Origin of the sequence: Kitasatospora sp. NPDC058218 (assembly GCF_042882445.1) — a bacterium.
GTDB lineage: Bacteria > Actinomycetota > Actinomycetes > Streptomycetales > Streptomycetaceae > Kitasatospora.
In genome coordinates, this window is record NZ_JBHVWC010000052.1 from 1 (window position 1) to 56133 (window position 56133).

The following is a 56133-nucleotide window of genomic DNA, read 5'->3' on the forward strand; positions in this document are numbered from 1 at the left end:
GCGATAGCCGGGCCATCGTCCTGCCCACCACCAGCCCCACAAGCCGAAACGGCCCGCCGGATGAACCGACGGACCGTCACGAAAGATCGAGGCTAGACAAGTCCAATCGTTGCAGGTCAGCAGCACTCTCCGCTTATTTGATCAAGACCCGGACCAGCCCCGCTCGCCAGGGCGCGAGGTTAGCCGTTTTCCCGGCCCGGCAGGGGCGCACCCTCCAGGAAGGCGTGATAGGTCTCGACGGCTTCCGGCTCGATTTCAGGGTTGGAGGGGCCGTAGCGGGTGTCGGTGCGGTCCCGCTTCGGCCCGGAGACCCAGAACTCCTCGCCGGTCTGCACGTCGTAGAAGTTCGCATCGAACATCGCCCCTGCCCGGCGCAGTGTCCTCCCGTGAAAGTACGCAGTGCTCCAGGTCTTCGAGAAGTCCAGCCACCCGATCCACGAGGGTCCGCGGTCGGTGGCGTAACCAGTCTTCAACTGCACGAACATGAGACGTCGAGGCATACGCTCAGGGTCCTACACAGACCGCGCCAGTGACCAGCTATTTTGCGAGCGCCTACGAGACCCCGCGCCACCGCCGACAAGGGCTCGGACAGGTGGGTACAGCAATACGGCCCCATGCGCTCGTTCACCTGGAGAGTGCTCTTTCCTTATAGCGGACAAGACCCCTGATAAGTCCCATCGTTGCAGGTCAAAAGCGCTTTCTGCCTATTTGATCAAGACCCGGACAAACCCGCTCGTGAAAGCCCGAGGCTAAGGCGGGGGGCGCGGCGGGGGATGAAGCCCGGAGGGCGGTGTCAGGGGCGCCGATGATGTTCTCCCACTACCCGTCAGTACGTTGCCCGCGCGTCATGCAAGATGATCTACCGGACCAGGCTCCCCTCCAAGGGCGAATTCCGCAGATTGATCACAACTCAATACGCGCCCCAGTGTTCTGCCCCACGCCCGCGCACCGACCGCATCCGGCGGCTTGGCCGACGCCGCTCCCGCTGGTCGGGCCGCAATGCCGTGCGGGGCCCCTCGCGCTCGTCGACGTGAGGGGCCCCGGCAATCAGCGTACGGCGGCGCGGCGGGTGGGCTCGTGTCCTGTTCGACTCCTGTCGTTCCCAGGTGCCGCCCGTCCGCGTGTCCCCGCTGGCGCGGGGCCCCGGCGGCCCCGTGGCGGTCAGTCCAGGGCGAGGGCGTCCAGGTAGACCCAGGCGCCCTCGTGGCGGACGAACCGGCTGTGCTCGGTGAGGATCCCCTGGTCGCGGCCCTCGGTGTAGTGGGCGCGGAAGGCGACGGTGCCCTCGGCGTGGAAGCGGCCGCCGTCGGTGGTGGAGAGCACCTCCAGCCGGGTCCAGCGCAGCGCGGGGTCGAAGTCGACCGAGTCCGGCCGGGTGTCGGGGTGCCAGGAGCGGAGCAGGTACGCCTCGTCGTGGGCGGCGAAGGCGCTGAAGCGCGAGCGCATCAGGGCCTCCGCGGTCGGCGCCGCGGTCAGGCCCCGGTGGTAGCGGCCGCAGCAGTCGCCGTAGGCGGCGGGCAGGCCGCAGGGGCAGGGCGAGGAGGGCAGCAGGCGGGGCGCGGGGGCGGCGGCGCGGGGCGCGGGGCGGCGTCGGGACATGGCGTCCATTCTCACCCCTCGCGGGGGTGTCGCCGCCCCGGCCCGTCGCCCTGGCGCTCCGCCGGGCGCCGGGTGCCCGGATCCTCCGGGAATCCTCCGGTACCGGCGTCGGGGCGGGATGCCCGCGCGGTCCGGGGACCGGCCTGAGATGTGTGCAATCCGTGAGGACGGGACCCTGCCGTGAAGGAGTCGGCGACCGGGGGGCCGAGCGGGCGAACGGGTCGCGTGCGGCGGTCGCCGGCGGTGTCGCTGCCCGGGCAAATGACAAGGTCAGGTCAATATGAGAAGCATCGAAGCTCCTTTGCCCGCCTCGGAGCTGATGTCCCGTCGGTCGCTGTGAAGACCGTATCGGCAGCGCGCGCCCATGTCACGGGTCTCGACAATCCGTAGGAAATCGTCGACGAACCGTCACGCTGCGTACCGCTAGGGGGTGATCGGCAGGTGATCTTTCCGGCATATCGAACAAGTGACGGAGATGTGCTGGTCATCCGGAGACCTTTACCCCACCATCTCCGAGGGCACACCGCCCATTTCCAGCCGACCACAAGTCGGCGCAGGGCCATCCCTCAGGAGAGTTGATGAGTTCGACGGGACTTCCTCCACTGGATCCGACGGCATCGCTGGCCGATCTGGTCGACGCACAGGCCGACCGGACACCCGGGGCCACGGCCGTGATCGACGGCGACCGCCGTCTGACCTACCGTGAACTTTCCACCGCCGTCGACGCGGTGGCCGGCCGACTGGCCGCCGCCGGCGTGCGCGCCGAAACCCTGGTGGCGGTCTGCCTCCCGCGGACGGCGGACCTCGTGATCGCGCTGCTGGCGGTACTGCGCGCGGGCGGCGCGTACGTGCCGCTCGACCCGGCCTACCCGCAGGACCGGCTGGAGCTGGTGATCGGCGACGCGCAGGCGCCCGTCGTCCTCACCGACCGCGCACACGAGCACCTGCTGGCCGGCTCGGGCGCGACCCTGCTGTACACCGACGCCGAGAGCCCCCGCGCGCCGCTCGCCCCGGGCGGCGGTGCCGACGCCCTCGCCTACGTCCTCTACACCTCCGGCTCCACCGGCCGGCCCAAGGGCGTCGCGGTCACCCAGCGCGGCGTCAACGCGATGCTCCGCTGGGCCGCGCGGACCTACGGCCCGGCCGACGTCGCCGGCGTGCTGTTCGGTACCTCGGTCTGCTTCGACATCTCGGTCTACGAGCTGTTCTTCCCGCTCGCCGTCGGCGGCACGGTCGTGGTCGCCGAGAACGTCCTCGCGCTGCCCGAGCTGCCCGCCCGCGACGAGGTGACCCTGGTCAACACCGTGCCGAGCGCCATGGCGGCTCTGCTGCGCGGGGACGGTCCCCCCGGCGGCAGGGGCCTGCCGGGCGGCGTCCGCGTGGTCAATCTGGCGGGCGAGGCGCTGCCGCGCCGGCTGGCCGACCAGGTCTACGGGGAGCCGCAGGTCGAGCGGCTGTACAACCTCTACGGGCCGACCGAGGACACCGTCTACTCCACCTGGTCGCTGGTCGGCCGGGGAGGGAGCGGCGAGCCCCTGATCGGCCGCCCGCTGCCCGGCACCACCGGCCACGTGCTCGACGAGCGGCGGACCGCCGTGCCGGACGGCGGCATCGGTGAGCTGTACCTCTCCGGCGAGGGCCTCGCCCGCGGCTACCACGGCCGCCCGGACCTCACCGAGGAGCGGTTCGTCACCGTGGGCGGCGAGCGCTGCTACCGCACCGGCGACCTGGTGCGCCGCCTGCCGGGCGGAGAGCTGGAGTACCACGGCCGCGCCGACCACCAGGTGAAGGTGCGCGGCTTCCGGGTCGAACTGGGCGAGATCGAGGCGGTGCTCGCCACCCACCCGGCCGTCGAGGCCGCCGCCGCCGTCGTCCAGCACGACGAGGCCGGCGCCTACCTGGCCGCCTTCGTCCAGCCCGGGCCCGGCGTCGCCGAGCCGAGCGCGGCCGACCTGCGCGCCCACTGCGCCGCCGCGTTGCCGGGCTACATGGTGCCGCTGGCCGTCGGCGTGCTCGACCGCCTACCGCTGACGCCCAACGGCAAGACCGACCGCAGGGCGCTGCCGCCCGTCGCCCGGAGCCGGGGCGGCCAGGAGCTGTTCGTCGCGCCCCGCACCCCGGTCGAGACCGGGATCGCCGAGCTCTGGCAGCAGCTGCTCGGAGTCCCGCAGGTCGGCGTGCACGACGTCTTCCTCGACCTCGGCGGGCACTCGCTGCTCGCCGCCGGACTGCTCGCCCGGATCGAGCGCGCGTACGGCACCCGCGTCCCGCTGGCCGAGTTCTTCGCCGCGCCGACCGTCGCCGCGCTCGCCGTCCGGGTCGCCAACGGCGGCGGCGGCCGCCCCTCCGTGGCCCCGCCCGTGCGGGAGGCCGCGCTGCCCGCCCGCCCCACCGGCTTCCAGCGCGAACTCTGGCTGCACGAGACCATGCACCCCGGCAGCCCGCTCTACAACGTGCCGATGCGGATCCGCGCCGTCGGCGCGCTGGACCGCGCCGCGCTCGGCCGGGCGCTGAGCGAGGTGGTCAGCCGGCACGAGGTGCTGCGCACCGCGCTCGCCGGCCAGGACGGCGCGGTGACCGCCGAGATCCGCCCGCCGTACCCCGTCGACGTCCCGCTGCTCGACCTCACCGGCGCCGGCGAGGAGGCCCTTGACGCCGCGCTGCGCGACCAGGCCGCCCGGCCGCTGGACCTCGCCGAGGGCCGGCTGCTGCGCGCCGTCGCCGTGCGCACCGGGGACGACCGGCACGAGCTGCTGATCACCGTCCACCACGCGGCGATGGACGGCTGGGCCGCCGGGCTGCTGCTGGCCGAGCTCGGCCGCGCCTACCAGGACGGCGAACTCGCCGAGCCGGACCTGCAGTTCTCCGACATCGCCCGGTGGGAGGAGCGCGCCGACGCGGCCGCCCGGGACGGCGCGATGCGCTGGGGCGAGGGGCTGCTCGGGCTCGACGCCGACCAGCACCTGCCCGGCGACCGCCCGCACCCCAACCCGCACGACATCGCCGGCCGGCGGATCGCCCGCCGGCTCGACGCCGAGCTGGTCGGCTCCGCCGAACGTTGGGCCGCCCAGGAGGGCGCAAGCCTCTACATGGCGGTGCTGGCCGCGCTCGGCGGCGTCCTGCACCGCTACACCGGCCGGACCGACCTCGCGGTCCTCAGCCCGTTCTCGGTCCGTCCGGTGCCCGAGCTGGAGGAGGTGCTCGGCTCCTTGATCAACACCGTCGCGCTCCGCTTCGACGTGGCCGGCACCGACACCTTCCGTGAGCTGGTCGCCCGCGTGCGCCCGGTGGTGCTGGAAGCCGCCGAGCACAGCGGCTACCCGTTCCTGGAGCACACCCGCCGGGTCGGCGGCTCCGGCGGCCTGACCGCCTCGCCGATCGCCCAGGTGCTGCTCGCGGTCCAGAACCACCCGGTGGCCGGGATCGAACTCCCCGGCCTCAGCCTGCAGTTCGTCGCCGAGGTGTGCAACAGCACGGCGAAGACCGACCTCTCGCTGTTCCTGGAGTTCCCGGCCGAGGGCCCGCTGCTCTCCGCGGAGTACCGCACCTCGCGTTACGACGAGCGGTCCGTCCGGGCCGCGCTCGACCATCTGGTGGCGCTGCTCGCCACCGCGGTCGCCGAACCGGACCGCCCGCTGGGCGAGTTGGCGATGCTCTCGGCCGCCGACCCGGCGACTCGGGAGCCCGCCCAGGGCGTCGGGGCACCGCTGCCCGACCTCCGACTGCACGAGCTGGTCGCCGCCCAGGCCGCCCGCACCCCGGACGCGGTGGCCGTCTCCGCCGCCGACGGCGTCCTCGACTACGCCGGACTCGACGCCACCGCCGGCCGGTTGGCACACCTGCTGGCCGAGCACGGCGCCGGCCCCGGCACGCTGGTGGCGGTCGCCGTCCGGCGCGGTCGGCTGCTGCCCGCCGCCCTGCTCGGCGTACTGCGCAGCGGCGCCGCCTACCTGCCGCTCGACGTCGACCAGCCGCTCGCCCGCAACCGGGCGGTGCTCGACGACGCCGGCGTCACCCTGCTGGTCGCCGAGCGGGCCACCGCCGGGGACGACCTGCTCGACGGGCGGACCACCGTCCTGGTCGACGGCCCGCAGGCGGCAGCGGCTCCGCAGGCGCCGGCCGTCGCGGTCGGCCCGGAGGACCGCGCCTACCTGCTGTACACCTCCGGCTCCACCGGTACGCCCAAGGGCGTCGCCGTCCCGCACCGCGCGATCGTCAACTTCCTCACCTCGATGGGCCGCGAACCCGGCCTCACCGTGCACGACGTGATGGCCGCCGTCACCACCGTCACCTTCGACATCGCCGGCCTGGAACTCTGGCTGCCGCTGGTCACCGGCGCCCGGGTGGAGATCGCCGACCGCGCCACCGCCACCGACGGCCACGCGCTGGCCGACTGGCTGGAGCGGCGCGCGGTCACCCACTTCCAGGCCACCCCCGCCACCTGGCGGATGCTGCTGGAGGCCGACTGGCCCGGTAGACCCGGCCTGACCGCGCTCTGCGGCGGTGAGGCGCTCACCGCCGACCTCGCCGAGGCCCTGCTCAAGCGCACCGACACGCTCTGGAACCTCTACGGCCCCACCGAGACCACCGTCTGGTCCACGATCCAGCGGGTCACCCCCGAACTCGCCGCCCACAGCGGCGTGGTGGCGCTCGGTGCACCCATCGCCAACACCCGGCTGCACCTGCTCGACACCGGCGGCCGGCCTGTCCCGGTCAACGGCATCGGCGAGCTCTGCATCGCCGGTGACGGCGTCGCGCTCGGCTACCACGGTCGCCCCGACCTCACCGCGGAGCGCTTCGTCCCCGAGCCCGGCGGCCCGGAGGGCGCGCTGATGTACCGCACCGGGGACCTCGCCTGCCGCCGCGCGGACGGCCGGCTGGAGTACCACGGCCGGACCGACGCCCAGGTCAAGCTGCGCGGCTTCCGGATCGAACTCGGCGAGATCGAGGCCGCGCTGACCGCCGTCCCCGGCGTCACCGCCGGCGCCGCCCGACTGTCCGACGGCCCGGCCGGCCCCGTCCTCGCGGGGTACGCCGTCACCGACGGCACCGTCGGGGAGGACGCGCTGCGCACGGCCCTCGCCGAGCGGCTGCCCGACTACATGGTGCCCGCCGCGCTCGTCCTGCTCGACCGGCTGCCGCTGACCCCCGGCGGCAAGGTCGACCGGGCCGCGCTGCCCGTTCCCCGGTCGGGCGGCGCCGGAGCCCCGCCCGAGGGCGACTGCGAGGAGCTGCTGGCCGACCTCTGGCAGGAGGTGCTCGGTCTGGAGCAGGTCTCCCGGCACGACGACTTCTTCTTGCTCGGCGGCCACTCGCTGCTCGCCACCCGGCTGGCCGCCCAGGTCCGCGACACCTTCGAGATCGACCTGCCGCTGCGCACCGTCTTCGAGGCCCGCACCCTGGCCGCGATGGCACGCCGAATAGAGGAGCGACTGCTCGCCGACATCGACGAGATCGAGGACAGCGAAGACATCGCCGACATCGACGAGACGGCCGGGACGGCCGGCATCGACGGCACCGAGGACGCACCGGGCGGCAAGGACGCCACCGGCGCACTGACGGGGGAGACGGCATGACCGACCAGCACACCAGCGACGACCGGCCGGACCAGGAAGCCAGACATCAGGAGGCCAGACGCCAGGAGCTGCTCCGCCGCCGGCTCGCCAAGGCCAAGGCCGCGAAGGCCGCCAAGGACGCCGGCGCCGCCGAGCCGCCCCGACAGGGCATCGCGCCCCGCCCCGAGGGCGCCCCGGCGCCGCTCTCCTCGGCCCAGCGCCGGATGTGGTTCCTCGCCCAGTACGAGCCCGACAGCGCGGCCTACCACATCCCGCTCGCCCTCCACCTCGTCGGCGACCCCGACGCGGACGCCCTCGGCGCCGCGCTCACCGACGTCATCGACCGGCACGAGGTGCTGCGCACCGTCTACCCCACCGTCGACGGGGACGTCCGGCCCGAGCTGCTGGAAGCCGCGCGGTTCAGCCTCGCCACCGTCGACGCCACCGCCGACCCCGACGCCGAGAGCACCGCCGGCGCCACCGCCACCGACCGCTTGGAGGCCCGGCTGGAGGAGGACGCCCGCCGTCCGTTCGACCTCGCCACCGAGCTGCCGGTCCGCGCCACCCTGCTGCGCACCGCCGAGGGCGCCGTACTGAGCCTGGTGCTGCACCACATCGCCGCCGACGGCTGGTCGATCGGCGTGCTCTTCACCGACCTCGCCACCGCCTACGCGGCCCGCCGGCAGGGCCGCGCACCGGCCTTCGAGCCGCTGCCCCTCCAGTACGCCGACGTGGCGCACTGGCAGCAGACCGAGCTGGCCGAGGAGCTGGCCCGCCAGCAGGCCTGGTGGCAGGAGCGCCTGCGCGGTGCCACCGCCACCGTCACCGTGCCCACCGACCGGGCTCGGCCGGCCGTGGCGGGCACCCGGGGCGAGCGGCTCACCGCCGGCTTCGGTGCCGAGCGCACCCGCCGGATCCGGGCACTCGCGGAGCAGACCGGCACCACCGTCTACATGGTCCTGCTCGCCGCCCTGCAGACCGTGCTGTCCCGCTACACCGGCGCGGAGGACGTCGTCGTCGGCACACCCGTCGCCGGACGCACCCGCAGCGAGACGGAGCCCCTGGTCGGCTGCTTCGTCAACACCCTGGCGATGCGCACCGACCTCTCCGGCGACCCGAGCGTGCGGCAACTGCTGGAGCGGGTCCGGGAGGGCACGCTCGGTGCCTTCGGCCACCAGGACCTGCCGTTCGAGCGGCTGATCGACGCCCTCGGTCTGGAGCGCGAACTCGCGCACACCCCGCTCTTCCAGGTCATGCTCAACGTCCACAACCAGGCCGAGGCCACCCTCGACCTGCCCGGGCTGCGGGTCGACTGGCGGCCGGTCGGCACCGACACCGCCAAGTTCGACCTCTCCGTCGCCGTCGTCGACCAGGGCCGCGAACTCAGCGCCGACCTGGTCTGGCGCACCGAGCTGTACGACGAGCCGACCGTCCGGCGGCTCTTCGGCCACCTCACCACCGTGCTCGACGCGATGGCGCAGGCCCCCGACCGCCCGCTCGCCGAGCTGCCGCTGCTCACCCCCTCCGAGCAGCGCCGGCTCGCCGACTGGGACGCCACCCAGCGCGACTGGGACCTCGGTGCCACCCTGCACGAACTGGTCGAGGAGCAGGCCCGGCGCACCCCCGACGCGCCGGCCGTCCGCGGCGCCGACGGCGTCCTCGACTACGCCGAACTCGACAACCGCGCCAATGCGTTGGCCCACCGCCTGCGTGCGCTCGGAGTCGGCCCGGACCGCCCGGTCGGGCTGCTGGTCGAGCGCTCGGCCGCTCTGGTCGTCGGCATGCTCGGCATCCTCAAGGCCGGCGGCGCCTACCTGCCGCTCGACCCGGTCTACCCGGACGAGCGGATCCGTGCGCTGCTGGCGGCCGCCGGGGCCGCCGCCGTGGTCACCACCGAGGACCTGGCCGGCCGGGTAGACGGGGCCCCGGTCGTCGTCCCGGAGCCGCTCACCACCCCGGTGGCGCCGTGCCCGGCCCCCGAGGTCGAGGTCGGCCCGGGCAACCTCTGCTACCTCGTCTTCACCTCCGGCTCCACCGGAGCGCCCAAGGGCGTCGCCGTGGAGCACCGCAACTTCCGCAACTACCTGCACGGGCTGCGCGAGCGGATCGGCGGCGACCAGCAGGGCTGGAACTGGGCGCTGGTCTCGACCTTCGCCGCCGACCTCGGCACCACCAACGTGTTCGGCGCGCTCACCGGCGGCGGCTGCCTGCACCTGCTCACCCGTGACCAGGCCACCGACCCGGACGCCTTCGCCGACTACGCGGCCGCGCACCGGATCGACGCGATGAAGCTCGTCCCCAGCCACCTGGAGGGTCTCGCGGCCCACGGCGCCGGGCTCGGCGGGATCCTCCCCGGCCGGCTGCTGATCTGTGCCGGCGAGGCCCTGCGGCCCGACCTGGTGGCCCGGATCCGCGCCGCCCGCCCCGACCTGCTGCTGCACAACCACTACGGTCCGACCGAGACCACGGTGTCGATGCTCGGCGCCCCCGTCCCGGCCGACCTCGGGGACGCCGCCACCGCGCCGCTCGGCCTGCCCTTCGGCAACGTCGGCGCCCACGTCCTCGACGCCCGGCAACGCCCGGTACCGGTCGGTGTCCCCGGTGAGCTGTACGTCTCCGGCGCCGGCGTGGCCCGCGGCTACCTCGGCCGGGACGACCTCACCGAGGAGCGGTTCGTCCAGGTGAACGGCCGCCGCAGCTACCGCACCGGCGACCTCGTCCGGCGCCGGGAGGACGGCGCCGTCGAGTTCCTCGGCCGGATCGACCACCAGGTCAAGATCCGCGGCTTCCGGGTCGAGATCGGCGAGGTGGAGGCCGAACTCACCAGCCGTCCGCAGGTCCGTGAGGCCGTCGTGGTGGCCCGGGGCGAGGGCGCCGCCCGCACCCTGGTCGGGTACCTGGTGCCCGCCGACCCGGCGGCCGCCCCCGACCCGGCCGAGCTGCGGGCCGCGCTGCGCACCCGGCTGCCCGACTACATGGTGCCCGCCGCCCTGGTCGTGCTCGACGCCCTGCCGCTGAACGCCAACGGCAAGGTCGACCGGGCCGCGCTGCCCGAGCCGGTAGCCGTCCAACCGGCCTCGGGCGGCGGTGAGTTGTCCTCCGAGAGCGAGCACGAGGTGGCCGCCGCCTACCGGGCGGTGCTGGTCGTCGACGACATCGGCGCGGCGGACGACTTCTTCGCGCTCGGCGGTGACTCCTTCTCCGCCGTGCACGCCGCCCGGCTGATCGGCCGCGGCCTCTCGGTGATCGACCTGTTCCAGCACCCCACCGTCCGCGAACTCGCCGCACTGCTCGACGCCAGGGCCGCCGGCACCGGGGACACCGGGCCGCGCACCCTGCTGCACAAGCTCACCCGCGGCAGCGCGCCCGCCGAGGTGAGCGTGGTCTGCGTCCCGTACGGCGGCGGCAGCCCGATCACCTTCCAGCCGCTCGCCGACGCGCTGCCGGCCGGCCACCGCCTGTACGCCGTCGAGCTGCCCGGGCACGATCCGAGCCGGCCCGACGACGACCTCGTCGAACTCGACACCCTGGCCGACCGGTTGACCGAGCAGATCACCGAGCGGATCGAGGGCCCGGTGGTGCTCTACGGCCACTGCCTCGGCGGTGCGCTCGCCACCGCGCTCGGCTCCCGGCTGGAGGCGGCCGGCGTCGACCTGCGCGGCGTCGCCCTCGGCGGGACGTTCCCGGCTGCCCGGCTGCCCGGCCGGTTCGCCGAGTGGATGGCCAAGCGGCTGCCCGGCGACCGGATGCTCTCCAACCGCTCCTACCTCGACTACCTGCGCGCCATGGGCGGCTTCACCGACGTCTACGACCAGGACGAACAGGACTTCCTGGTACGGGCGTTGCGCCACGACGTCCGACAGGCCGAGGAGTTCTACACCGGCGCGTACGGGGACGCCCGCCCGGCGCGGATCGCCGCACCGATCCTCTGCGTGGTCGGCGAGAAGGACCGCGCCACCCTGCTGTACGAGGAGCGGTACGCCGAGTGGGAGCACTTCGGTGACGCCGTCGACCTGGCCGTGATCCCGCGCGCCGGGCACTACTTCCTCAAGCATCAGGCCGACGAACTCGCCCGGGTGATCGCCGAGTTCACCGCGACCGGCGCGGTGGCCGAGCAGGTCGCGGCCAAGCGGCCGGCGGCCCGGGCCGAGTTGGGCACCTTCGCCAAGGTGGCGATCGGCCAGTTCGTCTCGATGATCGGCACCAGCCTCTCCACCTTCGCCCTCGGGGTCTGGGTCTACCAGCAGACCGGCTCGGCCTTCGACTTCGCGATGATCTCGGTGGTCGCGGTGCTGCCCGCCGTCCTGCTGCTGCCGATCGCGGGTGCGCTCGCGGACCGGATCGACCGCCGCAAGATCATGATCGTCACGGACACGGTGGCCGCGGCCGCCATGCTCTCGCTCGGCGGCCTGCTCTGGGCCGACCTCCTGGAGGTCTGGCACATCTACCTGGTGGCCAGCATCGGGTCGGTCTGCTCGGCCTTCCAACGCCCCGCCTACCTGGCCGCGATCACCCAGCTGGTGCCCAAGCGCTACCTCGGGCAGGCCAACGGCCTCGCCCAACTCGGCACCGGTGCGGGCGACATGATGGCCGTGCTGGCCGGCGGTGTGCTGGTCTCGCTGATCGGCCTGCACGGTGTGGTGCTCTTCGACATGGCGACCTTCCTGACCGGGGTCACCTGCCTGCTGCTGGTGCGCTTCCCGGACGCGATGTTCGACAAGCAGGAGGAGCCGCTGCTGCGCGAGGTGGTCACCGGCTGGCGCTACATCGTGCGGCGGCACAGCCTGGTCGCGATGGTGGTCTTCTTCGTGGTCTTCAACTACCTGTTCGCCGTCGCGACGGTGCTGGTCACCCCGATGGTGCTGGCCGGCGGGTCGGCCGTACAGCTCGGTGTGATCACCGCCGTCGGCGGCGTCGGCGCGATGACCGGCGCGCTGGTGATGGCCCTGTGGGGCGGCACCCGGCGGCGCGCGGTCGGCATGATCGGCTTCACCTCGGTGGTCGGTGTCGCCGCGATCGTGACCGGCTGCCGCCCGCAGGCCGCGCTCACCGCCTGCGGTCTCTTCGGCCTCTGGGCGGCGCTGATGATCCTCAACTCGCACTGGATGGCGCTGATCCAGACCAAGGTCGGGATGGAGCTGCAGGGCCGGGTGCTGGCCACCAACCAGATGCTCGCGATGTCGATGATGCCGCTCGGCTTCCTCACCGCCGGACCGCTCTCCGACCAGGTCTTCGAGCCGCTGATGCGACCGGGCGGTGCGCTCGCCGACTCCGTCGGCCTGGTGCTCGGCACCGGCCCGGGCCGCGGCGCGGGCCTGCTGCTCGTCCTGGTCGGCATCGTCCTGGCGGTCTGGGGGCTGCTCGGCCTCGCCTACCGGCCGCTGCGCCTGATCGAGGACCTGCTGCCGGACGCCCTGCCGGACGCCGAGATCGGTGACAAGGACGCCATCCAGGCCGAGGCGGACCGCCTGCTGGCGCTGACCGAGGCAGCCAGGGCGGCCGGTGCGGCCGGTTCGGGCGGGCTTGCAGCGGCGGCGCGGGTGCCCCGGCCGGTCCGGGGCACCCCGGAGCCGGTCGAGGACGAGCCCGAGAAGCGCGTCCCCGCCGGAGCCGGCCCCGGCTCCCGGTAGCGCCCCGCGGTACCGCGCTGCCCCGCCCCTCCGGCGATCGGAGGGGCGGGGCAGCGCCGTCAGCGGTACCCGGCTACTCGGCGCGCTTGAAGGAGTAGTTGAACTCGGTCGTGCCGAAGGCGCCCATCAGCCGGAGCCAGAGCGGCATCATCATCTCCATCGCACGGGCGCCCGCGATGTCCCCGAGGTCGATGACGGATTCCGCCGGCCAGCCGAACTCGCCCAGCAGCGCGACCGTTTCGGCCTTCGCGCCCGCGTCGTTCCCGGCGATGAAGAGGTTGTGCCCACCCGGCAGCCGACCCGGGTCCACCATCAGCGGCGCGGTCAGCGTGTTGAGCGCCTTCACCACCCGGGCGTCCGGGAACTCCCGCTGGATCCGCTCGCCCACGCTGTCGGTGTTCACCGGGTCCAGGGTCACCTCGCCCTCGGGGGAGAAGACCAGCGGGTTGGAGACGTCCACCAGCAGCTTCCCGGCCAGCCGCTCGGCGCCCGCCGCCCGCAGCGCCTCCAGCGCGACCGTCCCGCCGGTGGCGTTCAGCACCACCTGCCCGAACTCGGCCGCGTCGGCGAACGTCCCCTGGTACCCGTTCGGGCCCGCCTGCCGCGCCCAGGCGACGGCCTTCTCGTTGTCCTTGCTCCGCGAACCCAGCGTCACCTCGTGGCCGAGCGCCACCAGCTTGTCCGCGAGGGTCTGTCCGACCTGACCCGTGCCGATGATTCCGAACCGCACCCGCGCCTCACCCTCTGCCGTCGCGCGCCCCGTGGCGCGTGCCGCGTCGACGATAGATCAACACGCCCCGGCCGTCCGGCGAATTACCCCGGACCTCGGCCCGTCGGCGGGTGCCGCGTCCGCCGACTGGACCACGCCCGCTGGTGGCCGCGCGGTCACCCCCGAAGCATGGGCGCCATGAACCGAACCGCCAGACCGTACGCCCGGGCGGCGGCGCTGCTCGCCGGAATCGCCCTGATCGCCCCGGCCGCAGTCGCCCGGGCGGACGTCACGACCGTCTCCGTCACCACCGAGCGCACCGCCTGGGACCAGGACGAACCGGGGCTCGCCCCCGAGGAGGTCGGCAAGTCCGACTTCGGCATCCGCTTCGCCACCCAACTCGACGGCCAGGTGTTCGCCCAGCCGCTGGTCATCGGCCCGACCGTGGTCGTCGCCACCGAGACCAACCACGTCTACGGTGTCGACGCCGCCACCGGGAAGATCACCTGGCATCGCGCGATGGGCCCGGCCTGGGCCTCCGCCGCGATCGGCTGCTCGGACCCTGGCCCCAACGTCGGCACCACCTCCACGCCCGTGTACGACCCGGCCACCGGCACCGTCTACCTCACCAGCAAGGTCGACGACGGCCCGGACGACAAGCACCCCCACTACTACGTGCACGCCGTCGACGCGCAGACCGGCGCCGAGCGCAGCGGCTGGCCGGTGACGGTGCAGGGCGACCCGGTGAACGCCCCCGGCAAGCCGTTCAACGCCTACCGCTCGCTCCAACGGCCCGGGCTGCTGCTGCTCGACGGGCACGTCTACTTCGGCTTCGGCTCGCTCTGCGGCATCGGCGACTACATCGGCACCCTGGCCGGCCTCGACACCCGTACCCGCAAGCTCACCCTCTGGTCGACGGTCGCCGGCTCCGACACCCAGCGGGCCTCCATCTGGATGGCCGGCAGCGGGCTGGTCTCGGACGGCCCCGGCCGGATCATCCTCACCACCGCCAACGGCCAGGGCGCCGGCGCCTCACCCGCCCAGGGGCCCGGCTCCAGGCCGCCCGGGGGCCTGGGCGAATCGGTGATCCGCTTCGCCGTCGACGGCGACGGCGGCTTCACCCCGAAGGACTTCTTCAGCCCCGCCAACAACGCGACCCTCGACAAGCGGGACACCGACCTCGGCTCCGGCGGCCCGGTCGCCCTCCCCGCCGACCGCTTCGGCACCCCCGCCCACCCCCGCCTGCTGGTCCAGGTCGGCAAGGACGGCCGGATCTTCCTGCTCGACCGCGACGACCTCGGCGGCATGGGCCAGGGGCCCGGCGGCACCGACAAGGCCGTCGGCATCAGCGGCCCGTACGGCGGCGTCTGGGGCCACCCGGCGGTCTGGGGCGGCGACGGCGGCTACGTCTACACCGTCGAGAACTACGGCAGGCTGCGCGCCCTCAAGTACTCCGTCACCTCCGCCGGGACCCCGCAGCTGACCAGCGCCGGCACCAGTGCCGAGGACTTCCTCAAGATGTCCGGCTCACCCGTCGTCACCTCCGACGGCGCCCGTTCCGGCTCCGCCCTGGTCTGGGTGATCTGGTCCGGCACCGGCCAGTACGGCGAGGGCGGCGAGCTGCGCGCCTACGACCCCGTACCGGTCGGCGGCACGCTGAAGCTGCGCCGTTCCTTCCCGCTCGGCACGGTCAGCAAGTTCTCGGTGCCGGCCACCGACAAGGGCCGGATCTACGTCGGGACGAAGGACCACCGCCTGGTCGCCCTCGGCCGGCCGTCGGCCTTCGCCTGACGGTCAGGTCCCCGGGTTGATGCTGAAGATCACGGCCACCACGGACAGCAGCGCCGCCATCGGTGCCAGCGCCGCCCAGACCCGGGCCGGCCGCAGCAGGTACGCCACCGGCCACTGCAGCACGATCAGCGCCACCGTGGTGAGCAACAGGTGGTCGGAGAGCGCCAGCTGAGCCTCGGTGGCCGGGCAGGAGCCGGGCCCGGAGCACGGATCGGTGGCCATCTCCGCCAGCCCCCGCAACGGGAGGACGAACAGCAGGCAGAACCCCGTCACCAGGGTGGAGGCCAGCGGAGCGCGACGCCAGTTCGCGCGGGGCCCGGAGGCGGTCTCGGTCATGGTCCGATCCTGGCCGCCCGGGCCCGCCCCGGACAGCGGACGGGTACTCAGTTCGGGGTGCGCGAAGTACTCAGCCGGGCCGACCGGAGGGGCCCCGGCCGGGCCGCTCAGAGCCGGACCGTCACCGTTTTGGGGCGCTGGTACTCCTGGAGGGCGAGGACGGAGAGGTCGGTGCCGTGGCCGGAGGCGCCGCGGCCGCTGTGGGGGAGCTCGGCACTCTGGACCAGGTGGCAGTTGAGCCAGGTCTCACCGGCGTGCAGGCGGGCGGTGAGGTCGAGGGCGGCCGTGAGGTCGGCGGTCCAGACGCTGGCGGCGAGGGCCTGCGGGACGCCGTTGGCGAGGGCGAGCGCGTCCTCGGCGGTGGCGGCGCGCTGGACGGTCAGCAACGGGCCGAAGGCCTCCTCCAGCACGGCGGGATCGTCGTCCGGCAGGTCGGCGAGCAGGGTCGCCGGCCGCCACAGGCCGTCGGTGCGGCCGGGGGCGGTGATCGAGCGCTCGGCGGCCGAGGCGCCGAGGACGCGGTCGTAGCGGGCGGCCTGGTCGGGGTTGTTGAGCGGGCCGAAGTCCCGCCCGGCCCGGCGCTCGGCCAGGGCGGCGGCGAGGGCGGTGACGACCTGCTCGTGGTTCTCCTCCAGGGTGATCACCCGGGCGGGCGCGGCACAGCTCTGGCCCGCGTTGTAGGTGCAGGCCTCGGCGAGGGCGGCCCAGGTGTGGGCCGGTGCGTCGGGCAGCACGAGGACGGGGCTGTTGCCGCCGAGCTCCAGGCTGACCCGGCGGTGGCCGGCCCGGGCGGCGATGTCGGCGCCGGCCGCCGCGCTGCCGGTGAAGGCGATCATGTCGACGCCGCTGGCGACCAGCAGCCGCCCGGTCTCCCGGTCGCCGGGCAGGGCGGTGAGCACGCCGTCGCCGAGCACCTGCGCGGCGTGCTCGGCGAGCAGCGCGACCGAGTCGGGCGTGGTCTCGGCGGGCTTGACGACCACGGTGTTGCCGGCGGCCAGCGCCGGGGCGCACCGCCAGGCGGCCATCAGCAGCGGGTAGTTCCACGGGACGACCGCCCCGACCACGCCGATCGGCTCCCAGCGCACCCAGCTCTCGTGGCCGGGCAGGTAGCGGCCAGCGGCGGGCGCCGTCCCGGTGCGGGCGGCGCCGGCGTAGAACCGGAACAGGTCGGCGACGTTGCGCAGTTCGCCGGTCACCTCGTCCGCGGGCTTGCCGGTGCCGGCCTGCTCCAGCGCGGTGTACTCGGCGAGGTGCCGCTCGACGAGGTCCGCGAGGGCGTCCAGCCGGCGCTCGCGCTCGCGCGGGGTGAGCGCGCGCCAGGGCTCGGTGGCGAGCCGGGCGGCGGCGACGGCCTCGGCGACGCGCTCGGCGCGGGCCGGCTCCAGGGCGCCGCGGACGGCGCCGGTGCGGGGGTCGATCAGGTCCATGTGCGGGGGCCTTTCGGGGAACGGGTTCAGAGGTCGTAGGCGCGCAGCCAGAGTTCGAGGGTGAGGACGAGCCAGAGCTTGCCGCCCTGGCGCGGCAGCAGGGTCCCCTCGCGGCGCATCCAGGTGCGGACGGTCTCGGGCCGGAGGAGGCCGCGCTCGCGGGCGGTGCGGCCGAGCAGCAGCTCGCCGGAGAGGTCGCGCAGCGGGCCGCGCAGCCACTGCTGGACGGGGACGCGCATCCCGCTCTTCGGGCGGTCGGTGACCGTCGCCGGCAGGACGTCCCGGACGGCCTCCTTGAGCACCCACTTCTCCACCGTGCCGTTGAGCTTGAGCGTCGGCGGGGTGGCGAAGGCGTGGTCGATCACGTGCCGGTCGAAGAGCGGGGAGCGGCCCTGGACGCCCTGTGAGGCGGTGAGCCGTTCGACCTTGGTGAGGATGTGGTGGGCGCCCTTGGTCCGCAGGTTGCAGTGGAGCAGCTGGTTGAGCAGCGAGTGCATCGGGCCGGGCCGCAGGTACGGGGCGACGAACCGGCGGGGCGGTGGTTCGGTCTCCAGGGCCCGCAGCGCGGCGGGCGTGAGTAGCCGGGGCAGGTCCTCGTAGCACTTGCGGTAGGACCGCAGGTACGCCTCCGCCCGCACCTCGGGCGCCGGGTCGTCGCGGTGCATCTCGTGGACGAGCATCGGCAGGTTCTTCGGGCCGCCGAAGACCGGGTCGCCGCCCTCGCCGTTGAGCGAGACGCTGAGGCCGTCGCCCGCGACGGCCTCGGCGAGCATCAGGTTGGGGACGGTCAGCGGGTCGCCGACCGGGCTGTCCAGCAGGGCGACGGTGTCGGCCAGCCGGGCGGCGACCTCGGCGCCGGAGACGGTGAGCACGCGGTGGCGGGTGCCGCAGTGCCCGGCGACCAGGCCGGAGTAGCCGAGCTCGTTGGGGAGCTCGTCGCCGAAGCTGATCGAGTAGGTGTGCACCGGGTGGTCGTGCAGCCGGGCGGCCAGTGCGGTGACGAGTGAGCTGTCGACGCCGCCGGAGAGCAGGACCGCGACGGCCTCGCCGGCCGGCAGCCGCCGGGTGGTGGCCTGTTCCAGGAGGAGGCGCAGCTGCCGGGCGTACTCCGCGGGCGGTGGGGTGTCGGCCTCGGCGGGGAGCAGCTCGGCCGGCTCCCAGTACTGCTCCTGGTGCACCGCGCCGTCCGCCGACAGGCGCAGGATCCGGCCGGGCAGCGCCTCGTGGACGCCGCGCAGCAGGGTCTCCTCGCCGGGCAGGTAGGCGAAGGTGAGGAAGGAGCGGACGGCCGCCAGGTTGACGCCGGTGCCGAGCGCCGGCCAGTGCCGCAGCGCGCGCAGCGAGGTGGAGGCGGCCCAGCAGCCGTCGGCGCGGGCGTAGAAGACGGTGCGGGCGCCGGCGTGGTCGCGGATCAGGACGAGGTCGGTGCCGTCCACCACGACCAGGACGAACAGGCCGTCGGCGAGCCGGACGCCGTCCGCGCCGAGGCGGCGCCAGAGCCTGAGCAGCAGTTCGCCGTCGGGGAGGTCGTCGGGCGCCGGGGTGCCGGCGGCGGCGAGGGCGGCGAGCAGTTCGGTGCGGTTGTGCAGGGTCACCTCGCCGACGGCGGTGACGCCGTCGACGGTGAACGGGCCGGTGGCGAAGCCGGGCTCACCGCTGATCAGGGCGGCCCGGGCAGGCGCGGGGGCGCCGCCGGTCAGGGCGGCGAGGTGGGTGCGGGCCCGATCGGGGTCGGATCCGGCGCAGGCGCAGCAGCGAGCCATGCGGGAGGGGTGCCTTTCGGTGGGTGGTGCCGTGGTCCGTTTCGCGGGCACGGGCGCACGGGGACGTGCGGCCGTGCGGGGCTCAGCCGAAGTCGTCGCCGTCCCAGCCGTCGTCGGCGGAGGCGTCCCAGTCGCCGCCGTAGTCGGCGTCGATGTCGCCGCCGTCCGGGTCGTCGCCCCCGCCGTCGCCGCCGGAGGAGCCGTCGCCGGACGACCCACCCCCGCCGTCGCCGCCGGAGGAGGAGCCGGCGGCCTGGGCGCGGGCCTGTTCGCGCAGCTGCTCCTCCTCGGCCTCGCTCAGCTCCAGCGGGGGGAACTGGGAGACCGCGACGGCGGCGGCCCCGGCCACCCCGAGCGCGCCGAGCACCACGCCGAGCCGGCCGCTGAAGGCGGTGCGGTTGACGGTGACCAGCTCGCCGCGGGCCCAGACGGTCCGGCCGTAGCCGACGTCACGGCCGTAGCGGACGGTGCCGTCGGTGTGGCGGCGCTTGACCAGGTCCTTGCCGAGGGGTTCGTCGGTGCCGGCCAGGCCGTCGCTGTCGTGCCAGTGCACGAGGCGGTCGGCGCCGCGCCGGCGCCACTCGCTGCGGCCGTCCTCGTAGCGCCGGTGCACGGTGCCGTCCGCCAGCAGTTCGTCGCTGTAGCCGAGGTGGCGTGGCTGCGTCATGGTCGGGAGTCCTCAAGGTGTCCGGGGGCCCTCCTGGGGAGGGTCAGGCGGAGGGTCAGGCGGTGGGCCAGGTCAGGAAGCCGGCGGAGCGCGCGCTGCGGACCCGGTGGTGGACCGGGGCCCGCCGGGGGCCGGCGGCGCCGCCCCGGACCTGGCGGATCACGGTGTGCAGCAGCCGGGCGGGGCCGACGGCGGCCAGTTCGATGGTCCGGCCGCTGCCGAGCCAGGCGCGCTCCTCGGGCCGAAGCCCCGCGGGCAGCGGGCCCCGGTACGGCTGCGGGCCGCGTCCGGCGGTCAGGTGCAGGGTGGCGGCGTGCCGGGGGACCAGTCCCATCGACCGGACCCGTACGGCGCGGCCCGGCCCGCCCGCACCGCGCAGCTCGTCGCGGACCCGCTCGAAGCAGGCGAGCCCGGCCGGGCTGGCGTCGTGCAGCACGTGCACCACCGCGCCCCCGGCCCGCTCCAGGGTGGCGACCAGCCGCGGGTCGAGCGGCAGGTCGGCGGCGGCGACGATCGGACAGGCGGCCTCCAGGTGCAGATCGTTGGCGATCAGCATCCCGGTGATCTCCCGGCTCTGGCAGACCAGCAGCCGGGGCAGCCCGTAGTCGTACAGGTCGCTCTCGGCGCCGGCCCGCGGCCGGCGCGCCACCTCCCGCAGCGGCTCCGGGGGCGGCAGCAGGCCCGGCAGTTCGGCGCGGCGAACCGCCAGCACCTCGGCGAACCGGGCGTACCGCACCGGCGGCGCCAGCGTGTACGGGATCCGGCGCGGGCCGGAGTGCAGCGGCTGGAGGACGCGGCACAGCTCGTAGTACAGCTGGCGCTCGGTGTACCGCAGGTCGCCGGGTGCCCCGGCCCGGTCGGCGGCGACGGTCAGTGCGCCGTCCAGCAGCAGGCGCAGCGGCCGGCGGCGCGGGGGCCGGGGCGGCGACGGGAGGGTCATGGGGTGCCCTTTCGGTGCTGCCCGGCGTTCGGGCCGGGGTTCGGCCCGGGGTTCGGCCCGGCGTTCGGCTCGGGCCAGGTCAGGAAGCCGACGGCGAGTGCCCGGCGGCGGGTCTCGGCGGGCTCCTCCGGTCGCGCCGCCGCCATCGGCGCGACCCGCGCCACCGGGGACTTCTGCAACGGGATGCGCGCGGGCTGCTCCAGGACGCGCTCGGCGGCCCGGACGGCGATCGCCATCAGCCGCTTGGGCGCCACCGCGGCCACCGGGCTCCACCAGCCCTCGGCGTACCACGCCAGCTCGGAGGAGTTCAGCCAGCCGGCGTCCCGTTCCAGCCGGATCTGCAACTCGGGGGCGCGGAACGGGTCGCGCAGCACGACGGACCTGTCCTCGGCGGCCAGCACGGCGCGGGCCGGCAGCCCGGCGTCCAGCACCCGGCGGCCGGGCTGCGCGGCCCGGGCGTCGGCGACCAGCAGGCAGCCCTGCGGCGAGGCGTCGTGCAGGACGACGACGGGCAGGCCGCGGGGGGCGGCGCGCAGGTCGGCGACGAGCAGCGCGCGGTGACGCTGCGGGTAGTGGTTGGCGTGCAGGAAGGCCGTGACGGTCCGGTCCGGGCAGAGCAGGACGAACGCCGGGTCGGCCACCGGCGGGTCGGAGCGGACCAGGGCGTCCTCGACCAGTCCGGCGGGCAGGGCGGAGTAGACCTTCTTCCACCGCGGCACCACGGTGTCGTGGAAGGTGCCGGCGGTCCAGCGGGTGGTGTGCTCACGGGGCGGCGCCGGCTCGTCGGCGAGCACCACCTGGCGTACGGCGAACCCCAGCAGCGCGGCCCCGACGAGCGCGAGCAGCGCGATCGGGGTGCCCTTCAGGGCCATGGCGCCGATCAGCGCGCCGACCCCGAGCACGCCCAGGCAGCCCGCGCTGCCCCTGCTCCCCCGGAAGGCCTGGGCGGGCCGCCCACGGCGTTCGGCCGCGTAGCGCAACTGGTCGACCGTGCAGACCAGTTCGCCCGCACCGGTGAGCTTGCCGACGAGCCGGCGGATCCGGACGTCGTGCAGCCCGGCCCCCTCCACCTTCGGGTCCAGGGCGAAGTGCTTGCCGCAGTATCCGCACTTGTGCCCGGAGCGGCTTCGCTGCAGCAGGTTCTTGGCGCAGTGCGGGCAGATCATCGCGGGGTCTCCAGCGTTGCGGCGAAACGGCGCAGCCGGGCGGCCAGCCGCTCTCTGGTGCTGACCGTACCCGCGCGCTGGTTCCGCTCCACCTCCCGGAGCGCGGCGGCCAGTTGGTCGTCCTCGCGGCGCTCGGCCTCGGCCGCGGTGATCGCGTAGTCCTCGTGGTCGATGCCGAACCCGGTGTTGGCGGCGAGGATGTTGAGCGGTCCGGATCCCCGGTTGGCGAAGGAGTGCGGCATCAGCTCGGGGATGCGGATCAGCAGCCCGGGCGTCAGCGGGACGTCCACCACCCGGCGGCGCTCGGCGTCGTAGAGCCCGCAGGCGGCGTGGCCCAGGCTCAGCACCAGGTGTTCGCCGCCGTGGGCGTGCGGGGTGAACGCGCTGTGCGGGGCGACGATGCCGAGCTTGTAGGTGGCGTTGGACGGCCGCTCGGGCGAGGTCTTGGCGTCACCGACCAGGTAGTGGGCGAACTGCCCCTCGTCGATGAAGCGCAGCAGTTCCTCGCCGGCCGCCCCGTGCGCGCGGTCCGGGCCCAACTCCCGGGCGCCGTCGCGGTCGGCGATCAGGACACGGCCGTCCGGCCGCAGCTGGTACAGGTCCACGCCGGCCGGCAGTGACCGGGCGAGCCGCTCCAGTCCGAGCAGCCCGGATCGTACGGACATCCGCCACCCCACCCCCACGTCGGCGCCGCCCGAGCGCGGCGTCATCCCCGGTGACGCCGATCACCGCGCGGCCGGTTCCCCGAGCGGGGGCCGGCGTCGTGGATCCTACGGAGGCGAAGTGAACGGCGGGGCAACGGGCGTGGCCGCGGCGGGGCCGGGCGGCCGGTCAGCGCCCGCGGGCCACCACGAAGTCGGGCAGGGCCAGCAGGAACTCCCGCGCCTCGGCGGCCTCCTCGGACGGCTCGACGGGATCCGGGGCCGCCGCCAGGACCTCCGTGATCTCCCGCTCGGCGGCGGCCACCAGCCCGGCCGCCGCCTGCTGCGCGCTCTCCACGCAGTCGTACGCCGCCATCCGGTCCAGCAGCCAGCGCACGTCCTCCGCCGCACCGGGCCCGCGCTGCGCCCGGGTGCGGCTCAGGTACCGCACGACGCGGGCGCGTTCGGCCGGGGTGCAGCGCTCCAACAGGTGGATCAGCAGCAGGGTGCGCTTGCCCTCCCAGAGGTCCCCGGCGATCTCCTTGCCGTAGTCCGCCTCGGTGCCGATCAGGTTGAGCACGTCGTCCTGGATCTGGAAGGCCGCCCCCAGGTACCAGCCGAACCGGTCGAGCCGGGCGGCGTCGGTGTTCGCGCCCTCGGCCACCAGGAGGCCACTGCGGCACGGGTAGAGGAAGGTGTACCAGGACGTCTTCTTGAGGCACATCCGGTAGTAGTCGGCGGGCACGAGGTCGCAGGCGTTGTCGCGGATCCAGGCGATCTCAAGGGCCTGCCCCTCCAGCGACTGGCGGCACATCAGCTCGGTCTCCTCGAACAACCGCCAGGCCAGTTCGCCGCCCAGCTCGTGCCGGTTGGCCATCAGCCGCCGCAGGCCGAGCAGATTGGTCGCGTTCCCCACGTTCAGCGCGACCTCGACGCCGTGCTCGGCGGAGAGCGTCGGCGCGCCCCGGCGCAGCTCGCTGCCGTCCTGGATGTCGTCATGGATCAGGAAGCCGTTGTGGAAGAGCTCGACCGTGACGGCGGGGTTCAGCGCCCGCCCGGAGTCGCCGCCGAACGCGGCGCAGGTGGCGAGGCAGAGCGCGGACCGCAGCCCCTTGCAGGGCCGGGCCGGATAGTCGGCCGCCAGCTCGTACAGGTACGGCGGGCTCTGCTCGGGGATGTGGCGCAGCAGCTCCGTCACCGTGCGCTCGCGGTGCCGGGCCAGCACGCGCTCGACCAGTGTGGCGGCCTCGGCGAGCGGCCGGGCGGCGGCGGTCACCCCTGCTGGCCTTCGGCCCCGTCGGGGCGCTCGGCGGGGCTCTGCCGGGGCCCGAAGGTGCTGTCCATCGACCGGTTGGCGAACGCCGGCGCCAGCGAGCTGAGGTTGAGCAGCAGGTCGATGACGTCGTGCGCGTTGGTGGCGAGCCGCTGGGTCTGCTCGGCCGCGTCGCCGCTGGTGTTGCCGAGCAGCCGGGAGCTGACGGCGTCGATCAGCTGGTGGGTGTTCTCCGACACCCGGCGCACCAGCTGGTCGAACTCCTCCTGGTCGACGCGGTGCTCGCCGGTCAGCCGGTCGCCGGCCGTCCTGGCCTCCGCCAGTCCGGCGGACAGTTCGCGCTCCAGTACGGCGGCCGCCTCCATGACCGCCTGCGAGCCCTGCTCGCCCAACTCGCTGAAACGACCGGCATCGGGCATGGCTGACCTCCTGGTTCGCACCCCGGGCGGGCCGGGGCAGGCCGGGCCGGCGGCCGGGCAGAGCGCCGCCGTGATCGCTGATGGTACACGCTCATGTGCGGAGCGTGTCCACTGTCCTCGGGGTGTGCGCGGCCGCGTTCGGGCCCGTGCGGACCTCTCGGCGGGGGCGCCGCGGCGATCGGCCCGGCGCGGGCGGCCGGCCGGGCGCCCCGCCGTCCGGTCGGGACCGGCGAGTCGTCCCGCGGGCCGTAGTCGGTCACTGATAGTAGTTGCGTGGTTGCGGTGCGATCGACCGCCGGGTGTTGTCGCCGGCGGCGCGTTTCGGCCGGCCGAATCGACAGGTGCGCGCCGCTGCCGCAGTGCTGCTCGCCGCGGTGCCCGGGTGCAGGACAAGGAGCGGTCATGGGTGGCAGACAGCGCCCGCCGAGGGCGCGGAGCGCTCGGCCGGGCAAGGGCGCCGGGCCGGCGCGGCCCCGGGTGGACGCGCGGGTGGAGATCGCCCGGCTGGAGGGCTACCTGGCCTGGGAGGCCGAGGTGGCGGCGGCCGAGCGGGACGCGCAGGCGTTCGCGGGCCGGTTCCCCTGGTTGTCGCCCGGCGAGCGGGAGGACCTCGAACGCGCCTATGCGGCCGACCGGTTGCGCTACGCCGAGGACGTCGTGGACCGGGCGGTGGAGCGGTGCCGCCAGCTGGCCGCCCGCTACCGCAGCGAGTGCCGGCGGATCTGCGCGCGCTGGGCGGCGCTGTGCCTCTCGGTGGCGCTCGCCGCGGCCCTGCTCGCGGCGGTCCCGGCCGCGCTCCGGGCCTGACCGGGGCGGCCGCGCCGCGGAGCCGGCCGGGGTGAGTGCACGGGACGGGCCCGCCACGCGCTGGACGGTGTGGCGGGCCCGGTCGTACGGCGTGCCGGAGGTCAGTGGTGGCCGTGGCCGCTGGTGATCTCCTCGTGCTCCTCGGCGGTCGGCTTGGGGATCTGGCTGCCCTGTCCGAAGAAGCCGCGCGAGAACTTCGCCCGGGTGCGGGCGAGCAGGCCGGCCCGGCGGGCCACCCCGTTCTCGTCCACCTCGGCGGGCAGTTCCATCGGCTGCGGCTGCTCGTGCGAGGTGAGCGTGTACAGCCGGCCCTGCGGGAGCGGGGCGTGCACCTCGACGAACTCGCCGTGCTGAAGCCGCTTGATGACGCCGGTCTCCCGGCCGTGCAGCACCTTCTCCTTGTCGCGCCGCTGGAGGCCCAGGCACCACCGCTTGGCGATCACGAAGACCACCACCGGGACGACGAAGAAGCCGATCCGCACCGCGTTGGTGATGGCGTTGATCGACAGGTGGAGGTGGGTGGCGATCAGGTCGTTGCCGCCACCGATCAGCAGGATCACGTAGATGCTGATCCAGGCGGCGCCGAAGCCCGTCCGCACGGGCGCGTTGCGCGGGCGGTCCGCGATGTGGTGCTCGCGCCGGTCGCCGGTGACCCAGGCCTCCAGGAACGGGTAGGCCCAGATGGCGACCAGGACCAGCGGGAAGACCATCAGCGGCACGAAGACGCCCAGGTTGAGGGTGTGGCCCCAGAGTCCGATCTCCCAGCCGGGCATGATCCGGATCAGGCCCTCGGAGAAGCCCATGTACCAGTCGGGCTGGGCGTCCGTGGAGACCTGGTCCGGCCGGTACGGGCCGTAGGCCCAGATCGGGTTGACGGTGGCGATCGCCGCCATCGCGCTGACGATGCCGAACACCAGGAAGAAGAAGCCGCCCGCCTTGGCCATGTAGACCGGCATCAGCGGCATGCCGACGACGTTCTCCTCCTTCCGGCCGGGCCCGGCGAACTGGGTGTGCTTGTGGTAGAAGACCAGGATCAGGTGGGCCACCAGCAGGCCCAGCATGATCCCGGGGATCAGCAGGATGTGCACGGTGAACAGCCGGGGCACGATCACGAAGCCCGGGAACTGGCCGCCGAAGATGAAGAACTGCAGGTAGGTGCCGACGATGGGGACGGCAAGCACCGCGCCCTCCATGAACCGGATGCCGGTGCCGGAGAGCAGGTCGTCGGGCAGCGAGTAGCCCATGAAGCCGTCGAACATGCCGAGGAACAGCAGCAGCGCGCCGAAGATCCAGTTGATCTCGCGCGGCTTGCGGAACGCGCCGGTGAAGAAGACGCGCATCATGTGCACCAGCATCGCGGCGACGAACACGATCGCCGCCCAGTGGTGGATCTGCCGGATCAGCAGCCCGCCGCGGATGTCGAAGCTGATGTCGACCGTCGACGCGTACGCCTCGGACATCAGGATGCCCCGGAGCGGGATGTACGAGCCCTCGTACGTCACCTCGGCCATCGACGGCTGGAAGAAGAAGGTCAGCCAGACGCCGGTGATGATGATGATGACGAAGGTGTACAGGCAGATCTCGCCCAGCATGAAGGACCAGTGGTCCGGGAAGATCTTGCGCAGATTGGACCTGGACAGGGCGTAGATGCCCAGTCGGCCGTCGGCCCAGTCGGCGAGGGCCTCGGCCTTGTTCGCGGGCGCCGAGCGCGTGCTGGTGACCGGTCCCGGACGCGACTGCTGGTCGGCTTTCACGACGGGCTCCCCGGCGTCCGCTGCGTACCGACCGGGGAGCCCGCCTGCGGAGCTGCCGGCCGGCGGAGTGATGTGATCATGGGACCTCTCGATACGGGGCCGCCGGGGTCGCCGGCGCGCGGATCCGCCGACCCGCTGGCCCCGTTGCTCAAAGTGATGGAGCGCTTACTCTGTCATGCTGTCGGCAGGGGGCCGACTGTGCACGTCCATCGGCCCGGACGGCCGCTCGTGTCGGCCCGTCCGGGGGCGGGCGGCCCGTTGACCGGCCGCCCGCGGGCCGGGAATGGTGCGCTCGGGTGCGTTGTCGGGGCGGTGAACCGTTTCGGCGCGCGCCGTACGTGGGGAGGGCGCGCTCCCCGGCCTACGCTGCGCCAATGGTGGATCACCGGGAACTCTTCGAGGACGTGACAGCGGCCCTGGCCCGTGCCGGGTTCGACACCGAGCGGGGCCCCTCGGGCCTGCGGATCGGCCACCGGCCCCAGGGCGTGGTGGTCGGCTGGTCGCCGGGCGCGGACCAGGACGGCGACCAGGACGCGGACGAGGGGCGGGAGGGCGAGGACGCTTCGCCGCCGGCCGAGGGCATCCGTACCGCGATGACCGGAGCGGTCGCCGTGGTGCTCCGGGAGTCCGGCTACCGGGTGGCCGAGGCCGGGCCGGGCGAGCTGCTGGTGACGGCCGGCCCCGGGGCGCCGGCGGACGCGGCGCGGCCGGACGGCCGGCAGGAGGCGGCCGCCGTTCCGGAGCAGTGGTGGGGCTGAGGGGGCGCGGCCGCGGGTGAGCCGCCGGCCTCCTCGGCCCCGCTCCGGTGCGTCGTCGCCCTACGGCGGGCCGTCGGCGCACCCGTCGGTGTCGGCCGCCACGGCGCGCAGCCGCTCCAGGAACGCGGCGGCGGCCGGCGGGACGCAGTGGCCCCGGCGGGTCGCGGTCTGCACCAGGCGGACGGGGGTGTCCGCCGGGTGCAGCGCGACCAGGGCGACGTCGGACCGGGCGGCGCGGGCCGCCAGGGCGGGGATCAGGGTCGGCCCGAGCCCGGCGGCGACCAGGCCGAGCTTGGCCGTCCAGCCCGCGACGGCGTACTCGACCCGGGGGCGCAGGCCGGTGCGCAGGCAGGCGGCGAGCAGGGTGTCCTCGGCCCGCCGGCTGCCGGCGATCCAGTTCTCCTCGGCCAGGTCGGCCAGACGCAGGCGGCTGCGGCCGGCCAGCGGGTGGTCCCGGGGCAGGGCCACCAGGACGGGGTCCTCGGTCAGCGGTCGGAGGTCGAACAGCTCGGTGTCGTAGGAGTGCCCGGGGTAGCCGGCGACCACGGCCAGGTCGATCCCGCCGTCCTGGAGCCGGCCGAGCAGGGCGGTGGAGAGTCCTTCGGTGAGCGAGATCGAGACCTGTGGGTGGGCCGCCCGGAAGGCCGCCAGCGCGCCGGGCACCAGGGCCGCGTTGGCGCTGTCGAACGCGCCGACCCGCAGCCGCCCGACGCTCAGTTCGGTCAGGGCGGTCAGCTCGCGGCGGGTGCCCTCCAGCCGGTCGAGCAGCGCCTCGGCGTGCGGCAGCAGCGTCCGACCGTGCTCGGTGAGCCGTACGCCGCGCGCCAGGCGGTCGAACAGTGGTGCGCCGAACTCGGCCTCCAGGGTGGAGATCTGACGGGAGATCGCGGACTGGGTGAACCCCAGCCGCTCACCGGCCGCGGTGAACGATCCCACGTGGGCCGCGGTGCGGAAGACTTCGAGCCATGCCATGTCCATCCCGCATGGCTACCATGCGAGACATTCGCTTGTCGCCTGTCTCCGCGCTCCCTAGCGTGGAGGCCATGGAAAAGATCGCATTCCTCGGACTCGGCCGGATGGGTCTGCCGATGGCCCGTCGACTCGCCGCCGCCGGACACCCGTTGACGGTGTGGAACCGCACGCCCGCCAAGGACGGAGGCCTCGACTCGGCGGCCACCCCGGCGGAGGCGGTGCGGGGCGCGGGCGTCGTGGTCACGATGCTCGCCGACCCGGCCGCGGTGGAGTCGGTGGCCGGACGCTTCGCGGCGGAGCTGGCGCCGGGCACGCTCTGGATCGACATGTCATCTGTCGGACCGGCCGCCACGGCGTCACTGCGCGCGCAACTGCCCTCCGGCGCCGTCCTGGTGGACGCTCCGGTGCTGGGCAGCGTGGGCCCGGCCGCCGCCGGCACGCTGACCGTGCTGGCGGGCGGCCGGCCGGAGGACCTCGACCGGGCGCAGCCCCTGCTGGAGACCTTCGGCACGGTGGTCCGCTGTGGCGGCCCCGGCTCGGGCGCCGCGCTCAAGGTCGTCGTGATCAGCGCGATGGTCGGGGGAGTCGCGCTGATCGGCGAGGTGCTCGCGCTGGCCGACTCGCTCGGCCTGCCGGAGGGCCTCGCCCTCGGCGCCCTGGCCGACGGGCCGCTCGCCGGGGCGGTGGCCCGCGCCCGCAGCACGGACGCGGACTTCCCCGTCCGGCTGGCCGCCAAGGACCTCGGGCTGGCGGCCGGCGGCCCGGTGCTGACCGCCGTCCGCGACCTGCTGCTCGCCCACCCGGAGCTGGCCGAGGAGGACCTCGCCCGGGTGGTGGACGCCCTGCGCCGATAGGCGTCCCTCGTGGGGGCGGGTCTCGTGGGGGCTTCGGCCCGTCGGCCGCCAGGCCGTTCGTCGGCCGTCAGGAGGCCCAGCGGGCGACGGCGAACCCCGAACCGGCACGCCGCACCTCGACGGCCCCCGGGCCGCCGAAGTGTGCCGGAATGACCAACTCACGCTCCTGTGCGGCCTGTTCGAGTATGCGCAGGCGGCTGGCGGCGGCCTGCGCAGGGTCCTCGCAGAAACAGCTGTTGCAGGTGGGGTGGAGGAGCTGTACCGGGCTGTGCAGCAGGTCGCCGACGAAAACGGCCCGTTCGCCGTGCGAGGTGAGCCGCAGGACGGAGGAGCCGGGGGTGTGGCCGGGCGCCGCCTCCAGGGTGAGCCCGTCGTCGATCCGGTGACCGCCCTCCCAGAGCACGACCTGCCCGGCGCGCCGGACGGGGGCGATGCTGTCGGCGAACATCAACTGATCGTCCTCGCGCCGGCCCCGCTCGGCCTCGCTCCGCGGCGCCGTGCGTGCGTGCGTGCTGTTCGGGTCGAGGGCCGCGTAATCGGCGGCCGGCATGAGGTAGACGGCATTGGGGAAGGCCGGTACCCACGCGCCGTCGCGCTCGACGGTGTTCCAGCCGACGTGGTCGGCGTGCAGATGGGTGTTGACCACCACGTCGACCTCCTCCGGCCGGATGCCGGCCGCGGCGAGGCGCTCCGGGAAGTCGCCCTGCCGCTGGTCGAAGTGCGGGGCGTTCGGTCGCCGCCGTCCGTTGCCCACCCCCGTGTCCACCACGACGGTGCGGCCCCGGTGGCGTACCACCCAGGTCTGGAGCGCGGCGACGTAGCTGTCGCTGGACGCTTCCCAGTGGTCAGGGGCCAGCCACTGCTCGTTCTCCCGCCAGGTGGCGGCCGCGACCTCGGGCACGATCGCCCGAGCCGGTGCGAACGGCCCCTGCCACTCCACAACCCTGATGATCTCGGCGTCGCCGAGCACGATCCGCTCCATGGTGTCCTCCGGTGAGGTCGTGCGGTTGCTCTCCCGCTCCCGCTGGTACCGAGCCTAGGAAAACCGGATGAGTGGCTCAATGCTCATCCCGCTCGTCCGAATACGACAGCGGCTCATGGCTGAAGCGACAGGCCTATGCTGAGCGGATGGATGTCGTCAGCGACGCGATCGCGGCCGTGCGGATCGGGCAGCCCTCCTCCGTCCGCCTGCGGGTGGCGGGCCGGTGGTCCGCCCGGATTCCCGCCTACGACGGGGCGGGGTTCCACATCGTGCTGGAGGGCGGCTGCTGGCTGCTGCCCGACGGCGGTGCTCCGGTGGGACTGGGGGCGGGCGACGCCGTCCTGCTGCCGCACGGGACGGGTCATGTGATCGCGAGCGAGCCGCTGGAGCGGGCCGAGGCGGCGCGGGCGGTGCCCGTCGACCGGTTGCTCGGACCGGGTCGGCCGGCCGTGCCGTCGGCGCCGGCGGTGTCGTCAGTGCCGGCGGTGTCGGCAGTGCTCGGTTCGTCCGGTGAGGACCCGTCGGCGGCAGCCGCAGAGCTGCTCTGCGGGAAGTACCGGCTGGACCACAGCCGCACCCACCCGTTGATGCTGGAGCTGCCGGACGTCGTCCACCTGCCGAACCGGGTCGGCAGCCACCCGCAACTGCGCGCGGCCGTCGAGCTGCTGGGCGGCGAGCTGGTCGCCGACCGGCCGGGCGCCGCCCTGGCGGTGCCCAGCCTGATCGACCTGCTGCTGGTCTACATGGTGCGTGCCTGGCTGACCAGGGAGCCCGGCGCCGATCCGGCCGCCGAGCCGGGTGGGCGCTGGCCGGCCGCCCTCCGCGACCCGGTGGTGGCCGCGGCCCTGCGCGCCGTGCACGAGGATCCGGCCCGGGCCTGGAGCACCGAGGGCCTCGCCGCCCGGGCCGGTGTCTCCCGCGCCACCCTCACCCGGCGCTTCAGCGCACTGGTCGGCCGGGCGCCGATGGGCTACCTCACCTGGTGGCGGCTGACCCGTGCGGCGACGCTGCTCCAGGAGACCGACGACCCGCTGGACGTGATCGCCCGACGGGTCGGCTACAGCACCCCGTACGCGCTCTCGCACGCGTTCAGCCGCCTCTTCGGTACCACGCCCGGGCGCTACCGGGCCCGCGTGGCGCTCCCGGCCACTGCCGACTGAGCGTCAGATCCGCAGGCTTCCCTTCCTGTTGATCTAACTCTTGAACGCACAGGGCACTTTGCTCTGTTCTTGTCAAGAGTGCAGGCGACTAGAGGATGGACGCGCGACCCTTCGGGTTCTCCGGTTCGTTCTTAGGTTCATACCAGGTGGCAGCCGCCGGACCGTGACTATTTGTCCGTTCTGTCATGTCCTGCCAGAGTTGGTACTCGGAGGTTCCTCCAAGTTTCAAGGGTGCGTGGGCGTTCACGAAGATAACGAAAAGATCTGATTCGTGAGGGCTTGGATTTACTTATTGACGTCATATGCCGAAGCCGGATTAACTCCTCCCACCCCGCCGCAGCGCTGCGGCACCGTCACGGAGGCACTCCCCACATGAACGCAACGATGCGTCGCGTCGTCATTGGCACCGCAGCGGTCTCGATGGCCCTTTCCATGGCCGCCTGCGGCAAGGCCGGCAGTGACAAGAAGGACAGCGCGAGCTCCGGGGACAGCAAGTCGATCGGCCTGCTGCTCCCGGAGAACGCCTCCTCCACCCGTTACGAGTCCTTCGACCGGCCGTTCATCCAGGCGAAGGTCACCGCGCTCTGCCCGGACTGCAAGGTGCAGTACAGCAACGCCGAGGGCAGCGCCGCCAAGCAGAAGCAGCAGTTCGACACCCTGATCGCCCAGGGCGTGAAGGTGATCATCCTGGACGCCTTCGACGCCAAGTCCACCCAGTCCTGGGTGAAGGAGGCCGCGGGCAAGGGCGTCAAGGTCATCGCCTACGACCGGCTCGCCACCGGCCCGGTCTCGGCCTACGTCTCCTTCGACAACGAGAAGGTCGGCGAGCTCCAGGGCCAGGCGCTGGTCGACGCGCTCGGTGCCAAGGCCGCCGACGCCAACATCGTCATGATCAACGGCGACGAGGCCGACCCCAACGCGGCCCAGTTCAAGTCCGGCGCCCACAAGGTGCTCGACGGCAAGATCAAGAAGGTGGTCTACGAGCAGTCCGGCGAGTGGAAGCCCACCGTCGCCGGCCAGAAGACCGGTGCCGCCATCACCCAGCTGGGCAAGGACGGCTTCCAGGCGGTCTACTCCGCCAACGACGGCATGGCGGGCGCCATCATCACCCAGCTGAAGGCCGCGGGCGTCAGCGTGCCGGTCGGCGGTCAGGACGCCGGCCTCGACGCCGTCCAGCGGATCGTCGCCGGCGACCAGGCCTACACCATCTACAAGGCCTACAAGCCGCTCGCCGACAGCGCCGCCGAGCTCGCCGTGAACCTCCTGCAGGGCAAGGACCTCAAGGCCGCGGCCCCGTCCACCGTGGACAGCGACACCGACAAGGGCATCCCGGCCAAGCTGCTGGAGCCCAAGGTCGTCACCAAGGCCAACATCAACGACACCGTCATCGCGGACGGCCTCTACAAGGCCGCGGACATCTGCACCGCGGACTTCGCCGCCGCCTGCACCACCGCCGGCGTCAAGTAGCGCGACCGCCGGGCCCGACGGCCACGGCGCCCCCCGTCCCGTTCGGGGGGCGCCGGCCCTCCACCCCGCGCAGGAACCCCACCCCACCCCACGCACTACCCCGCAGGAGATGGTTCACGTGACAGGCGCACCCGTACTGGCGCTGCGCGCGGTCTCCAAGCGCTTCGGCGCTGTCCAGGCACTGACCGACGTCGACCTCGACGTCCATGCCGGTGAAGTCGTCGCGCTGGTCGGCGACAACGGCGCCGGCAAGTCCACCCTGGTGAAGACGATCGCAGGAGTTCACCCGATCGACGAGGGTGAAATCACCTGGGAGGGGCGCGCGGTGCGTGTCACCCGCCCCCAGGACGCCCAGGCACTCGGCATCGCCACCGTCTACCAGGACCTCGCGCTCTGCGACAACCTCGACGTCGTCGCCAACCTCTTCCTGGGCCGCGAACTGCGCCGCTTCGGCACGCTGGACGAGGTCGCCATGGAACGGCGCGCCAAGGAGCTGCTGGACACCCTCTCGATCCGCATCCCCAGCGTGCGGATCCCGATCGCCGCGCTCTCCGGCGGTCAGCGCCAGGTCGTCGCGATCGCCCGGGCCCTGGTCGGCGACCCGAGGATCGTCATCCTCGACGAGCCGACCGCGGCCCTCGGCGTCGAGCAGACCGCCCAGGTCCTCGACCTGGTCGAGCGGCTGCGCCAGCGCGGCCTCGGCGTGATTCTGATCAGCCACAACATGGCGGACGTCCGGGCGGTCGCCGACACCGTCGCCGTCCTGCGCCTGGGCCGCAACAACGGGACCTTCCCGGTTGCCGGCACCTCGTCGGAGGAGATCATCTCCGCCATCACCGGCGCCACCGACAACGCCGTGACCCGGCGCCAGGCACGCATTGCGGAGGACGCGAAGTGAGCACCAGCCAGACCACCCCCACCAACGCCCCGGCACCGGCGGCCGACCCGCGCCTGCTGGTCCGCCAGGGCGGCGTCGCCGGCTACCTGGAGGAGTTCCGCCGCAAGATCAAGAGCGGCGACCTCGGCTCGCTGCCCGTCGTCATCGGCCTGGTCCTGATCGCCGTCATCTTCCAGAGCGTCACCGGCCACTTCCTCCAGGCCGACAACCTGACCAACATCACCAAGTGGATCGCCGGTCCCGGCCTGATCGCGGTCGGCGTCGTCTTCGTCCTGCTGCTCGGGGAGATCGACCTCTCGCTGGGTTCCATAGCGGGCGTCTGCTCGGCCATCACCTCCGTCCTCGCGGTGCGCCAGGGGCTCAACGAGGGCCTGGCGATCCTGCTCGCCCTCGCCGCCGCGGTCGCCATGGGCGCCCTGCACGGCTTCTTCTTCGCCAGGATCGGCGTACCCGCCTTCGTCGTCACCCTGGCCGGCATGCTCGCCTGGAGCGGCCTGCAGGACTACGTCCTCGGCAAGCTCGGCACCGTCAACAACATCAACGACGGGGTCGTCGCCAACCTGGACACCTACTTCCTGGGCGACGGCGACATCGCCTTCGCCTGGCTGGCCGCCGTCCTCGCGATCGGCCTGTTCCTCGGCGGCCAGCTCCTGGACGCCCGCCGCCGCACCGCCGCCGGCCTGCCCGCCCGCACCACCGGCGAGATCGCGCTGCGCACCGGCGCCCTCGCGGTGATCGCCCTGGCCGGCGCCTACACCCTCAACCAGGACAGCGGCCTGCCGCTGCCGCTGGTCATCCTGCTGGGCGTCGTCGTGCTGACCGACTTCGTGCTGCGCCGCACCTCCTACGGCCGGCAGATCTTCGCGGTCGGCGGCGGCATCGAGGCCGCCCGCCGCGCGGGCATCAACGTCGCCTGGGTCCGGATCTCGGTCTTCATGATCTCGGCGGGCCTGGCCGGCCTCGGCGGCCTGTTCATCGCCTCCCAGCAGGGCTCGGCGGACAAGACGCTGGGCGGCGGCAACGTCCTGATGAGCGCCATCGCGGCCGCCGTCATCGGCGGTACCAGCCTCTTCGGCGGACGCGGCAAGACCTGGTCGGCCCTGCTCGGCATCCTGGTCATCCAGTCCATCACCACGGGTCTGGACATGGTGCACGCCGCCCAGGCGATCCAGTACATGATCACCGGCGCCGTGCTGCTGGCCGCCGTCGTCCTGGACTCGGTCTCCCGCCGCACCCAGAAGTCCTCGGGCCGCGGCTGACCACCACCCCTCGAACGGCCCGGTACCCACCCCCACGGGTACCGGGCCTCCGCACGTCCGGGGCTGGTGCGCGGGACGTTCGTCCCTCCCGTCCGGGGCGGGCCGCTGCGCACCCTGGAGGAGAAGCGCCGGCCCGCGGAGGCCGGCGTCACGCATCGAGAGAGGGAAACGCGGCTTCCATGTCCGACGAGCTGATCGTGCACCGGATGGTGGACGCCTTCTTCACCCACTGCCACCGCTGCGACGAGCCGCGCGACCCGAACTGCCACCCCCGCGCGCACTGGCGGCTCTACCTCGACCTCGACCCGGAGACCGTCCGGCGGATCCGGCACTGGGCGCTGGACCCGGCGAACCCCGCCGGCACCGACACCGAACGCACCGTCCTGTTGCACTGGCTCGACGCCCAGGAGGCGTGAGCCGCCCGGCGGGGCCGGAGCCCGGCAGCGGGTCCTCTTGCGTCGGGCGATCGTCCGGTGGAACCCTTTCGTCCCGGCGGCCGCGGTGTTCGCGGCGGTCGCGCGAGAAGCCGTGCGAGCAGTCGTGCGCAGCGGGGTACCGGGACGAGGAGTCGCATGACGGTCCATGAATCGGTGGTCGACGCGATCGGCGGGACACCGCTGTTCCGGCTGGCCCGGCTCGGTGCCGGCCTCGCCGCCCCCGTGTACGCCAAGGCGGAGTTCCTCAGCATCGGCGGATCCGTGAAGGACCGCGCCGCGCTGTCGATGGTGCTGGCGGCCGAACGGGACGGCCTGCTGCGGCCCGGCGGGACGATCATCGAGGCGACCTCCGGCAACACCGGGATCGGTCTCACCATCGTCGGCCGACAGCGTGGCTACCGGGTGATCGCCGCGGTGGCCGACCGGTCCGCCGTCGAGAAGTCGGACATCCTGCGGGCCTACGGTGCGGAGGTGGTGCTCGCCCCGACCACGGTGCCCGCCGAGCACCCGGACCACCTGTTCAACGTGGTGCGCCGGCTCGCCGAGGAGATTCCCGGCGCCTGGCTGGCCAACCAGTACGACAATCCCGCCAACCCCGACGCGCACGTGCAGACCACCGGCCCGGAGGTCTGGGAGCAGACCGCGGGCCGGGTCACCCACTTCGTGGCGGGGGTCGGCACCGGCGGCACGATCAGCGGCACCGGCGCCTTCCTCAAGAAGGTCTCCGGCGGCAGCGTCACGGTGGTCGGCGCGGACCCGGAATCCTCCCGCTACGGCGGTGGCGACGGCAGCCCCTACTTCGTCGACAGCATCGGCCACTTCCTCCACCCCGGATCGGCCGAGGACCGCTGGCCGGACTCCTACCACCGCGAGGTCGTCGACGGCTTCGAACGGATCCCCGACCGTGAGTCGCTGCTGACCGCCCGGCGGCTGGCCCGCGAGGAGGGACTGCTGGCCGGTCCCTCCTCGGGCACGGCGGTGGCGGCCGCGCTCCGGGTGGCGCGCCGGCTCGGACCGGACGACCTCGTCGTGGTGCTGCTGCCGGACTCCGGGCGGTCCTACCTCTCCAAGCTGTACAGCGACGACTGGCTGCGCCGCTGGGGATTCCTGGAGGAGCGGCGCACCGCCGACGACACCGAGCCGACCGTCCGGGCCGTGCTGGACGCCGCCTCCGGGCGGTCCGCCGGGCTCGGCGGACCGGTCACGGTCGCCTCGGACGCCTCGCTCGCCGAGGCCCTGGCCGTGCTGCGCGCGGTGCCCGGCGGCGTCGCCCCCGTGGTGCTGGCCCGTCCGGAGCGCCCGTACGGGGTCAGCGCGACGGAGGTGCTCGGCTCGCTCTCCTCGGCCGCCGTCGAGCGCGCGGTCACCGGGGGCCGGGCGGCGCCGGACAGCCCGGTCACCGGCCTGCTGGGCCCCGCCCTGCCGACGGTCGGCGTCGGCCAGCCGCTCTCCGAGGCCAGGGCGGCGCTGGGACCGGGGCAGGACGTCGCACTCGTCCTGGTCGACGGCCGGGCCGTGGCCCTGGTGCACCGGAGCGAACTCGGGGCCTGAGCGGGGGGAGGGCGGCGCGGGAGCGCTCGAACAGCGGGGTTGAGCGGCCCGCCTCGCCCACCGCCACAGGTCAGGGCGCGGAATCGCCGTCGCGCCGTCGCGGTGTCGGGTGCTGGGCCCATGCCGGCGTCCAGGTCCCGTGGCCCGCCCGTGCGGAGCCGAGGTGGGCGCGGAGCGCGGCGAGCGCCGGGTGCGGGTTGTCGCCGCGCCAGATCAGCGAGTGCGGATAGACCGGTGTCGGCCGGTGCACGGTGATGCGCCGCAGATCGAAGTGGGCGGGCCAGACGAGCCGGTCGTCCGTTCCGACGAAGGTCGCCAGCGTCGGGGTGCCGGCGATCACTTCGAGGAGGGCGTCGGAGCCGAAGTTGGGACCGATGGTGTCGATGGTGAGCCCGAACTCGGCGGCGAGGTCGGCGTAGTAGGCGGCCCACTCGGTGCCGGGGACGATGCCGGGAATCCAGATCCTGTGCCCGGCGAGGTCGGCGAGCGTGACCGCGGGGGCGGTGGCGAGCTCGTGGTCCGGGCCGGTGAGGAGTTGGAGGGGGTCGTCGAGGACGCGGACGGTCTCGATGCCGTCGGGGAGTTGCTGGGCGGGGAGGGTGACGGCGCGGAAGGACGCGTCGATCGCGCCGGAGCCGACGGCGGCGATCGCGGCGTCGGCGTCGAGGAGCCGGGTGACGACGTCGAGTTCGACCTCGGGATGCGCGCGGTGGAAGTCGCGCAGCAGATGTGCGGGTGCGATCCGGGCGCTGATCACGTCGACGCGCAGGGCGCGGCGGCCGGGTCGCACCGAGTCGGCCGCCCGCTCCGCCGCGTCGAGGAGGGCACGGGCGTGCGGCAGGAACGCCTGCCCGTCGATGGTGAGCCGGGCGCCGCGGGTGGTCCGGGTGAACAGCCGGACGCCGAGATCCTCCTCCAGCGCGGCGATGCGCTTGGAGACGGCCTGCTGGGTGATCGACAGGTCGGCGGCGGCGTCCTGGAACCGGCCGGCGTCCGCTGCGGCGACGAAGGTGCGTACGGCATCGAGGTTCATGTCCGCCCACCCTAGCTCGGCGGACAACAGGCCGTTGTGGCCGGTGGTCAACGGGTTGTTTGACCTGCGGATGTTCCGTTCGCTTTGATCTCGACGGTCAACGTTCGGTTGTCCGAGGGCGAGAGTGGGCGGTGTACTGAGCATGATGGCGAAGCGGTCGCTGGGGCGGCAGTTCGGGTGGCTCTGGGCGGCGTACGCGGCCAGTGCGTTCGGCACGAGGCTCGCGTTCGACGCGTTCCCCTTGATCGCGATCCTCGTGCTGCATGCCGGGACGACCGAGGTGTCGCTGCTGGCGGCCGCGGGGACGGTGGTCGGCGCGGTGGTGGCGGTGCCGCTCGGCCCGTGGGTGGAGTTCCGCCGCAAGCGGCCGGTGATGATCGCGATGGATCTGATCCGGTTCGCGGCACTGCTGAGCGTTCCCGCCGCGTTCGCGTTCGGCCGGCTGGGTTTCGCCCAGCTCCTGGTCGTGTCCGTGGTGGTCGGCGCCGCCGACATCGCCTTCACGGCGGCCGGCGGCGCAGCACTGAAGGCGCTCGTGCGGCCGGACGACCTGGTCGTCGCGAACGGGCGTTTCGAGTCCACGAATTGGATCGCCACGGTGCTCGGACCACCGCTCGGCGGGGCCGTGACGGGGTTGTTCGGTCCGGTGATGACGGTGCTGGCCGATGCGGTCAGCTACCTGTTCTCGGCCGTGGGCATCCGGGCGATCGGCGGCGGGGAGCCCGGCCCCGCGCGAACCGGGGCACCACGGCGGCCGAGGGTCGGCGACCTGGTCGAGGGGTGGCGGTACATCGTGGCGGACCCGGCCCTGCGCCCGCTGTTCTTCAACACCGTCCTGGTCAACGGCCTGATCATGGCGAGCGCCCCGCTGCTGGCCGTCCTCATGCTCGGCCGCCTCGGGTTCGCACCGTGGCAGTACGGCCTCGCCTTCGCGGTGCCCTGCCTCGGCGGCTTGATCGGCTCGCGGCTGGCCCACCCGCTCGTCACGCGGTACGGGCAGCAGAAGGTCATCCGGACGGCCGGGGCGCTGCGCGCGTGCTGGCCGCTCGGGCTGGCCTTCATCGGCCCCGGTGTCGCCGGGCTGGTGCTCGTCATGGCGGTCGAGTTCGGGCTGATCGCCTGTATGGGCGTGTTCACCCCGGTGTTCGCCGCGTACCGCCTCGAACGGACGGGGGCGGACCGAACCGCCCGCACGCTGTCCGCATGGTCGATCACCAGCAAGGTCACCATCGCCGTGCTGACCGCCCTGTGGGGGCTGCTGGCCGGCCTCACCAGCGCCCGCACCGCGATCGCGGTCGCCGGACTGCTGATCCTGGCGACCCCGCTGCTGCTCCCTCGACCCGCGCGGCCTGTCACCGCACCGGCCGAGTTCTGCTCCGGAGTGCAGCGCGACGCGACCGGGGCATGACCGGGCGCGACCGGGGTGCGAGCGGGCACACCTCACCCTCCTTGTTCCCCGAGCCCCGAGGTGGCGGCGCGGACCGCCGCCACCTGCGGATCGGTGCGCCGGTCGTAGCGCCAGAGGGCGGGCAGGGCGGCGGCGAGGACGCCGGTGGAGGCGACGCAGGCCAGGCCGCCCGAGCGGAGCGCGGCGCGGATCCCGTAGCGGGCGGCGAGGCCGCCGGCGCGGATGTCCCCGAGGGCGGGCCCGGCGGAGCCGATCAGCAGCTCCAGGCCCGCCGCCCGACCGCGCAGCCGGTCGGGGATGGACTCGTTCCAGATCGCGCCGCGGAAGGTGTCGCCCAGCCAGTGGGCGGCCCCCGCGGCCGCCAGACAGAGCAGCAGCGCCCAGATGTTCGAGCAGAGGGCGGCCGCGACCATCACGACCCCGACCAGTGCGGCGGAGAACAGGACGGGCCGCCCGTGCCGGTGGACGCGCTCGGTCCACCCGCTGAAGGCCGCCGCGAGCAGGCTGCCCGCGGCCGAGGCCGAGTAGAGCAGCCCCAGTGCCCACAGCGCGTCCGACTCCACGGCCAGGAAGGGGAACAGCGCGGTGGGCAGGGCGAACACCGTGGCGGCGAGGTCGACCAGATAGGTGCCCACCAGTTCGGGCCGCCGCGCGGCGTACCGCGCGCCCTCGATGAGATCGTGCAGCGGCGGCGCCTCGGCGTCGCGTTCCGACGGGACGCGGCGGACCCGGGCGAGCAGGCCGATCGAGACCAGGAAGGTGGCGACGTCGAGCAGGTAGGCGGGCGCCGTACCGGCCGTGGCGATGACCACGCCGGCGATGCCCGGGGCGGCCAGCCCGACCACGCTCCAGCGCAGCGAGAGCAGCACACCGGCCGCGACCAGCTGATCGTGTGGCACCAGGCGCGGGACCATCGCCTCCAGTGAGGGTTGTTGGAGCCCCTGGAGCGCGGCCGCGCACCCGGCCGCGACGTAGAGCGGCCAGAGCAGCGGCGCGCCGAGCAGCGCGTTGACCAGCAGGAGTGCGCTCAGTGCGGCCAGGGCGATCTCGGTGACCAGGGCGACCGTCCGCCGGTCGGCGCGGTCGGCCAGTACCCCGCCGTACAGGCCCAGCAGGACGGTCGGGACCAGTTCGACCGCGCCGACGGCTCCCACCGCCAGGGGTGAGCCGGTGGCGTCCGCGATCTGCAGCGGGATCGCCGTGAGGGTGAAGATCGAGCCGAGCATGGTGACGGCGCCCGACGCCCAGACCAGTCGGAAGTCGCGGGAGGACCGCCAGGGCGCGGTGTTCGGCAGCAGCCGGGACCGGATCCGGTCCGTTCCGGTGCTCATTGCGGCATCGAATCCCTTCGGGTGGCGGGGTGGCGGGGTGGCGGGGTGGTGGAGTGGCGGGGCGGCGGAGTGGCGGGGTGGTGGAGTGGCGAGGCGGCGGGGTGGTGGTCGCAGCCCCCGGGGGCACCCGTCCTTATCAGTGATAAATTCCGAGCATGGAACTTAGCAGCGATAAGGTGGGGAGCCAAGCGAGTTTCGGTCGGGACCGACGGGAGGCCGGGGCGACATGGCGCTGCAACGTGACGAGGTGGTCCGCACCGCCCTGCGGCTGCTGAACGAGGTGGGCATCGACGGCCTCACCACGCGTCGCCTCGCGCGCGAACTCGGCGTGCAGTCCCCGGCGCTCTACTGGCACTTCAAGAACAAGCGGGAGCTGCTGGACCTCATGGCGGAGGCCATGACGGCCGAGGCCCTGCCGCCGGCCCGCGAGCCGGTCCCGGAGGAGTGGCCGCAGTGGCTCGCCGAGGACGCCCGGGCCAAGCGCCGCGCCCTGCTGGCCTATCGCGACGGCGCCCGGGTGCATGCGGGTACCTTGCCCACGGCCGGCGAACTGCCCGCGGTGGAAGCGCAGTTGAGTGCCCTCTGTCGGGCCGGTCTGCGCCCGCGGACCGCCCTTCGGCTGCTGCTCACGATCGACCGCTACCTCATGGGTTGGGTCACCGAGGAACAGGCCTGGAGCCAGGACGCCGCTGAGCGCGCCCAACCGGCCTTCCCGGACGAGGCGTTGCGCGACCTTCCACTGCTGCGCGAGGCCGCCGACACCCTGCGGATGACCGACCACGACGCCGACTTCGAGTACGGGCTCCAGGTGCTGATCGAGGGGTTCCGGAGCGCGATCGCCCGGGAGAAGGCATCCGGCCCCGGTGATCCGCTAGCGTGATCCGCCATGCGAACCCTTGACTCCGGCCGGACCGCGCTCGTCCTGGTCGACCTGATGGGCCGGATCGTCGCCCTGCCGCTGGCCCCGCGACCGGGTACCGACGTCCTCGCGGTGTCGCTGGACCTCGCGGCGGCCTTCCAGGCCGCCGGTGCCCCTGTCGTCGCCCTGCGCGTCGAGCGCCCGAACGTCGCCGAGCAGCCGCCCGGCAGTGCGCTGGTCGCGGAGGTGGCGGCACTGGCCGATGCCGTCCTGGTCAAGCGCACCATCGGGGGGTTCCACGGCACCGGGCTGCACGAGCTGCTTCAGGCGCGCGGTGTGGACACGCTCGTGTTCGCCGGCATCGCGACCAACCTGGGAGTGGAGTCGACCGCCCGGGCGGCCGCCGACCACGGCTACGAGCTGCTGTTCGTCGAGGATGCGCTGGCGGCTCTGACGGAGGCGGAGCACCGGTCGGCGGTCGATCTCGACCTGCCCCGCTTCGGCGAGGTGGTCGAGCGGGGAGCCGTCCGCTTCGGGTGACCGGGCGACCCGGGGTGCGGCGAGACCGCCGGGAGCCTCTGGTCAGCCCTGCGCCCGGGCGGACTCCAGGGCCTCGCGCAGCCGTCCGCCCGAGGCGGCGAGCAGTCGCCCGGCGGTCGGCGCGTCCACTCCGGCGAGTACGACCAGGACGGCGTCCTTGGCCGCACCGCGAGTGGCGGCCAGCGCGCTCCGGACGGTCTCCTCGTCCGCGCCGGTGGCCAGGGCGACGATCCGGTGCGCCCGGTCGCGAAGCTTCGCATTGTTCGCCCGCACGTCGACCATCAGGTTTCCGTAGGTCCTGCCGAGGCGGACCATGACGGCGGTCGAGAGCAGATTCAGCACCAGCTTCTGTGCGGTGCCCGCCTTGAGCCGGGTCGAACCGGCCAGCACCTCCGGTCCGGTCTCCACCTCGATGCCCAGCTCGGCCGCCGCCACCAGGGCGGAACCCCGGTTGCACGCCAGGCCCACGGTCAGCGCTCCCGTCGCACGGGCCCGTCGGAGCGCCGCCACCGTGTACGGCGTCCGGCCGGAGGCGGAGACGCCCACCACGCTGTCGGCGGCCGTCAGTGCCAGTGCGTCCAGATCGGCCAGGGCGAGCTCCGGGCGGTCCTCGGCTCCCTCGACCGCGCCGACCAGGGCTGCCGGCCCGCCCGCGATCAGGCCCACGACCTGGCCGGGGGCGGTGCTGAAGGTCGGTGCGCACTCGCTCGCGTCCAGTACCCCGAGCCGCCCCGCCGTGCCCGCTCCCGCGTACACCAGACGGCCGCCCCGGCCCATCCGGGCGGCGATCGCGTCGGCCGCGGCGGCGATCGGCTCCAACTGCCCGGCCACGGCCTCGGCGACGGTGCGGTCCTCGGCGTTCATCAGCCGGACGAGGTCGAGGGTCGTCATCCGGTCGAGGTCGGACCACTCGGGGCGTACGGCCTCGGTCGGCGGACCGCCGGCCGCGCTGCCGGCCGGGCCGGTCGTGCTGGCCGTGCCGGTCGGGCCGGTCGCCGTGCTGGGCTCGGCGTCCGGCGGGAGGTCGCTGTCCATGAACGCTGTCTCCCCAAGTGCGCGCGCCGTCAACCCGGCCGGGGGTCGGGGTGGGTCGGTCGGGGGCAGGCCGTCCGTCGGTCGGGGTCAGGCCATCCAGAAGAACACGGCGGTCATCCGCCGCTCCTCCAGCGGGATGCCGTAGTACGCGGTGGCGCTGTGGATCAGGTTGGCGCGGTACAGGAGGAGCCGGTTGTAGCGGTTGGGGACGCGGACGTCCTCGCTGAAGGCGTCGCCCGGGACGCGCCGGGTGCCGAGCGCCTCGACGAGGTTGTTGTGCGGTGCGTCGACGAGGTTGCCGCCGAGGCGTCCGCCGGGGAACTGCTGGCGGTAGAAGCTGGTGCCGGCCTCCTTGGGGGCGCCGGGGCTGAGGTAGAGGACGGCCGCGTAGCGGCAGAGCGCCCGGGAGTCGGTGTGGGGGCGGGACTCCGACTCGCCGGCGCCGACCAGCTGGACGCAGTTGTGGTTGAGCGTGCCGCCGCCGGGAGTGCTCTGGACCCAGAGCCTGGACGCGCCGGTCGCCTTGCGGACCAGCGCCTCCACCCGGGCGAGCTCGTCCGGCTCCAGACCGGGCATGGTGCGCAGGCCGGGCCAGGCCTCGGGCCGGTAGGGGTAGCCCTCGGTCCAGTCGCCCCGGGCCAGGCAGCGTTCGCGGACCGCGTCCGGATCGGGCAATACGTTGTCCAGCACCCAGTAGTCCCGGCCGGGAGTGGGTTTGCGGTACGGCAGGACGGGCAGGGCGATCCGCCCGGCGGGCTGTGGGAGCATGCGCCGACCATAGGGTCGGGGCCCGCCAACGTTCTGCCGTGAACAGGTCAACCTTTCGTCAAGTGCCGGGACCTGCGCTTTACCGCCGCGGGCCGGGGTGCCGAGCGGCTCGGCCACGGCCGCGCGACGGCGTCGCGGCAGCGGTTCGCGGTGGTGCCTCAGTCGGCCGGCCGGACGGCGTACCCGTCGAGCGCGCCGCGCAGTTGGTCGAAGGCGCGGACGGCGGACGGGCGGATGGCAGCGGATATCGACTCGTGCTCCTCGCCGGCCTGGACGCGGCGGAACACCTCGGCGAACAGCGCCCGGCGGACCGCGCCGAGCAGGCCGGCCGCGAGCCGGGCCGTGAGATCGCCGGGGGAGGAGTCGGTGGCTTCGGCGAGGACCGCCGCCAGGGCGTCCTCGCTCTGCTCGTGGAGCTCGCGCAGCCGGGCGAGCAGTGCGGGGCTCGCCGTGACGGTGCGGGCGAACGCGGGATCGGAGAAGCCGAGGACGGGGTCGTGGTGGTCGATCGCCGCCAGGCAGCCCCGGCGCAGCGCGGCCAGCGCGGACTCGCCGGGCGCGCGTCCGGTGACTGTCCGGGCCTGCCCGGTGACGATCTCCTCGTGCAGGTCGAGGACCAGGTCCTCCTTGCGCGGGAAGTGGTTGGTGACGGTCATCTTGGCGACTCCGGCGGCTGCCGCGACCTCGGCGATCGTCGTCCGGTCGAAGCCGCGCTCGATGAAGAGCCGCGTGGCCGCGTTCGAGATCGCCTCGCGGGTGCGGCGCTTGTTGAGCTCGCGCAGGTTGGGGATTCCCTCGGTCATGGGGCGAGCCTAGCGCAGGTTCGCTGGGTCGAGCACAGAAATTAGGCTTGACCCATTCGATGGGACGGACCTAAGTTTGTTCCCGGCGGATCACCGCCTACTCGACCGCTCGGCGCCACGCCCTCGAACGAACGGACCGCCCATGTTCACCCAGCCCTCCGCGCTCCGCCTGCTGACCGTGCACGCCCACCCCGACGACGAGTCCAGCAAGGGGGCGGCCAGCCTCGCCCGCTACGCCGCCGAGGGGGTGGAGGTCATGGTCGCGACCATGACCGGTGGCGAGCGCGGATCCGTCCTCAACCCGGCGCTCGACCGGCCCGAGATCCGCTCCGACCTGGCCCGCGTCCGGCGGGGGGAGATGGCTGCCGCACGCGAGATCCTCGGTGTCGGGCAGCGCTTCCTCGGCTTCACCGACTCCGGGCTGCCGGGCCCCGACGAGCCGTTGCCCGAGGGGTGCTTCGCGCTCCGACCGACGGCCGTGGCCGCCGAGCCGCTGATCGCGCTGATCCGCGAGTTCCGCCCCCATGTCGTCGTCACCTATGACGAGACGGGCGGCTACCCGCACCCCGATCATGTGATGACCCATCGGGTCGCCGTCGAGGCCTTCGAGGCTGCGGCCGACCCCCACCGTTGTCCGGAGGCGGGCGCACCCTGGCAGCCGGCGAAGCTCTACTACCACCTGGCGCTGTCCCGGGCCTGGTTCCGGACCATTCACGACGCCATGACGGCGCGAGGCGTCGAATCGGCCATGGGCGAGCTGCTCGCCGACTGGCCGGACACCCCGCCCGCCCTCGCCGCCACCACCAGGATCCACTGCGCCGAGTACTTCGCGGTACGGGACGCCGCGCTGCTCGCGCACGCCACGCAGATAGAGCCCGGCGCCGGATTCATGGCGCACTCGCGGGACATCGAGCGCGAGGTCTGGCCCACGGAGGACTACCACCTGGCCCGGAGCCTGGTGGAGACGGCCCTCCCCGAGTCCGACCTGTTCGCCGGTCTGCGTCCCGGGGAGGAGCACGGATGATGCGTCTCAGCGGTTGGGGCAGGGAGAGGTGCGGAGCAGGTGGCCGCTGCGGCCGTGCGGCACCGGTTCCGTACCCCGGTCCGGTGCGGTACGGCCTGGCGGCGGGGTACGGCTCAGCACTGGCCGTCGGCCAGGACGAAGTAGCCGGTCCCGGTCCGCTTCAGCGTGTGGGTCGTGAAGGTGTTCCAGAGGCCCATGGCCTGCCCGGAGCCCAGGGCGAAGGTGAGGCCGCCGGCCTGCGTCGCACGGCCCGCCTTCACCTGGTTGTAGTTGTTGTCCGTGAAGCACTGCGGCGCGCTGCCCGTGGTGGTGACCGTCAGTCCCGCCGAACGGGCACCCACGACGCCCGCCGCGTCGACGGCGGCCACGGCGTAGGTGTACGAGGCCCCGGGGCTCAGCCCGATGTCGGTGTACGAGGTGCCGGTCGGGGCGGCCACCCGCGCGCCGTCCCGGTACAGCACGTACGAGGTGGCGTCGGTGACGGCCTGCCAGCCGAGCGCGACCGAATCCTGGCCGGTGGCGGTCGTGGTCAGGCCGCTGGGGGCGGGCAGCGAGGGTGTGGTCGGGCTGCCGCCGTCCAGCCCCCAGAACTGCGCCGTGTAGTAGCTGGAGCAGATCGCGTCGAGGAAGTAGGCGCCAGTCGCACCGCACTGGTCGGCACCCGGGCCGGGGCTGACGGCGAGCCCGTGGCCCATGCCCGCGACGGTGTACAGCGCCACGGCGGGCCGGCCGTTCGCGTCGTTGTAGACGGACTGCGTGGTGCCACCCGGCAGGGTCCTGGTGCCTGCGGCGCTCTGGCCGATGCCCCACACGTCCGTCCACTGGTCGCGCAGCTCGGTGCCGTTCACCGGCCTGACGGTGGTGTCCGCGGCGCCCTGCCAGATCGCCACCCGGGGCCACGGCCCGGTGTGGCCCGGGTAGGCCCGGCGGACTTTGTCGCCCCACTGGCTCGGGGTGAGCCGCTGGTCGTTGTTCTGGCAGCCCGAGGCGGCGCTCTGGGTGGTGGCACAGTGGGCGGGCAGGCCCGAGTCGATAGCTCCGCCCGCGAAGACGTCCGGGTAGTCGGCCAGCAGATCGGCCGCCATGCCGCCGCCGGCCGACAGGCCCGTGACGAACACCCGGTGGCTGTCCGAGCCGTACAGGGCCCGGGCCTTGGTGACCATCTCGACCACCGATTCGGCCTCGCCCGCTCCCCGGCTGTCCTTGGCGGCGTCGAACCAGCTGAAGCAGGAGAGGCTGTTGTTGGCGGTGCCGGTCTGCGGGAACACCACGGCGAAGCCGTACCGGTCGGCCATGGTGGTCCAGCCGGAGTTGCGGTAGTAGTCGGCGGCGGTCTGGACGCAGCCGTGCAGCGCGATCACCAGCGGTGCTCCGGTCGGCAGGCCCGTGGGGGTGTAGGAGTACATCGCCAGATTCCCGGGGTTGGCGCCGAATCCGGTGACCTGCTGGAAGGTCCCGCCCACGGCATCGGCGGCGTCGGAGGTCGCGGCGATGTCGGAGGTCGTGGCGGGGTTGGAGGCCCCGGCGACATCGGGAACGGCGAGGGCGGCAGAGCCGGAGGGGCTCGTGGAGACCGCAGCGACGGCGGAAGCCGGCGCGGTCGAGGCGAGCGCCACCACCGCCAGCAAGGCGGCCGCGGCGCGACGCGCGAGCCGCCCGCCCCGGCGAGGCGGTCCCGCGACGGGCGCTGCAGGAGCGGCCTCGGAGGCAGCGGACCGGGTGAGCGGTGTGTGGGGGACGGACCTGGTGGGCGAGGTGGACGCGCGCACCGGCAGCAGAGCCATGGGGGACTCCTGGGTGGGGGAGGAGTTCGGTGGGATGCCGTGCAGCGTGGCGCGTCCGGCCGCCGGGAGGTATGTGGCGGTCACCCGCCCTCGCCCGGTCCGTCATGGCCGGTGCCGCCATTGGCGAGGGCGCCTCCCCGGTGTGAGCCGCAGTTGAGCCGGGCGGGCGGAGCAGGCAGGTTGGTCCCATGAGTACGTACGAATTCCAGGACGAGAAGCCCGTGCCGGCCGAGGCGTTGCGCAGCCGTACCCACCACTGGCGGGCGGGCCCGCCGATCTCCGAGTTCTCGCACCTCACCGGTGAGGAGATCCTGCACGAGATCCTCGCGGGCCGGATCCAGCCGCCGTCGATGTCGAGCACGCTGGGCTTCGCCCTGGTCGAGGCCGGGCCGGGCACGGCGGTCTTCGAGGGCGAGGTCGGCGATCACCTCTTCAACCCGATGAACACCATTCACGGCGGCTACCTCGCCACCCTGCTCGACTCGGCGCTCGGTTGCGCCGTGATGAGTCGCCTTCCCGCCGGTACCGGTTACACCACCACCCAGCTGAACGTTCACATGGTGCGCCCGGTGTTCGCCGGTTCGGGGCGGCTGCGCTGCGAGGGCGTCGCCCTGCACGTCGGCCGGACTTTCGCGACGGCCGAGGCGCGGGTCGTCGGAGTGGAGGACGGCAAGCTGTACGCGCACGGGTCCACCACCTGTGCGGTCCTGGCTCCGCGTCCGACGGCGTGACGCACCGGGCCCCGGTCCCTTCCGGTGGCCGGGGCGCGGGAGGGGTGCCACGGCACCTCAGAGTGCGGCGGCGAGCACTCCGCAGAGGGCGAGGAAGCCGCAGATGCCGAAGTTGATCAGCTTGTGGGAGAGGAAGACGGCGGCGAACTCGCGGATCGTCGCACTTGGCCAGTAGTACGCCGCCGTGGGGGAGCCGAAGACCTGCCCGGTCACACCGGTCTTACGAGCCGTCAGTGCGGCCCGGAAGGCGTGGAAGTTGTTGGTGACGATCACACAGCGGTAGTCGGGTTTGGCCTGCTCCATGATCACCTTGGAGAGGAGCAGGTTCTCCTCCGTCGTGCGCGAGCGGTCCTCGCGCACGAGGTGCGCCTCGGGGAAGCCGCGTTCCACGAGGTAGTCGGCCATCGCGTGGGACTCCGGCAGTTTCTCGTCCGGCCCCTGCCCGCCCGAGGTGATCAGCACCGGTGGGTTCCCGCGCGCGGCCTGCTTCTCGTACACGTCCCGACCCCGGTTCAGCCGGCTGGCCAGCAGTGGCGGCACCCGGTCGCCGCCGATCAGGCCGGAGCCGAGCACCACCACGAAGTCCACGTCCCGGCGCGGCCGGTGACGGCCGTACAGGAAGGCGTAGCCCACGAAGCAGACGAACAGGAAGGAGACGTAGCCGACGACCAGCACGGCGGTGCCGGCGAGGACGCCCAGCCGGTACGAGCGGGTGAGCAGTGCCGCGACGAGCAGGGTGATCACCGCGAGAATGCCGAGCCCCGCGAGCAGGGAGAGGAGGTTGGCGGGCCGCCTGCCCTCCTTGCGGACCATGGTCAGGCCGTTGGCGATCAGGAAGCCGATCAGTGCCAAGGTCCCGATCGCCGGCAGCAGGATGATGGCGACCGCCGCCAGTTCGACGACCAGCGTCGGGGCCTTGCGCAGCTCGGCGAGCAATGCCAGCGCGAGGAAGGAGACGGCTATGCCGAGCAGGACGGCATTGCTGAACCGGCGTCGGTCGCGCAGGACCCCGATCCCGCACAGGACGAAGAAGAGGGCCGCTGGGGCATAGGCGATCATGCTCGTATCGTAGGGGCCGATCGGGTGGCTAGGAGTGGGCTGCGGGAGCCCCGCCGTCCGCCTCCCGCGCGGGAGATCCGGCCGGCTCACCCGGCCGTGCGGCCGACCCGGATCCGCTGTCCCGCCCGGTCCCTTCGGCCGGTGCGGGAGCGGTACTCGGCGCACCGGTCGTCGCCTTCGCCGTGCTGCGCCCGATCCGGCGCACGCTGGGCACCGCGGCGGTGCCCGCGCACGCCAGCGCCACCAGCGCAGCGGCCACCAGCAGGGGAACGCTGCTGCCCCAGGCGTCTGCTGCGAGCGGCGCGAGGGTGTAGCCGACCGGGGCGGCGGCCAGCGAGAGCAGCCAGTCGTAGGAGCTGACGCGGGCCAGGACGTGTGCGGGGAACTCCTGCTGAACCACCGTCTGCCAGACCGGGTTGAGGAAGCCGAGGCCGGCCATCGCGAGTGCGTAGGCGGTGACCGTCACCGGCGCCGGGGCGGCGACCGCGAGGGCGGCCAGCGGGAGTGCGTACAGGGCGAGGCCGAGGTTGGCGAGCAGGACCGGGCGGCTCGGCCGGACCTTCCCGGCGAGCAGCGATCCGGCCAGCAGGCCGATCGCGCCGGCCTGCGTCATGGCGATCCAGACCGCGTCGCCGCCCAGGTCCCGGGTGGCGATCAGCGGGCCGAGGGTGAGTAGCACCGCGCCGGCGCCGTTCCACGTGCCGTGGGCGATCAGGCTGGTCCAGTACCAGCTCCGTGAGCGCAACTCGCTCCAGCCCTCGGCCAGCTCGGTGAACAACGGACGGCGTTCCGCGGGGGTGTGCCGGACGGTGACCCTGGTCAGGAGTGCGGCGCTGACCACGAACGAGGCGCCGTTCAGCACGAAGGCCCAGCCGGCGCCGACCGAGTACACCAGGACCCCGGCGAGTGCGGGGCCGCCCAGTCGTGCCGCATTGCTGACGGAGGCGAGCAGCGCGTTGGCCCGCATCCTCAGTGCTCCCTCGACGGTGCCCGCGACCAGCGGGGAGGCGGTCGGGAGGGCGAACGCGGAGGCGATGCCGCCGATTGCCTCGGCGACGGCGATGTGGGCCAGGCCGGGCTCCCCGCCGATCAGCTCGACGCCGACGAACAGCTGGGCGGCGGCCCGCACCAGATCGGTCGTCAGCGCCACCGCCCGGGGGTTGAAGCGGTCCCCGACCACGCCGCCCAGCGGGAGCAGGAGCAGTCGCGGCACCATCGCGCAGCCCAGGACGAGGGCGAGCGCACCGGAGGAGCCGGTGGCCCTGGTGATCGCGATGGCGAGGGCGGCGGGGACGATCGCGTCGCCGAGCGTGGAGATGGTCCGGCCGAGGAAGAGCAGCCGGAAGTCGGGGAGCCTCAGTGGGTGGGTCACGGCGAAACTATATTTCGGTACCGAAATTTCGGCAACGAAATATCTCCGGTATTTCGGCGGAGCCTAGACTCGTCCCATGGAACACCCCGAGCGACGAGCCGACGAGACACGTGACGAGCCGGTGGACGCGCCCCGGGGCGAGGAGCTCGACCGGCCCCGGGGTGAGGAGCGTGACTGGACGGACGGCCATGTCGAGCGCTGGCGCCCGGTCCGGCCGCAGCTCGATCCGGACATCGAGGGCGCCGTCACCCGGATGACCAAGCTCCTGCGGCACCTGGGCCGGGTGCGCGAGCAGGGCCTCGCCGACTACGGCCTGCAGAAGCACGAGTTCGACACGCTCCACGTCCTGGCCGGCCGGGGCGGCCGGGCCGTCCCGTCCGATCTGCGCGACGACCTCGGTCTGGCGCCGGCCTCGGTGACCGGCCGCCTGGAGGCCCTGGAGCGGCGCGGGTTCATCGTCCGCACCCCCTCCACGGAGGACCGGCGCCGGGTCGACGTCGAACTCACCGAGGCCGGTCGGGCCGCCTGGGGGGAGGCACTGGACGTCGTCGGCCGGGAGGAGCGCCGCCTGCTGGGGGTTCTGGCGCCCGACGAACGCCGCCGACTCTCCGACCTGCTGCGCCGGGTCCTCCTGGCATCGGAGGCCCCGGGCGCGGGTGGCACCCGGGCAGGGCGGCCGTCGGCCCACTCGTGAGCGCTCGTGGCCGAAGCGGTCGCGGCCGGCCCCCGGTCGGACCGGTGGAGGGCGCCGCGGAATCCGCCGGCGCGGGCGGCCGTGCCGGCGGTCGAGTGGGATCCGGGCGGGGTGCGCCCAGGACGGCGTGGTCTGTCGTGGTCAGTGCCGGGCCGGGCCGGCGAACCGCTCGATGGCCGCGAACACCGCCGCGCTCATGGCCGGGCTCCCGGTGTGACCGGATTCCTGGATGACCGTCAGCTCGGCGTCCGGCCAGGCCTTCGCCAGCTCCCAGGCGGTCCTCAGCGGTGATCCGAGGTCCAGCCGGCCGTGGATCAGTACGCCGGGGATCCCGGCCAGTCGTCCGGCGTCGCGCAGGAGTTGGCCGTCGTCCAGGAAGGCGTCGTGCGCGAAGTAGTGCGCGGTGATCCGGGTGAAGGCCATCAGTGCGTCGCTGGGACGGTCGGAGTAGGCGTTCGGCTTCCCGAGCGACTCGTGCGCGATCACCGCGTCCTCCCAGGTCGCCCAGTCCCGCGCGGCCTTGCGTCGGACGGCCTCGTCGGGGCTGTTCAGCAGCCGGCTGTACGCGGCCACCAGGTCGCCGTCCCGGTCGGCGGGCGGCAGCGCGTCGCGGAACGCCTCCCAGGGGCCGGGGAACAGCCGGCCGACGCCGCGGTACAGCCAGTCGGTCTCCTCGGGGCGGGTCATGGTGACCCCGCAGATCACGATCTCCGAGACCCGTTCGGGGTGGGCCTGCGCGTAGGCGAGGATCAGGGTCGACCCCCAGGAGCCGCCGTACAGCAGCCACCGGTCGATGCCCAGGTGTTCGCGCAGCCGTTCCATGTCGGCGATCAGGTGGGCGGTGGTGTTGTGCTCCAGTCCGGTCGACGGGTCGGACGCGTGCGGCAGGCTCTGTCCGCAGCCGCGCTGGTCGAACAGCACCAGGTGGTAGCGCTCCGGGTCGAAGTGGCGCCGGTTTCCCGGGTTGTGCCCGGACCCGGGCCCGCCGTGCACCACGACGGCCGGCTTGCCGGCCGGATTTCCCGAGGCCTCCCAGTGGATCCGGTGACCGTCGCCGACCTCCAGCAGTCCTTGCGCGTAAGGCTCGCCGATCGGGTACGTCTCGGGCATGGCTGTGGTCCTCCGGGGCGATCGGCGGCCGATCGCGGTGAACTGTGGCGAGCGGCGGTGAACGAACGGGACGCCGTGAGGCTACCCGCCCGGCCCGCCGCCCGTCGATCGCCCGCCGACCCAGAAGCGGCCCGGACGGCGGCCCGGTCAGTGACACCGACATCGGCACCGGCCTCGGCCCCCGGACGGCGGGCGGGCGCGACGGGTGCCCGCCGGGGGCACCCGGTCGCGTCGGCCGGAGGTCAGCGGCCGGTGGCCTCCACGGCCGCCTGGGCCGCGCGTGCCAGCTCCCGGCGCGGCTGCCACCGGTCCGCGGACCGGCCGGTCCTGGCCGCGGGAGCCGGGATCGGGGGCAGGAAGGTCACCTCGGCCACCAGGCCGCGGACCGACACCACCCGGGCGAGCGAGGAGAGCAGACCGTCCTCGCCGACGAAGGCGGGCACGCTGGTCGCCCGCCCGTCCGCGAGCCGGTACCGGACCGTCACCGGCTGCACGGGGGCGCCGGCCTGGACGGCGGCCTCGAAGAGGGCCGGCCGGAACCGGCCGCTCTCCCGCCCGCACCAGGTCGACCCCTCGGGGAAGACGACCACGGGGCGGCCGGCCCGCAGCAGTTCGGCGACCGCGGCGACCGTGCCCGGGAGGGCGCGCAGCCGGTCGCGGTCGAGGAAGACGGTGCCGCTCCAGGCCACCATCGGGCCGAGCACCGGCCAGTGCCGGACCTCGGTCTTGGCCAGTGAGCGACCGGGCCGGCCGGCCGCGATCAGGGGGATGTCCAGCCACGAGACGTGGTTGGCCACCACCAGGACCCCGCCGCCGCCGGCCGGGGGCGGCGCGAGCCGGACAGAGACGCCGAGCGCACCGAGCAGGGTGCGGGCCCACCGCCGGACCAGCTCGTCGCGGAGCCCGCCGGGCAGGGCCCGCACCGACGGGGTGAGGGCCAGACCCGCCACCAGCACGGCGAGGAAGGCGGCGAGGCGCAGGACGCGCCGGGGGAGCGCCACCACGGGGCCGGGCTCGGTCAGACAGGTCTCCGGCGTGCAGGGAGCCGTCGGCAGCCAGACGCTCATGAGACGGGTCCGGGCGCGGGTTCCGCACCGCCGGGCGCGGCGGTCCCGGCGGCCGGGGTCGGGGCGGCCGGCCCGGAGAGGAAGTGCCGCAGGTAGCGCGGGTCGGTGCGCTCCAGCGACAGCAGCACGTACAGGTCGGCGGTGGCGAAGTCCGGGTCGTGGGCGGGCGCGCCGCAGACCCAGGCGCCCAGCCGCAGGTACCCGCGGAGCAGCGCCGGCAGGGCGGCCCGCTCGGCCCGCGGCAGGCCGGTGGGGTCCCAGGGCCGGTGCGGGCTGACCCGGTACTCCTCGGGGGCGAGGTACTTGGCGCTGACGGTGTCCCAGACCCGCGCCGCCGTGGCGCCGCCGTCGTCCAGCGGGATCGAGCAGCAGCCGCCGACCCAGGTGTTGCCGGTGTCGGCGAGGTAGCGGGCGATGCCGCCCCACATCAGGTTGATGACGGCGCCGTTGCCGCGGTGGTCCGGGTGGATGCAGGAGCGGCCGAGCTCCACCAGGCCGTCGCGGAGCGGGGCCAGGTTGCGCAGGTCGAACTCGCCGTCGGAGTAGAGCCGCCCGGCCCGCCGCGCGGCCTCCGGGCGCAGCAGCCGGTACGTCCCCACCACCGGGCCGTCCTCGCCCTCGCGCACGAGCAGGTGGTCGCAGAACTCGTCGAACGGGTCGACGTCGAGCCCCGCCACCGGGCTGTGCAGCAGGGCGCCGAGCTCGGCGGCGAAGACCTGGTGGCGCAGCAGCTGGGCGGCCCGCACGTCGTCCTCGTCGCGGGCGAGCGCGACGGTGTACGCGGGCGCCGTGCCGAGGAGGGCCGGCGCGGGGACCGGTCGGGCGGCAACCGGCCGGTCGGCGGTCGGCTGCGTCGGGAGCGTCGGGAGCGGGGCGGGGAGTACCGAGGTGTGGCCGGGGGTGACTGCGGGCGGAGCGTACGTGGGGACGGTGGTCATGGCGGACCCTCCAGGGCGGCACGGACGACGGCAGCCACGGAACGCCGTGGCACCGGTTCGCACTGCTCGGTCGTGGGGCGTGCGAACCGGTATCCGTATGTTTCTCCGTGTCGGCTGGCGTCCACGTTGCCGTTCGGCGGAGCGCAGATGTGCACCTGCTGAATGGGGCCACTCGCCGTCTGCCGGACACCTGTTCGGTGTGCGGGCGCCACCGTATGCTCCGCTCCATGGGGTGGAAACCGGGGGCCGCGCGGCGGCGGACCATCGCCGCGGAGCTGCGGTACGTCCTGCAGGTTCAGGCCCAGCTGGCGGTCGTGCTGCTCCTGCTCCACCTGCTGGCGCGACTCGTCGGACTGCCCACCTCCCCCTGGTGGATGCTGGTGGTGGCGATGGCCGGCGCCCTGCAGGTCACGTCCGACCGGTGCTGGGAGGAGGACCGGAGGCGGAGCACCCTCGTCTTCGCGCTGCTGGTCGCCCCCGTGGTGGGGGTGGTCCCGTTCCTGGCGGTCGGTGCCTTCCTCGGCTGGGACACGAAGGCGACGGACGCCGCGCTGCCCCCGAGCACGGTCGTCGGCCTGCTGCTCGCCTCGCACGTGCTGCGCACGGCCCACCTGTCGCGCCTCGCCCACCTGTCCCGCCGCGCCCGCCGACCGGGCCTCGGGCCGGCGGCCGGGGCCAGGGAGGCGGGTGCGGCCGGGGCGTCGGCCGTCGGCGAAGGGGCAGGCGCAGGTGCGGAAGCGCGGGCCCCCGTCGCCGAAGCACCGGGGGCCCGTCGCACCACACCGGACGGTGGGGAGATCTGACGCCTCAGAAGGCCTGCCAGCCGGCCGGGTCGACGCCACCGGGAACGGCGGCGGCCGGGCCGTAGGGCTCGCGGGTGAGGACGAAGGAGCCGAGGTCCAGGTGGCTGACCGAGCCGTCGGCGGACCGGACGATCCGCAGCGTCTCGCCCGCGTAGTAGTTGTCCAGCCCCGTCCAGGTGCCGTCCGGTTCGGCGCGGAAGCGGGAGCTGCGGGTGCCGCCGGTGAGCGGTGCCAGCTCCAGGGCACGGTCGGCCTTCAGCCGCAGCGTGTGCCCGGTGGCGCCCCAGTACCAGGGGCCGGTGAGCGCGAGCAGCTCCTCGTCGACGGAGGACAGCGGACGCCAGGGCTCGGGCAGCCGGGGTTCGTGCTCGGCGGTGAGGGCGATCAGCTCCGCCGCGACCCGCGGGGTGTTGCCGCCGCTGGTCGCGTTGGCGAGCGCGATCGCCGCGAGGCCGTCCGCCTCGCTGACCCAGAGCCCGGCGGTGAAGCCCGGCACCGAGCCGGTGTGGCCGTACAGCACTCGGCCCTCGTGGCGCAGCAGTTGCAGCCCGAGACCGTACCCGGTGGACCAGTCGTCGCCCCCCGGGCCGGTGGCGGGCCGGCGCATCTCGGCGAGGCTCTCGGCGGCCAGCACCTTCGGGTCGCCGCCGGCCAGGAAGGCGGCCCACCGGGCGAGGTCTGCGGCGGTCGACCAGAGCTGCCCGGCGGGTGCCATCAGCCCGGTGTCGGTCAGCGGCTCGGACAGCATGACGTCGGCCCAGGGGTGGACGGCGAAGCCGCCGGCGTGCGGCTGCCGGGGCAGCAGGGTGGTGCGGTCCATCCCGAGCGGCTCCAGGATCTCGCGGCGCAGCACCTCGTCCCACGGTTCGCCGCGCAGGCGCTCGACCAGCGCGCCGAGCAGGGCGTACCCCGGGTTGGAGTAGTGGTAGAGCTGCCCGGCCGGGTGCTTGCGCGGGCGC

General features: G+C 74.0%; 46 protein-coding genes (1 of these 46 only partly in view). 19 read left to right on the top strand and 27 right to left on the bottom strand.

Features of this window, described 5'->3' with window-relative positions; genetic code table 11:
- Nucleotides 1-179 precede the first annotated feature (179 nt).
- Complete coding sequence (locus ACFVYI_RS29165; RefSeq protein WP_387891082.1) at nt 180-485, bottom strand: hypothetical protein; 306 nt, start codon at nt 483-485, stop codon at nt 180-182.
- A 676-nt stretch (nt 486-1161) separates the two neighbouring features.
- Nucleotides 1162-1599, bottom strand: a complete 438-nt coding sequence (locus tag ACFVYI_RS29170) for a YchJ family protein (RefSeq protein ID WP_387891085.1) — start codon at nt 1597-1599, stop codon at nt 1162-1164.
- Nucleotides 1600-2177: 578 nt separating this feature from the next.
- Here ACFVYI_RS29170 and ACFVYI_RS29175 point away from each other — a divergent pair.
- Nucleotides 2178-7175 (top strand): amino acid adenylation domain-containing protein, encoded by a 4998-nt coding sequence (locus ACFVYI_RS29175; RefSeq protein WP_387891086.1) that lies wholly within the window; start codon nt 2178-2180, stop codon nt 7173-7175.
- Nucleotides 7172-12784, top strand: a complete 5613-nt coding sequence (locus ACFVYI_RS29180; RefSeq protein ID WP_387891088.1) for an amino acid adenylation domain-containing protein — start codon at nt 7172-7174, stop codon at nt 12782-12784. The genes ACFVYI_RS29175 and ACFVYI_RS29180 overlap by 4 nt, the downstream gene beginning before the upstream one ends.
- Nucleotides 12785-12857: 73 nt before the next feature.
- On the opposite strand, the gene ACFVYI_RS29185 is transcribed toward ACFVYI_RS29180, so the two are convergent.
- Nucleotides 12858-13514, bottom strand: coding sequence for an NADPH-dependent F420 reductase (locus ACFVYI_RS29185; RefSeq protein WP_387891091.1), 657 nt, complete (start codon nt 13512-13514; stop codon nt 12858-12860).
- A 177-nt stretch (nt 13515-13691) separates the two neighbouring features.
- Here ACFVYI_RS29185 and ACFVYI_RS29190 point away from each other — a divergent pair, with 177 nt between their 5' ends.
- Nucleotides 13692-15284: a PQQ-binding-like beta-propeller repeat protein gene (locus ACFVYI_RS29190; RefSeq protein WP_387891094.1), complete on the top strand. Its 1593-nt coding sequence runs from the start codon at nt 13692-13694 to the stop codon at nt 15282-15284.
- A gap of 3 nt (nt 15285-15287) precedes the next feature.
- Here the strand turns inward: ACFVYI_RS29190 and ACFVYI_RS29195 are convergent, their stop codons facing one another.
- The 9 genes from ACFVYI_RS29195 to ACFVYI_RS29235 form a co-directional block, all read right to left on the bottom strand.
- Nucleotides 15288-15620, bottom strand: coding sequence for a hypothetical protein (locus ACFVYI_RS29195; RefSeq protein WP_387891096.1), 333 nt, complete (start codon nt 15618-15620; stop codon nt 15288-15290).
- A 107-nt stretch (nt 15621-15727) separates the two neighbouring features.
- The gene (locus ACFVYI_RS29200) at nt 15728-17047 is read right to left on the bottom strand and encodes an aldehyde dehydrogenase family protein (RefSeq protein WP_387891098.1); all 1320 of its coding nucleotides are present in this window, start codon (nt 17045-17047) and stop codon (nt 15728-15730) included.
- Between the two features lie 26 nt (nt 17048-17073).
- Complete coding sequence (locus ACFVYI_RS29205; protein ID WP_387891100.1) at nt 17074-18810, bottom strand: asparagine synthetase B family protein; 1737 nt, start codon at nt 18808-18810, stop codon at nt 17074-17076.
- A gap of 82 nt (nt 18811-18892) precedes the next feature.
- The gene (locus ACFVYI_RS29210) at nt 18893-19477 is read right to left on the bottom strand and encodes a hypothetical protein (protein ID WP_387891101.1); all 585 of its coding nucleotides are present in this window, start codon (nt 19475-19477) and stop codon (nt 18893-18895) included.
- A 55-nt stretch (nt 19478-19532) separates the two neighbouring features.
- Entirely contained in the window at nt 19533-20417 is an 885-nt protein-coding gene (locus ACFVYI_RS29215) for a hypothetical protein (protein WP_387891102.1), read from the bottom strand.
- Nucleotides 20414-21583, bottom strand: coding sequence for a hypothetical protein (locus ACFVYI_RS29220; protein ID WP_387891104.1), 1170 nt, complete (start codon nt 21581-21583; stop codon nt 20414-20416). Before ACFVYI_RS29220 ends, ACFVYI_RS29215 begins: the two co-directional genes overlap by 4 nt.
- Nucleotides 21580-22248 carry a cupin domain-containing protein gene (locus ACFVYI_RS29225; RefSeq protein WP_387891106.1) on the bottom strand — a complete coding sequence of 223 codons (669 nt, stop codon included), beginning with the start codon at nt 22246-22248 and terminating at the stop codon, nt 21580-21582. The genes ACFVYI_RS29220 and ACFVYI_RS29225 overlap by 4 nt, the downstream gene beginning before the upstream one ends.
- A gap of 166 nt (nt 22249-22414) precedes the next feature.
- Complete coding sequence (locus ACFVYI_RS29230) at nt 22415-23500, bottom strand: polyprenyl synthetase family protein (protein WP_387891107.1); 1086 nt, start codon at nt 23498-23500, stop codon at nt 22415-22417.
- Nucleotides 23497-23916, bottom strand: a complete 420-nt coding sequence (locus ACFVYI_RS29235) for a hypothetical protein (RefSeq protein WP_387891110.1) — start codon at nt 23914-23916, stop codon at nt 23497-23499. Before ACFVYI_RS29235 ends, ACFVYI_RS29230 begins: the two co-directional genes overlap by 4 nt.
- Nucleotides 23917-24318: 402 nt before the next feature.
- Here ACFVYI_RS29235 and ACFVYI_RS29240 point away from each other — a divergent pair, with 402 nt between their 5' ends.
- Nucleotides 24319-24723, top strand: a complete 405-nt coding sequence (locus ACFVYI_RS29240) for a hypothetical protein (RefSeq protein WP_387891113.1) — start codon at nt 24319-24321, stop codon at nt 24721-24723.
- A gap of 101 nt (nt 24724-24824) precedes the next feature.
- Here the strand turns inward: ACFVYI_RS29240 and ACFVYI_RS29245 are convergent, their stop codons facing one another.
- A complete protein-coding gene (locus tag ACFVYI_RS29245) occupies nt 24825-26477 on the bottom strand; it encodes a cytochrome bc complex cytochrome b subunit (protein ID WP_387891115.1) in 1653 nt (550 codons plus the stop codon).
- A gap of 374 nt (nt 26478-26851) precedes the next feature.
- Here ACFVYI_RS29245 and ACFVYI_RS29250 point away from each other — a divergent pair, with 374 nt between their 5' ends.
- A complete protein-coding gene (locus tag ACFVYI_RS29250; RefSeq protein ID WP_387891117.1) occupies nt 26852-27235 on the top strand; it encodes a hypothetical protein in 384 nt (127 codons plus the stop codon).
- Nucleotides 27236-27295: 60 nt separating this feature from the next.
- Here the strand turns inward: ACFVYI_RS29250 and ACFVYI_RS29255 are convergent, their stop codons facing one another.
- Entirely contained in the window at nt 27296-28207 is a 912-nt protein-coding gene (locus ACFVYI_RS29255; RefSeq protein WP_387891120.1) for a LysR family transcriptional regulator, read from the bottom strand.
- A 71-nt stretch (nt 28208-28278) separates the two neighbouring features.
- Between ACFVYI_RS29255 and ACFVYI_RS29260 the strand changes: the two genes are divergently transcribed.
- Nucleotides 28279-29061, top strand: a complete 783-nt coding sequence (locus tag ACFVYI_RS29260) for an NAD(P)-dependent oxidoreductase (protein WP_387891121.1) — start codon at nt 28279-28281, stop codon at nt 29059-29061.
- Between the two features lie 67 nt (nt 29062-29128).
- Here the strand turns inward: ACFVYI_RS29260 and ACFVYI_RS29265 are convergent, their stop codons facing one another.
- The gene (locus tag ACFVYI_RS29265; RefSeq protein WP_387891123.1) at nt 29129-30043 is read right to left on the bottom strand and encodes an MBL fold metallo-hydrolase; all 915 of its coding nucleotides are present in this window, start codon (nt 30041-30043) and stop codon (nt 29129-29131) included.
- A 146-nt stretch (nt 30044-30189) separates the two neighbouring features.
- Between ACFVYI_RS29265 and ACFVYI_RS29270 the strand changes: the two genes are divergently transcribed.
- From ACFVYI_RS29270 to ACFVYI_RS29295, 6 genes are all read left to right on the top strand, one after another.
- Complete coding sequence (locus ACFVYI_RS29270; protein WP_387891125.1) at nt 30190-31203, top strand: cupin domain-containing protein; 1014 nt, start codon at nt 30190-30192, stop codon at nt 31201-31203.
- Between the two features lie 372 nt (nt 31204-31575).
- Nucleotides 31576-32670, top strand: a complete 1095-nt coding sequence (locus tag ACFVYI_RS29275) for a sugar ABC transporter substrate-binding protein (protein ID WP_387891127.1) — start codon at nt 31576-31578, stop codon at nt 32668-32670.
- 109 nt (nt 32671-32779) lie between these two features.
- Complete coding sequence (locus ACFVYI_RS29280) at nt 32780-33568, top strand: ATP-binding cassette domain-containing protein (protein ID WP_387891129.1); 789 nt, start codon at nt 32780-32782, stop codon at nt 33566-33568.
- The gene (locus ACFVYI_RS29285; protein WP_387891132.1) at nt 33565-34827 is read left to right on the top strand and encodes a sugar ABC transporter permease; all 1263 of its coding nucleotides are present in this window, start codon (nt 33565-33567) and stop codon (nt 34825-34827) included. The genes ACFVYI_RS29280 and ACFVYI_RS29285 overlap by 4 nt, the downstream gene beginning before the upstream one ends.
- 179 nt (nt 34828-35006) lie before the next feature.
- Complete coding sequence (locus tag ACFVYI_RS29290; protein WP_387891133.1) at nt 35007-35243, top strand: hypothetical protein; 237 nt, start codon at nt 35007-35009, stop codon at nt 35241-35243.
- A 156-nt stretch (nt 35244-35399) separates the two neighbouring features.
- Nucleotides 35400-36815: a pyridoxal-phosphate dependent enzyme gene (locus tag ACFVYI_RS29295; RefSeq protein ID WP_387891134.1), complete on the top strand. Its 1416-nt coding sequence runs from the start codon at nt 35400-35402 to the stop codon at nt 36813-36815.
- A 70-nt stretch (nt 36816-36885) separates the two neighbouring features.
- On the opposite strand, the gene ACFVYI_RS29300 is transcribed toward ACFVYI_RS29295, so the two are convergent.
- A complete protein-coding gene (locus ACFVYI_RS29300; protein WP_387891135.1) occupies nt 36886-37848 on the bottom strand; it encodes a LysR family transcriptional regulator in 963 nt (320 codons plus the stop codon).
- 142 nt (nt 37849-37990) lie between these two features.
- Between ACFVYI_RS29300 and ACFVYI_RS29305 the strand changes: the two genes are divergently transcribed.
- Complete coding sequence (locus ACFVYI_RS29305; RefSeq protein ID WP_387891137.1) at nt 37991-39256, top strand: MFS transporter; 1266 nt, start codon at nt 37991-37993, stop codon at nt 39254-39256.
- Nucleotides 39257-39288: 32 nt separating this feature from the next.
- Here the strand turns inward: ACFVYI_RS29305 and ACFVYI_RS29310 are convergent, their stop codons facing one another.
- The gene (locus ACFVYI_RS29310; protein ID WP_387891140.1) at nt 39289-40587 is read right to left on the bottom strand and encodes an MFS transporter; all 1299 of its coding nucleotides are present in this window, start codon (nt 40585-40587) and stop codon (nt 39289-39291) included.
- Between the two features lie 226 nt (nt 40588-40813).
- Here ACFVYI_RS29310 and ACFVYI_RS29315 point away from each other — a divergent pair, with 226 nt between their 5' ends.
- Together ACFVYI_RS29315 and ACFVYI_RS29320 are read left to right on the top strand one after the other, a co-directional pair.
- Nucleotides 40814-41467 carry a TetR/AcrR family transcriptional regulator C-terminal domain-containing protein gene (locus ACFVYI_RS29315; RefSeq protein ID WP_387891142.1) on the top strand — a complete coding sequence of 218 codons (654 nt, stop codon included), beginning with the start codon at nt 40814-40816 and terminating at the stop codon, nt 41465-41467.
- Between the two features lie 6 nt (nt 41468-41473).
- Nucleotides 41474-41986 (top strand): isochorismatase family protein, encoded by a 513-nt coding sequence (locus ACFVYI_RS29320; RefSeq protein WP_387891145.1) that lies wholly within the window; start codon nt 41474-41476, stop codon nt 41984-41986.
- A 42-nt stretch (nt 41987-42028) separates the two neighbouring features.
- On the opposite strand, the gene murQ is transcribed toward ACFVYI_RS29320, so the two are convergent.
- The 3 genes from murQ to ACFVYI_RS29335 all read right to left on the bottom strand — a co-directional run bounded on the left by murQ (nt 42029) and on the right by ACFVYI_RS29335 (nt 44592).
- Nucleotides 42029-43021: an N-acetylmuramic acid 6-phosphate etherase gene (murQ, locus tag ACFVYI_RS29325; protein WP_387891147.1), complete on the bottom strand. Its 993-nt coding sequence runs from the start codon at nt 43019-43021 to the stop codon at nt 42029-42031.
- 87 nt (nt 43022-43108) lie between these two features.
- Entirely contained in the window at nt 43109-43789 is a 681-nt protein-coding gene (locus ACFVYI_RS29330) for a DUF6445 family protein (RefSeq protein ID WP_387891150.1), read from the bottom strand.
- Between the two features lie 158 nt (nt 43790-43947).
- Entirely contained in the window at nt 43948-44592 is a 645-nt protein-coding gene (locus ACFVYI_RS29335) for a TetR/AcrR family transcriptional regulator (RefSeq protein WP_387891152.1), read from the bottom strand.
- A 142-nt stretch (nt 44593-44734) separates the two neighbouring features.
- Here ACFVYI_RS29335 and mca point away from each other — a divergent pair, with 142 nt between their 5' ends.
- Nucleotides 44735-45616 carry a mycothiol conjugate amidase Mca gene (mca, locus tag ACFVYI_RS29340; RefSeq protein ID WP_387891154.1) on the top strand — a complete coding sequence of 294 codons (882 nt, stop codon included), beginning with the start codon at nt 44735-44737 and terminating at the stop codon, nt 45614-45616.
- Nucleotides 45617-45729: 113 nt separating this feature from the next.
- Here mca and ACFVYI_RS29345 read toward each other — a convergent pair whose 3' ends face one another.
- Nucleotides 45730-47400: a PHB depolymerase family esterase gene (locus ACFVYI_RS29345; protein ID WP_387891156.1), complete on the bottom strand. Its 1671-nt coding sequence runs from the start codon at nt 47398-47400 to the stop codon at nt 45730-45732.
- A gap of 188 nt (nt 47401-47588) precedes the next feature.
- Between ACFVYI_RS29345 and ACFVYI_RS29350 the strand changes: the two genes are divergently transcribed.
- Nucleotides 47589-48131: a PaaI family thioesterase gene (locus tag ACFVYI_RS29350; protein WP_387891159.1), complete on the top strand. Its 543-nt coding sequence runs from the start codon at nt 47589-47591 to the stop codon at nt 48129-48131.
- 57 nt (nt 48132-48188) lie between these two features.
- On the opposite strand, the gene ACFVYI_RS29355 is transcribed toward ACFVYI_RS29350, so the two are convergent.
- Both ACFVYI_RS29355 and ACFVYI_RS29360 read right to left on the bottom strand, forming a co-directional pair.
- Nucleotides 48189-49190, bottom strand: coding sequence for a YdcF family protein (locus tag ACFVYI_RS29355; RefSeq protein WP_387891162.1), 1002 nt, complete (start codon nt 49188-49190; stop codon nt 48189-48191).
- A gap of 28 nt (nt 49191-49218) precedes the next feature.
- The gene (locus tag ACFVYI_RS29360; RefSeq protein WP_387891164.1) at nt 49219-50562 is read right to left on the bottom strand and encodes an MFS transporter; all 1344 of its coding nucleotides are present in this window, start codon (nt 50560-50562) and stop codon (nt 49219-49221) included.
- A 76-nt stretch (nt 50563-50638) separates the two neighbouring features.
- Between ACFVYI_RS29360 and ACFVYI_RS29365 the strand changes: the two genes are divergently transcribed.
- Entirely contained in the window at nt 50639-51256 is a 618-nt protein-coding gene (locus ACFVYI_RS29365) for a MarR family winged helix-turn-helix transcriptional regulator (RefSeq protein WP_387891167.1), read from the top strand.
- A gap of 141 nt (nt 51257-51397) precedes the next feature.
- Here the strand turns inward: ACFVYI_RS29365 and pip are convergent, their stop codons facing one another.
- From pip to ACFVYI_RS29380, 3 genes are all read right to left on the bottom strand, one after another.
- On the bottom strand, nt 51398-52366 hold the full coding sequence (pip, locus tag ACFVYI_RS29370; protein WP_387891169.1) for a prolyl aminopeptidase: 969 nt from the start codon (nt 52364-52366) through the stop codon (nt 51398-51400).
- 242 nt (nt 52367-52608) lie between these two features.
- The gene (locus tag ACFVYI_RS29375) at nt 52609-53433 is read right to left on the bottom strand and encodes a lysophospholipid acyltransferase family protein (RefSeq protein ID WP_387891172.1); all 825 of its coding nucleotides are present in this window, start codon (nt 53431-53433) and stop codon (nt 52609-52611) included.
- Nucleotides 53430-54371: a GNAT family N-acetyltransferase gene (locus ACFVYI_RS29380; RefSeq protein ID WP_387891173.1), complete on the bottom strand. Its 942-nt coding sequence runs from the start codon at nt 54369-54371 to the stop codon at nt 53430-53432. The genes ACFVYI_RS29375 and ACFVYI_RS29380 overlap by 4 nt, the downstream gene beginning before the upstream one ends.
- Before the next feature lie 227 nt (nt 54372-54598).
- Between ACFVYI_RS29380 and ACFVYI_RS29385 the strand changes: the two genes are divergently transcribed.
- Nucleotides 54599-55174, top strand: a complete 576-nt coding sequence (locus ACFVYI_RS29385; protein ID WP_387891176.1) for a hypothetical protein — start codon at nt 54599-54601, stop codon at nt 55172-55174.
- A 4-nt stretch (nt 55175-55178) separates the two neighbouring features.
- Here the strand turns inward: ACFVYI_RS29385 and ACFVYI_RS29390 are convergent, their stop codons facing one another.
- Nucleotides 55179-56133, bottom strand: partial view of a serine hydrolase domain-containing protein gene (locus ACFVYI_RS29390; protein WP_387891179.1) — the 3' portion only. 425 nt of this gene lie beyond the right edge of the window; 955 of the gene's 1380 nt are visible here — the last part of the coding sequence; its start codon lies beyond the right edge, outside the window; the stop codon is at nt 55179-55181.

Excerpts from the sequence above, each read along its gene's own strand:
- ACFVYI_RS29175 (WP_387891086.1), top strand. The coding sequence starts at position 2,178 with ATGAGTTCGACGGGACTTCCTCCACTGGATCCGACGGCATCGCTGGCC.
- ACFVYI_RS29220 (WP_387891104.1), bottom strand. The coding sequence starts at position 21,583 with ATGATCTGCCCGCACTGCGCCAAGAACCTGCTGCAGCGAAGCCGCTCC.
- ACFVYI_RS29190 (WP_387891094.1), top strand. The coding sequence starts at position 13,692 with ATGAACCGAACCGCCAGACCGTACGCCCGGGCGGCGGCGCTGCTCGCC.
- ACFVYI_RS29350 (WP_387891159.1), top strand. The coding sequence starts at position 47,589 with ATGAGTACGTACGAATTCCAGGACGAGAAGCCCGTGCCGGCCGAGGCG.
- ACFVYI_RS29300 (WP_387891135.1), bottom strand. The coding sequence starts at position 37,848 with ATGAACCTCGATGCCGTACGCACCTTCGTCGCCGCAGCGGACGCCGGC.
- ACFVYI_RS29315 (WP_387891142.1), top strand. The coding sequence starts at position 40,814 with ATGGCGCTGCAACGTGACGAGGTGGTCCGCACCGCCCTGCGGCTGCTG.
- ACFVYI_RS29380 (WP_387891173.1), bottom strand. The coding sequence starts at position 54,371 with ATGACCACCGTCCCCACGTACGCTCCGCCCGCAGTCACCCCCGGCCAC.
- ACFVYI_RS29290 (WP_387891133.1), top strand. The coding sequence starts at position 35,007 with ATGTCCGACGAGCTGATCGTGCACCGGATGGTGGACGCCTTCTTCACC.
- ACFVYI_RS29355 (WP_387891162.1), bottom strand. The coding sequence starts at position 49,190 with ATGATCGCCTATGCCCCAGCGGCCCTCTTCTTCGTCCTGTGCGGGATC.
- ACFVYI_RS29335 (WP_387891152.1), bottom strand. The coding sequence starts at position 44,592 with ATGACCGAGGGAATCCCCAACCTGCGCGAGCTCAACAAGCGCCGCACC.
- ACFVYI_RS29235 (WP_387891110.1), bottom strand. The coding sequence starts at position 23,916 with ATGCCCGATGCCGGTCGTTTCAGCGAGTTGGGCGAGCAGGGCTCGCAG.
- ACFVYI_RS29250 (WP_387891117.1), top strand. The coding sequence starts at position 26,852 with ATGGTGGATCACCGGGAACTCTTCGAGGACGTGACAGCGGCCCTGGCC.
- murQ (WP_387891147.1), bottom strand. The coding sequence starts at position 43,021 with ATGGACAGCGACCTCCCGCCGGACGCCGAGCCCAGCACGGCGACCGGC.
- ACFVYI_RS29205 (WP_387891100.1), bottom strand. The coding sequence starts at position 18,810 with ATGGCTCGCTGCTGCGCCTGCGCCGGATCCGACCCCGATCGGGCCCGC.
- ACFVYI_RS29225 (WP_387891106.1), bottom strand. The coding sequence starts at position 22,248 with ATGTCCGTACGATCCGGGCTGCTCGGACTGGAGCGGCTCGCCCGGTCA.
- ACFVYI_RS29330 (WP_387891150.1), bottom strand. The coding sequence starts at position 43,789 with ATGCTCCCACAGCCCGCCGGGCGGATCGCCCTGCCCGTCCTGCCGTAC.
- ACFVYI_RS29195 (WP_387891096.1), bottom strand. The coding sequence starts at position 15,620 with ATGACCGAGACCGCCTCCGGGCCCCGCGCGAACTGGCGTCGCGCTCCG.
- pip (WP_387891169.1), bottom strand. The coding sequence starts at position 52,366 with ATGCCCGAGACGTACCCGATCGGCGAGCCTTACGCGCAAGGACTGCTG.
- ACFVYI_RS29210 (WP_387891101.1), bottom strand. The coding sequence starts at position 19,477 with ATGACGCAGCCACGCCACCTCGGCTACAGCGACGAACTGCTGGCGGAC.
- ACFVYI_RS29200 (WP_387891098.1), bottom strand. The coding sequence starts at position 17,047 with ATGGACCTGATCGACCCCCGCACCGGCGCCGTCCGCGGCGCCCTGGAG.
- ACFVYI_RS29215 (WP_387891102.1), bottom strand. The coding sequence starts at position 20,417 with ATGACCCTCCCGTCGCCGCCCCGGCCCCCGCGCCGCCGGCCGCTGCGC.
- ACFVYI_RS29295 (WP_387891134.1), top strand. The coding sequence starts at position 35,400 with ATGACGGTCCATGAATCGGTGGTCGACGCGATCGGCGGGACACCGCTG.
- ACFVYI_RS29270 (WP_387891125.1), top strand. The coding sequence starts at position 30,190 with ATGGATGTCGTCAGCGACGCGATCGCGGCCGTGCGGATCGGGCAGCCC.
- ACFVYI_RS29260 (WP_387891121.1), top strand. The coding sequence starts at position 28,279 with ATGGAAAAGATCGCATTCCTCGGACTCGGCCGGATGGGTCTGCCGATG.
- ACFVYI_RS29275 (WP_387891127.1), top strand. The coding sequence starts at position 31,576 with ATGAACGCAACGATGCGTCGCGTCGTCATTGGCACCGCAGCGGTCTCG.
- ACFVYI_RS29170 (WP_387891085.1), bottom strand. The coding sequence starts at position 1,599 with ATGTCCCGACGCCGCCCCGCGCCCCGCGCCGCCGCCCCCGCGCCCCGC.
- ACFVYI_RS29240 (WP_387891113.1), top strand. The coding sequence starts at position 24,319 with ATGGGTGGCAGACAGCGCCCGCCGAGGGCGCGGAGCGCTCGGCCGGGC.
- ACFVYI_RS29385 (WP_387891176.1), top strand. The coding sequence starts at position 54,599 with ATGGGGTGGAAACCGGGGGCCGCGCGGCGGCGGACCATCGCCGCGGAG.
- ACFVYI_RS29345 (WP_387891156.1), bottom strand. The coding sequence starts at position 47,400 with ATGGCTCTGCTGCCGGTGCGCGCGTCCACCTCGCCCACCAGGTCCGTC.
- mca (WP_387891154.1), top strand. The coding sequence starts at position 44,735 with ATGTTCACCCAGCCCTCCGCGCTCCGCCTGCTGACCGTGCACGCCCAC.
- ACFVYI_RS29280 (WP_387891129.1), top strand. The coding sequence starts at position 32,780 with ATGGTTCACGTGACAGGCGCACCCGTACTGGCGCTGCGCGCGGTCTCC.
- ACFVYI_RS29265 (WP_387891123.1), bottom strand. The coding sequence starts at position 30,043 with ATGGAGCGGATCGTGCTCGGCGACGCCGAGATCATCAGGGTTGTGGAG.
- ACFVYI_RS29320 (WP_387891145.1), top strand. The coding sequence starts at position 41,474 with ATGCGAACCCTTGACTCCGGCCGGACCGCGCTCGTCCTGGTCGACCTG.
- ACFVYI_RS29180 (WP_387891088.1), top strand. The coding sequence starts at position 7,172 with ATGACCGACCAGCACACCAGCGACGACCGGCCGGACCAGGAAGCCAGA.
- ACFVYI_RS29305 (WP_387891137.1), top strand. The coding sequence starts at position 37,991 with ATGATGGCGAAGCGGTCGCTGGGGCGGCAGTTCGGGTGGCTCTGGGCG.
- ACFVYI_RS29365 (WP_387891167.1), top strand. The coding sequence starts at position 50,639 with ATGGAACACCCCGAGCGACGAGCCGACGAGACACGTGACGAGCCGGTG.
- ACFVYI_RS29310 (WP_387891140.1), bottom strand. The coding sequence starts at position 40,587 with ATGAGCACCGGAACGGACCGGATCCGGTCCCGGCTGCTGCCGAACACC.
- ACFVYI_RS29165 (WP_387891082.1), bottom strand. The coding sequence starts at position 485 with ATGTTCGTGCAGTTGAAGACTGGTTACGCCACCGACCGCGGACCCTCG.
- ACFVYI_RS29375 (WP_387891172.1), bottom strand. The coding sequence starts at position 53,433 with ATGAGCGTCTGGCTGCCGACGGCTCCCTGCACGCCGGAGACCTGTCTG.
- ACFVYI_RS29255 (WP_387891120.1), bottom strand. The coding sequence starts at position 28,207 with ATGGCATGGCTCGAAGTCTTCCGCACCGCGGCCCACGTGGGATCGTTC.